General features: G+C 72.6%; 48 protein-coding genes (1 of these 48 cut by a window edge). 27 read left to right on the top strand and 21 right to left on the bottom strand.

The window, feature by feature from the left end; translation table 11 throughout:
• The 4 genes from ACIBEA_RS35635 to ACIBEA_RS35620 all read right to left on the bottom strand — a co-directional run.
• Positions 1-606: the 5' portion of a glycoside hydrolase family 13 protein gene (locus ACIBEA_RS35635; protein WP_399267341.1), read on the bottom strand. The gene continues 1,041 nt to the left of window position 1, outside the view; 606 of the gene's 1,647 nt are visible here — the first part of the coding sequence; the start codon lies at positions 604-606; the stop codon falls past the left edge of the window.
• A gap of 46 nt (positions 607-652) precedes the next feature.
• Complete coding sequence (locus ACIBEA_RS35630; RefSeq protein WP_399267375.1) at positions 653-1,486, bottom strand: sugar ABC transporter permease; 834 nt, start codon at positions 1,484-1,486, stop codon at positions 653-655.
• A gap of 86 nt (positions 1,487-1,572) precedes the next feature.
• Complete coding sequence (locus ACIBEA_RS35625; RefSeq protein WP_399267340.1) at positions 1,573-2,595, bottom strand: carbohydrate ABC transporter permease; 1,023 nt, start codon at positions 2,593-2,595, stop codon at positions 1,573-1,575.
• Between the two features lie 7 nt (positions 2,596-2,602).
• On the bottom strand, positions 2,603-3,877 hold the full coding sequence (locus tag ACIBEA_RS35620) for an extracellular solute-binding protein (protein ID WP_399267339.1): 1,275 nt from the start codon (positions 3,875-3,877) through the stop codon (positions 2,603-2,605).
• Between the two features lie 222 nt (positions 3,878-4,099).
• Between ACIBEA_RS35620 and ACIBEA_RS35615 the strand changes: the two genes are divergently transcribed.
• The 3 genes from ACIBEA_RS35615 to ACIBEA_RS35605 all read left to right on the top strand — a co-directional run bounded on the left by ACIBEA_RS35615 (position 4,100) and on the right by ACIBEA_RS35605 (position 7,960).
• Entirely contained in the window at positions 4,100-5,887 is a 1,788-nt protein-coding gene (locus tag ACIBEA_RS35615) for a glycoside hydrolase family 13 protein (RefSeq protein WP_399267338.1), read from the top strand.
• A 25-nt stretch (positions 5,888-5,912) separates the two neighbouring features.
• Positions 5,913-6,935, top strand: coding sequence for a LacI family DNA-binding transcriptional regulator (locus tag ACIBEA_RS35610; RefSeq protein ID WP_399267337.1), 1,023 nt, complete (start codon positions 5,913-5,915; stop codon positions 6,933-6,935).
• A 113-nt stretch (positions 6,936-7,048) separates the two neighbouring features.
• Positions 7,049-7,960 (top strand): phosphatase PAP2 family protein, encoded by a 912-nt coding sequence (locus tag ACIBEA_RS35605; protein WP_399267336.1) that lies wholly within the window; start codon positions 7,049-7,051, stop codon positions 7,958-7,960.
• Between the two features lie 10 nt (positions 7,961-7,970).
• Here ACIBEA_RS35605 and ACIBEA_RS35600 read toward each other — a convergent pair whose 3' ends face one another.
• Positions 7,971-8,675 (bottom strand): class I SAM-dependent methyltransferase, encoded by a 705-nt coding sequence (locus ACIBEA_RS35600; protein ID WP_399267335.1) that lies wholly within the window; start codon positions 8,673-8,675, stop codon positions 7,971-7,973.
• Between the two features lie 635 nt (positions 8,676-9,310).
• Positions 9,311-12,298, bottom strand: a complete 2,988-nt coding sequence (locus ACIBEA_RS35595; RefSeq protein ID WP_399267334.1) for a bifunctional [glutamine synthetase] adenylyltransferase/[glutamine synthetase]-adenylyl-L-tyrosine phosphorylase — start codon at positions 12,296-12,298, stop codon at positions 9,311-9,313.
• 422 nt (positions 12,299-12,720) lie between these two features.
• On the opposite strand from ACIBEA_RS35595, the gene ACIBEA_RS35590 reads away from it, so the two are divergent.
• From ACIBEA_RS35590 to ACIBEA_RS35580, 3 genes are all read left to right on the top strand, one after another.
• The gene (locus tag ACIBEA_RS35590) at positions 12,721-14,826 is read left to right on the top strand and encodes a PIG-L family deacetylase (RefSeq protein ID WP_399267333.1); all 2,106 of its coding nucleotides are present in this window, start codon (positions 12,721-12,723) and stop codon (positions 14,824-14,826) included.
• Positions 14,827-15,154: 328 nt separating this feature from the next.
• Complete coding sequence (locus tag ACIBEA_RS35585; protein WP_399267332.1) at positions 15,155-17,269, top strand: PIG-L family deacetylase; 2,115 nt, start codon at positions 15,155-15,157, stop codon at positions 17,267-17,269.
• Between the two features lie 167 nt (positions 17,270-17,436).
• The gene (locus ACIBEA_RS35580) at positions 17,437-18,342 is read left to right on the top strand and encodes a hypothetical protein (protein ID WP_399267331.1); all 906 of its coding nucleotides are present in this window, start codon (positions 17,437-17,439) and stop codon (positions 18,340-18,342) included.
• A gap of 14 nt (positions 18,343-18,356) precedes the next feature.
• Here the strand turns inward: ACIBEA_RS35580 and ACIBEA_RS35575 are convergent, their stop codons facing one another.
• Positions 18,357-19,220: a hypothetical protein gene (locus tag ACIBEA_RS35575; RefSeq protein ID WP_399267330.1), complete on the bottom strand. Its 864-nt coding sequence runs from the start codon at positions 19,218-19,220 to the stop codon at positions 18,357-18,359.
• Positions 19,221-19,422: 202 nt separating this feature from the next.
• On the opposite strand from ACIBEA_RS35575, the gene ACIBEA_RS35570 reads away from it, so the two are divergent.
• Positions 19,423-20,442: a hypothetical protein gene (locus tag ACIBEA_RS35570; RefSeq protein ID WP_399267329.1), complete on the top strand. Its 1,020-nt coding sequence runs from the start codon at positions 19,423-19,425 to the stop codon at positions 20,440-20,442.
• Positions 20,443-20,516: 74 nt separating this feature from the next.
• On the opposite strand, the gene ACIBEA_RS35565 is transcribed toward ACIBEA_RS35570, so the two are convergent.
• Both ACIBEA_RS35565 and glnA read right to left on the bottom strand, forming a co-directional pair.
• Complete coding sequence (locus ACIBEA_RS35565; protein ID WP_399267328.1) at positions 20,517-20,987, bottom strand: hypothetical protein; 471 nt, start codon at positions 20,985-20,987, stop codon at positions 20,517-20,519.
• 401 nt (positions 20,988-21,388) lie between these two features.
• Entirely contained in the window at positions 21,389-22,750 is a 1,362-nt protein-coding gene (gene glnA, locus ACIBEA_RS35560; RefSeq protein ID WP_330330117.1) for a type I glutamate--ammonia ligase, read from the bottom strand.
• A 215-nt stretch (positions 22,751-22,965) separates the two neighbouring features.
• Between glnA and ACIBEA_RS35555 the strand changes: the two genes are divergently transcribed.
• The 3 genes from ACIBEA_RS35555 (at position 22,966) to ACIBEA_RS35545 (ending at position 24,925) form a co-directional block, all read left to right on the top strand.
• Positions 22,966-23,622, top strand: coding sequence for a DUF3105 domain-containing protein (locus tag ACIBEA_RS35555; protein ID WP_399267327.1), 657 nt, complete (start codon positions 22,966-22,968; stop codon positions 23,620-23,622).
• 65 nt (positions 23,623-23,687) lie between these two features.
• Entirely contained in the window at positions 23,688-24,350 is a 663-nt protein-coding gene (locus tag ACIBEA_RS35550; RefSeq protein WP_399267374.1) for a DUF305 domain-containing protein, read from the top strand.
• Positions 24,351-24,505: 155 nt separating this feature from the next.
• Positions 24,506-24,925, top strand: a complete 420-nt coding sequence (locus ACIBEA_RS35545) for a CBS domain-containing protein (RefSeq protein WP_399267326.1) — start codon at positions 24,506-24,508, stop codon at positions 24,923-24,925.
• Here the strand turns inward: ACIBEA_RS35545 and ACIBEA_RS35540 are convergent.
• Positions 24,922-25,842: an alpha/beta fold hydrolase gene (locus ACIBEA_RS35540; protein ID WP_399267325.1), complete on the bottom strand. Its 921-nt coding sequence runs from the start codon at positions 25,840-25,842 to the stop codon at positions 24,922-24,924. The genes ACIBEA_RS35545 and ACIBEA_RS35540 overlap by 4 nt on opposite strands.
• The gene (locus ACIBEA_RS35535; protein ID WP_399267324.1) at positions 25,839-26,525 is read right to left on the bottom strand and encodes a DUF998 domain-containing protein; all 687 of its coding nucleotides are present in this window, start codon (positions 26,523-26,525) and stop codon (positions 25,839-25,841) included. Before ACIBEA_RS35535 ends, ACIBEA_RS35540 begins: the two co-directional genes overlap by 4 nt.
• A 72-nt stretch (positions 26,526-26,597) precedes the next feature.
• On the opposite strand from ACIBEA_RS35535, the gene ACIBEA_RS35530 reads away from it, so the two are divergent.
• The 4 genes from ACIBEA_RS35530 (at position 26,598) to ACIBEA_RS35515 (ending at position 32,111) form a co-directional block, all read left to right on the top strand.
• Positions 26,598-27,068 (top strand): DUF6153 family protein, encoded by a 471-nt coding sequence (locus tag ACIBEA_RS35530; protein WP_399267323.1) that lies wholly within the window; start codon positions 26,598-26,600, stop codon positions 27,066-27,068.
• A gap of 94 nt (positions 27,069-27,162) precedes the next feature.
• Entirely contained in the window at positions 27,163-28,893 is a 1,731-nt protein-coding gene (locus ACIBEA_RS35525; protein ID WP_399267322.1) for a multicopper oxidase family protein, read from the top strand.
• A gap of 117 nt (positions 28,894-29,010) precedes the next feature.
• Positions 29,011-30,189 (top strand): DUF4190 domain-containing protein, encoded by a 1,179-nt coding sequence (locus tag ACIBEA_RS35520; RefSeq protein ID WP_399267321.1) that lies wholly within the window; start codon positions 29,011-29,013, stop codon positions 30,187-30,189.
• Positions 30,190-30,356: 167 nt separating this feature from the next.
• Complete coding sequence (locus tag ACIBEA_RS35515) at positions 30,357-32,111, top strand: NAD+ synthase (protein ID WP_399267320.1); 1,755 nt, start codon at positions 30,357-30,359, stop codon at positions 32,109-32,111.
• Positions 32,112-32,162: 51 nt separating this feature from the next.
• Here the strand turns inward: ACIBEA_RS35515 and ACIBEA_RS35510 are convergent, their stop codons facing one another.
• Positions 32,163-33,191 carry an endonuclease/exonuclease/phosphatase family protein gene (locus ACIBEA_RS35510; protein ID WP_399267319.1) on the bottom strand — a complete coding sequence of 343 codons (1,029 nt, stop codon included), beginning with the start codon at positions 33,189-33,191 and terminating at the stop codon, positions 32,163-32,165.
• A 318-nt stretch (positions 33,192-33,509) separates the two neighbouring features.
• Here ACIBEA_RS35510 and panB point away from each other — a divergent pair, with 318 nt between their 5' ends.
• The 3 genes from panB to ACIBEA_RS35495 all read left to right on the top strand — a co-directional run bounded on the left by panB (position 33,510) and on the right by ACIBEA_RS35495 (position 36,334).
• Complete coding sequence (panB, locus tag ACIBEA_RS35505) at positions 33,510-34,370, top strand: 3-methyl-2-oxobutanoate hydroxymethyltransferase (RefSeq protein ID WP_399267318.1); 861 nt, start codon at positions 33,510-33,512, stop codon at positions 34,368-34,370.
• 93 nt (positions 34,371-34,463) lie between these two features.
• Positions 34,464-35,486 (top strand): ATP-binding cassette domain-containing protein, encoded by a 1,023-nt coding sequence (locus ACIBEA_RS35500; RefSeq protein WP_399267316.1) that lies wholly within the window; start codon positions 34,464-34,466, stop codon positions 35,484-35,486.
• Positions 35,483-36,334 (top strand): ABC transporter permease, encoded by an 852-nt coding sequence (locus ACIBEA_RS35495; protein ID WP_399267315.1) that lies wholly within the window; start codon positions 35,483-35,485, stop codon positions 36,332-36,334. The genes ACIBEA_RS35500 and ACIBEA_RS35495 overlap by 4 nt, the downstream gene beginning before the upstream one ends.
• Before the next feature lie 47 nt (positions 36,335-36,381).
• Here the strand turns inward: ACIBEA_RS35495 and ACIBEA_RS35490 are convergent, their stop codons facing one another.
• Positions 36,382-39,726, bottom strand: coding sequence for an AfsR/SARP family transcriptional regulator (locus ACIBEA_RS35490; protein ID WP_399267314.1), 3,345 nt, complete (start codon positions 39,724-39,726; stop codon positions 36,382-36,384).
• 112 nt (positions 39,727-39,838) lie between these two features.
• On the opposite strand from ACIBEA_RS35490, the gene ACIBEA_RS35485 reads away from it, so the two are divergent.
• Positions 39,839-40,654 (top strand): site-2 protease family protein, encoded by an 816-nt coding sequence (locus ACIBEA_RS35485; RefSeq protein ID WP_399267313.1) that lies wholly within the window; start codon positions 39,839-39,841, stop codon positions 40,652-40,654.
• Here the strand turns inward: ACIBEA_RS35485 and ACIBEA_RS35480 are convergent.
• Positions 40,635-40,811 (bottom strand): hypothetical protein, encoded by a 177-nt coding sequence (locus ACIBEA_RS35480; RefSeq protein ID WP_399267312.1) that lies wholly within the window; start codon positions 40,809-40,811, stop codon positions 40,635-40,637. The genes ACIBEA_RS35485 and ACIBEA_RS35480 overlap by 20 nt on opposite strands.
• Positions 40,812-41,194: 383 nt before the next feature.
• Complete coding sequence (gene npdG, locus ACIBEA_RS35475) at positions 41,195-41,899, bottom strand: NADPH-dependent F420 reductase (protein ID WP_399267311.1); 705 nt, start codon at positions 41,897-41,899, stop codon at positions 41,195-41,197.
• Positions 41,900-41,993: 94 nt separating this feature from the next.
• Here npdG and ACIBEA_RS35470 point away from each other — a divergent pair, with 94 nt between their 5' ends.
• Positions 41,994-42,596 (top strand): hypothetical protein, encoded by a 603-nt coding sequence (locus ACIBEA_RS35470; RefSeq protein WP_385780608.1) that lies wholly within the window; start codon positions 41,994-41,996, stop codon positions 42,594-42,596.
• Between the two features lie 20 nt (positions 42,597-42,616).
• Here the strand turns inward: ACIBEA_RS35470 and ACIBEA_RS35465 are convergent, their stop codons facing one another.
• Positions 42,617-42,856 carry a hypothetical protein gene (locus ACIBEA_RS35465; RefSeq protein WP_399267310.1) on the bottom strand — a complete coding sequence of 80 codons (240 nt, stop codon included), beginning with the start codon at positions 42,854-42,856 and terminating at the stop codon, positions 42,617-42,619.
• A gap of 58 nt (positions 42,857-42,914) precedes the next feature.
• Here ACIBEA_RS35465 and map point away from each other — a divergent pair, with 58 nt between their 5' ends.
• Both map and ACIBEA_RS35455 read left to right on the top strand, forming a co-directional pair.
• The gene (map, locus tag ACIBEA_RS35460; RefSeq protein WP_399267309.1) at positions 42,915-43,772 is read left to right on the top strand and encodes a type I methionyl aminopeptidase; all 858 of its coding nucleotides are present in this window, start codon (positions 42,915-42,917) and stop codon (positions 43,770-43,772) included.
• A 163-nt stretch (positions 43,773-43,935) separates the two neighbouring features.
• Positions 43,936-44,583 (top strand): heme oxygenase (biliverdin-producing), encoded by a 648-nt coding sequence (locus tag ACIBEA_RS35455; protein WP_399267308.1) that lies wholly within the window; start codon positions 43,936-43,938, stop codon positions 44,581-44,583.
• Positions 44,584-44,665: 82 nt separating this feature from the next.
• Here the strand turns inward: ACIBEA_RS35455 and ACIBEA_RS35450 are convergent, their stop codons facing one another.
• Genes ACIBEA_RS35450 through ACIBEA_RS35440 form a run of 3 tightly spaced genes read right to left on the bottom strand, consistent with a single transcriptional unit; the run spans position 44,666 to position 48,376 of the window.
• Positions 44,666-45,322, bottom strand: coding sequence for a PhzF family phenazine biosynthesis protein (locus ACIBEA_RS35450; RefSeq protein WP_399267307.1), 657 nt, complete (start codon positions 45,320-45,322; stop codon positions 44,666-44,668).
• Positions 45,323-45,347: 25 nt separating this feature from the next.
• Positions 45,348-46,850, bottom strand: a complete 1,503-nt coding sequence (locus ACIBEA_RS35445; protein ID WP_399267306.1) for an HtaA domain-containing protein — start codon at positions 46,848-46,850, stop codon at positions 45,348-45,350.
• 59 nt (positions 46,851-46,909) lie between these two features.
• Complete coding sequence (locus ACIBEA_RS35440; RefSeq protein WP_399267305.1) at positions 46,910-48,376, bottom strand: HtaA domain-containing protein; 1,467 nt, start codon at positions 48,374-48,376, stop codon at positions 46,910-46,912.
• Between the two features lie 124 nt (positions 48,377-48,500).
• Between ACIBEA_RS35440 and ACIBEA_RS35435 the strand changes: the two genes are divergently transcribed.
• The 6 genes from ACIBEA_RS35435 to efeU all read left to right on the top strand — a co-directional run bounded on the left by ACIBEA_RS35435 (position 48,501) and on the right by efeU (position 55,074).
• Positions 48,501-49,532, top strand: a complete 1,032-nt coding sequence (locus tag ACIBEA_RS35435) for a hemin ABC transporter substrate-binding protein (RefSeq protein WP_399267304.1) — start codon at positions 48,501-48,503, stop codon at positions 49,530-49,532.
• 94 nt (positions 49,533-49,626) lie between these two features.
• Positions 49,627-50,682, top strand: a complete 1,056-nt coding sequence (locus tag ACIBEA_RS35430) for a FecCD family ABC transporter permease (RefSeq protein ID WP_399267373.1) — start codon at positions 49,627-49,629, stop codon at positions 50,680-50,682.
• A 98-nt stretch (positions 50,683-50,780) separates the two neighbouring features.
• The gene (locus ACIBEA_RS35425; RefSeq protein ID WP_399267372.1) at positions 50,781-51,584 is read left to right on the top strand and encodes a heme ABC transporter ATP-binding protein; all 804 of its coding nucleotides are present in this window, start codon (positions 50,781-50,783) and stop codon (positions 51,582-51,584) included.
• A gap of 165 nt (positions 51,585-51,749) precedes the next feature.
• Positions 51,750-52,886, top strand: a complete 1,137-nt coding sequence (efeO, locus tag ACIBEA_RS35420; protein WP_399267303.1) for an iron uptake system protein EfeO — start codon at positions 51,750-51,752, stop codon at positions 52,884-52,886.
• 13 nt (positions 52,887-52,899) lie between these two features.
• Complete coding sequence (gene efeB / locus ACIBEA_RS35415; RefSeq protein ID WP_399267302.1) at positions 52,900-54,210, top strand: iron uptake transporter deferrochelatase/peroxidase subunit; 1,311 nt, start codon at positions 52,900-52,902, stop codon at positions 54,208-54,210.
• Positions 54,211-54,228: 18 nt separating this feature from the next.
• Entirely contained in the window at positions 54,229-55,074 is an 846-nt protein-coding gene (gene efeU / locus ACIBEA_RS35410) for an iron uptake transporter permease EfeU (RefSeq protein WP_399267301.1), read from the top strand.
• Positions 55,075-55,078: 4 nt separating this feature from the next.
• Here efeU and ACIBEA_RS35405 read toward each other — a convergent pair whose 3' ends face one another.
• Both ACIBEA_RS35405 and ACIBEA_RS35400 read right to left on the bottom strand, forming a co-directional pair.
• A complete protein-coding gene (locus ACIBEA_RS35405) occupies positions 55,079-55,651 on the bottom strand; it encodes a GNAT family N-acetyltransferase (RefSeq protein WP_399267300.1) in 573 nt (190 codons plus the stop codon).
• Entirely contained in the window at positions 55,648-56,511 is an 864-nt protein-coding gene (locus ACIBEA_RS35400) for a PhzF family phenazine biosynthesis protein (protein WP_399267299.1), read from the bottom strand. Before ACIBEA_RS35400 ends, ACIBEA_RS35405 begins: the two co-directional genes overlap by 4 nt.
• Positions 56,512-57,028: the final 517 nt, after the last annotated feature.

Raw genomic sequence — 57,028 nt, 5'->3', positions numbered from 1 at the left:
GAAGTCGGGCTGCTCGGGGGCGAAGAGGTGCAGGTACCACTCCCCGCCGGAACCGTCGGAGCCGTCGGAGCCGTCGGAGCCGTCGGAACCCTCCGCGACCCGCGTCCACGCCGGCCCGCCGAAGATCGACTCCCAGTCGTTCGGCGGCAGCTCCCCGCCCGCCCCCCGCCCGGGCCGGAAGTGGAAGCGCTCGCGCAGCGGGCTGCCGGGCCCCTCGCGCAGCGCCTGCTTGAACCATTCGTGCTGGTCGGAGCAGTGGTTGGGGACGAGGTCCACGATGATCCGCAGGCCCAGCGCGTGGGCTTCGCGGATCACGGCGTCGGCGTCGTGCAGGCTGCCGAACATCGGGTCGATGGCCCGGTAGTCGGCGACGTCGTAGCCCGCGTCGGCCTGTGGGGAGGCGTAGAACGGGCTGAGCCAGACGGCGTCGACGCCCAGTTCCTTGAGGTAGGGCAGCCGGGTCCGGACCCCTTCGAGGTCCCCCATCCCGTCCCCGTTGCTGTCGGCGAAGCTGCGCGGATAGACCTGGTAGATCACCGCTTCCCGCCACCAGCCGGGCTGGGTGCCGGTCGCGGTGGGAAGAGCGTCGGCGAGGTGCTGGGTCATGTCGTCCTTGGAGAGATCGGGCCGGTGTACGCGTCGGGAAGGGTGGTCAGCCCTTGGTCGCGCCCGCGGTCATACCGGCGACGAGGTGACGCTGGGCGAAGACGAAGAAGATCGCCGCGGGGATGGCGATGACGACGGAAGCCGCCGTCATCGGACCCCAGTTGGCGGTGTACTGGGTGACGAAGGTCTGCAGACCCCCGGCCAGCGTGAGGTTGTCGTCGCCGACCAGGAAGGCGGAGGCGTACGCCACCTCGCCCCAGGCGGTGATGAAGGAGTAGAAGGCGGTGACCGCGAGGCCCGGGCGGGCCAGCGGGAGGATCAGCCGCCAGAAGGTCCCGAAGGGGTTGAGCCCGTCGACCCGACCGGATTCGTCGATCTCGATCGGGATGGTGTCGAAGAAGCCCTTCATCATCCAGGCGCAGAACGGCACCGCGATGGTGAGGTACGTGATGATCAGGCCGAGCGGCTGGTTGAGCAGCCCCAGCTGCCCCATCAGGTTGTAGAGCGGGACGATGAGGATGGCCATCGGGAACATCTGGGTGACCAGGAGGGTCCACATCAGCGGCTTCATGCCGGGGAACCTGAACCGGCTGACCGCGTACCCGGTGGTCGCGGCGATGAACACGCCGAGGACGGTGGTGATGCCCGCGACCAGCACCGAGTTGCCGAACCAGGTGAAGAAGGACGTGTGGTCCACCAGGTAGCGGTAGTTGTCGAGGGTCGGGTCCTTGATGAAGTCGGTACTGACGGCCTGCTGCGGCGGCTTGAGCGAGGTCAGCAGGATCCACAGCACCGGGAAGACCGCGATGACGGCCGCGACGACGAGCGTGGCGTGCAGGGAAACGGAGGCGAGCGGCCCGCGCTGCCCGCGCGGCCGCACCGCCTTGTCCGCCTTGGCCTTGACGTTCGCCGTGAGCCGGCCGTCGGCCCCGGCGGCGTCGGCGGCGTCGGAGGTGGTCGTCACGGTCACCACACCTCTCCCTGCTTGCGCAGCGAACGCCGGTAGACCAGCGCGAAGATCATGAGCAGGGCAAGGATGAGGACGCCCCAGGTCGCGGACCCGGCGAAGTCGCGCGGGCTGGTCACGAACGCCTGCCGGAACGCCTGCGTCACCAGGATCTCGGTGGCGTCGCCCGGCCCGCCGCGGGTGAGCAGGAAGATCACCGGGAACATGTTGAAGGTCCAGATGGTGGAGAGCAGGATCACCGTCATGCTGACCGAGCGCAGCCCCGGCAGGGTGATGTGCCGGAAGCGCTGCCAGGGGCTCGCGCCGTCCATCTCGGCGGCCTCGTACAGCTCGCCGGGGATGGACTGGAGGCCGCCGAGCAGGGCCACCATCATGAAGGGGATGCCCAGCCAGACGTTGACGGTGATGACCGCGAGCTTGGCCCAGGTGGGGTCGTCGAGCCACGGCACGGCGGAGATCCCGCCGCCTTCGAGGACCTTGTTCAGGATGCCGTTGTCGCGGTTGAAGAGGAACCGCCAGGCGAAGACGGACACGAAGCCGGGGACGGCCCAGGGCAGGATGAGCGCCATCCGGTAGACGGCGCGGCCCCGGAACTCCCGGTTCAGGACATTGGCGAGGCCGAGGCCGAGCGCGAAGGTGATGGACACGCAGGCGACGGTCCAGATGACCGTCCACACCAGCCGGTCCAGGAAGACCGGGTCGCTCAGCGCGGCCGTGTAGTTGTCGAGGCCGACGAACTGATAGGTCGCGTCGATGGTGTTGGGGCCGATCGTACGGGCGACGTTGCGCTCGTTGGCGTCGGTCAGCGACAGGTAGATCCCGCGGACCAGCGGCCACCCGATGATCACGCCGAGGACGAGCACCACGGGGGTGACCATCGTCCAGGCGTACCAGTGGGTGGCCAGCGCGCGCCGGACCCGGCCGGGGCGGGCCCCGGGGTTGCGGTCGGCCTCGCGGCTCCGGCCGCGGGTGACGTCGTCACCCGCGGCCGGCACCACGGACCGGCTGGTCTCAGCAGCCATCGTCGTGCTACTTCCAACCCTTGAGGATCTTGCGGAACTCGGTACCGGTCGCCTTGGCCGCGTCCTCCGGGCTGGAGGCGCCGGTGACCGCCTTGGTGTACTGCACCTTGAGCGGCTCGAAGAGGGAGCCGTTCTCCGGGATCCAGGCGCGCTCGACGGCCTTGTCCACGGCGGGCTTGAAGAAGGCGACGATCTCGTTGCCCTTGACGTCCGGCACCTCGTAGGCGGCGGTGCGGGTCGGGAGCAGGCTCAGTTCCTTGGTCGCCTGGACCTGGGTCTCCTGCGAGGACATGTACTCGACGAAGGCGTGCGCGGCGGTGCGGTTCTTGGAGCCCGCGTAGACGGCCAGGTCGTGACCGCCCTGCGGGGCGCCCGCCTTGACGGAGCCGGCCGGGACCGCGCTGATGCCGAGGTTGGCCTTGTCGGCGAACTGGGCGCCGGAGAAGGTGTCCTTGACCGCCCAGGGGCCGTTGACCATCATCGCGACCTCGCCCGACTTGAAGGCGGTCTGCATGTTGTCGTAGCCGTCGGTGGCGTTGGTGACGGCGGCGCCGGAGGTGATCAGGTCGCGGGCGTCCTTGAAGGCCTTGACGCCCGCCGCGTTGTCGACGGTGACCGTCTTGGTCTTGGCGTCGACGAGGTCGCCGCCCTCACCGTAGATGAAGGGGAGGAACCAGTAGGAGTCGTCGCCGCGGACGTAGAGGCCGGTCTTGCCGGTCTTCGCCTTGATCGCGGCGGCCGCGGTCTTGACCTCTTCGAGCGTGGTCGGGGGCTTGACGCCCGCGTCCGCCAGCATCTTCTTGTTGTAGAAGAGGCCGAGGGAGTCGATGACCTGCGGTACGGCGTAGAGCTGGCCCTCGTACTTGCCGCTGGCCGCGGCCTGGGGCAGGAAGTCGGAGTCGACCTTCTTCGCCGCGTCCGCGGGCACCTTGTCCAGGTAGCCCAGCGAGGCGAAGTCGGCGACCCAGCCGACGTCGGCACGGATGACGTCGGGGGCCTCGGCGCCGCTGCTGAAGGCGTTCTTGACCTTGTTCTGCGCGTCGCCGTACGGCACGTTGACGTACTTGACGGTCACCTTCGGGTGCTTGGCGGTGAACGCCTCGGCGATCTTCTGGAAAGTCGCCTTCTCCGTGTCGTTGGAGGTGTCCCACCAGGTGACCGTGCCGGAGATCTCGCCACCGGCGTTGTCGCCGCCGCCGTTGTCGTTCTTGTCGCCGCCGCAAGCCGTCGCCGCGAGCGCCAGAGCCGCGACCAGCGCGGTGGCCGCTATGCCACGCCGCATATGAACTCCTTCGATGATCCCGGCCGCGCCCTCGCGGTCCCGAGTTGCCAGGAACGTAACAAGCCTGAAAGCCGACCGAAAGACCTTGCGGCAATTTTCTGCAAGACCTGGTGATCGTTACATCCGTGTGTCCGTACGGTTGCCGCAGCTTGCTGTTAGTTCGAACCGTCTTCGGGTGACCGGGCCCGCAACCAGGCGCCGGGTCCGCACGTTGACCCCGATATGACCCATGAACTGACCGCCTCGCGGCTTGCAAGCGCTTCCAGCAACGTCACCGCGAGCGGCGGTTGGTGGCGCGATGCCGTCATCTACCAGGTGTACGTGCGGTCCTTCGGCGACAGCGACGGGGACGGGATCGGCGACCTGCGCGGGGTGCGCGAGCGCCTCCCCCACCTGGCCCGGCTCGGGGTGGACGCGCTGTGGCTCACCCCCTTCTACGTGTCCCCGCAGGCGGACGGCGGCTACGACGTCGCCGACTACCGGGCCGTCGACCCCCTCTTCGGCGACCTCTCCGACGCCGACGCGCTGGTCCGGGCCGCGCACGCGCTGGGGCTGCGGGTGATCGTGGACGTGGTGCCGAACCACACCTCCGAGCAGCACCCCTGGTTCCGGGCGGCGCTCGCCGGGGCGCCGGGCGGGCCGGCGCGGGCCCGCTTCCACTTCCGGCCCGGGCGCGGGGCGGGCGGGGAGCTGCCGCCGAACGACTGGGAGTCGATCTTCGGCGGCCCGGCGTGGACGCGGGTCGCGGACGGTGCGGAGGGCGCGGACGGGTCTGACGGCTCCGGCTCCGGGGGCGGCTCCGGCTCCGGCTCCGGCGGTGAGTGGTACCTGCACCTCTTCGCCCCCGAGCAGCCCGATCTGAACTGGGAGCACCCCGAGGTGCGGGCGGAGTTCGACTCCGTCCTGCGGTTCTGGCTCGACCTGGGGGTCGACGGCTTCCGCATCGACGTCGCGCACGGCATGGTCAAGGCGGCCGGGCTGCCGGACCTCGGGCGCGGAGCGCAGGCCACCTTGATCGGCAGCGAGCCGCTCCCCTTCTTCGACCAGGACGGGGTGCACGAGATCCACCGCTCCTGGCGCCGCCTGCTCGACAGCTACGACGGCCAGCGGATCGGGGTCGCCGAGGCCTGGGCGCCGACCTCCGAGCGGCTCGCCCTGTACGTCAGCCCCGACGAGCTGCACCAGGCCTTCAACTTCCGCTTCCTCAAGTGCCCCTGGGATGCGGAGGCGATGCGGACGGTCATCGACGGGTCCCTGGCCGCCACCACCGCGGTCGGTGCTCCGACGACGTGGGTGCTGTCGAATCACGATGTGGTGCGGCACGTGACCCGCTACGGGGGTGGCGCGCAGGGCCTCGCCCGGGCCCGGGCGGCGGCATTGTTGATGCTGGCGTTGCCGGGGTCGGCGTATGTGTACCAGGGGGAGGAGCTGGGTCTGCCGGAGGTGGTGGATCTTCCTGATGGGGTGCGTCAGGATCCGGCGTTCGTGCGCGGTGCCGGGCAGGACGGGTTGCGGGACGGGTGTCGGGTGCCGATTCCGTGGTCCGGTGAGGTGGCTCCGTACGGTTTCGGGAGCGGGGGGAGTTGGTTGCCGCAGCCGGTGGAGTGGGCGGGGCTGAGCGTGGCCGCGCAGGCGGGCGACCCGCACTCCACCCTGGAGCTCTACCGGGCCGCCATCGAGCTGCGCCGGGTCATGCCGGGTCTCGGCGCACCGGAGGCCGGCCGGCCGCACCCCACCGGATCGGCCCGGCCGTCCGGATCCACCGGGCCCGCCGAACCTGCCGATCCGGACGGCTGGGCGGATCCCGGCCCGACCGGGATGCGGTGGCTGCCCGGGCCGCAGGGGGTGCTCCTCTTCTCCCGCCCCGGCTTCGTGTGCACGCTCAACACGGGCCCTTCCCCGGTGGAGCTTCCGGCTCCCGGAAGGCCCGTACTGTCCAGCTCTCCGGTGGAGACGGACGGGCGCACCGTCCTGCTTCCCCCCGATACGTGCACGTGGTGGGCAATGTGACGTGCGACCGGTACAGTCCACTCCCATGACCGCGCGGCTTGCCGACATCGCAGCTCAGGCGGGGGTCAGCGAAGCCACAGTCAGCCGGGTCCTCAACGGCAAGCCCGGTGTGGCCGCGGGCACCCGCGAATCCGTGCTGGCCGCGCTCGACGTCCTCGGGTACGAGCGCCCCGTGCGGCTGCGTCAACGCAGTGCGGGACTCGTCGGGCTGATAACGCCCGAGCTGGACAACCCCATCTTCCCCGCGCTCGCGCAGGTCATCGGCCAGGCCCTCACCCGGCAGGGGTACACGCCGGTGCTGGCCACCCAGACGCCCGGCGGATCGACCGAGGACGAGCTGACGGAAATGCTCGTGGACCGCGGGGTCTCCGGCATCATCTTCGTCTCCGGCCTGCACGCGGACACCACCGCCGACATGGGGCGCTACGACCAACTCCGCGGCCAGGGCGTCCCGTACGTCCTGATCAACGGCTTCTCCGACAAGGTGCAGGCCCCCTTCGTCTCTCCCGACGACCGGGCCGCCATGCAGCTCGCGGTGACCCACCTGACCGCGCTCGGCCACACACGGATCGGGCTGGCCGTCGGGCCGAAGCGGTTCGTGCCGGTGCTCCGCAAGATCGAGGGCTTCCGCCTCGGCATGCGCGAGCGGCTCGGGCTGGACGAGGCCGCGACGGAGGAGCTGATCCAGCACTCGCTGTACACCCTGGAGGGCGGACAGGCCGCGGCCACGGCGCTCATCGCCCGGGGCTGCACGGCCATCGTGTGCGCCAGCGACATGATGGCGCTCGGCGCCGTACGGGCCGCCCGGCAGCAGGGGCTGCGGGTGCCGCAGGACGTCTCGGTGGTCGGCTTCGACGACTCGCCGCTCATAGCGTTCACCGATCCGCCGCTGACGACCATCCGCCAGCCGGTCCAGGCGATGGGGCAGGCCGCCGTGCGGACCCTGCTGGAGGAGATCGGCGGGACCCCTGCGCCGCACAGCGAGTTCGTCTTCCTGCCGGAGCTGGTAGTGCGCGGGTCCACCGCCTCCGGCCCCACCCGCCGATAGCCCCTGACCTGCGCTTATTCCGCGCGCGATCGTCCGTAGGGCGGATCCCGTGCGGGGAAGACCGTACCGGGGGATGATCGGGGCAGGTGCGCGATCTGACAGACTCTTTCCCCATGGGTGAAGTGAGTGTGAAGACACTGGATACCAGGACGGACGTCTCGTCACCCGCCGTGTCCGGGGGCGGGAGCCCCACCGACCGGCAGGACTCCACGGGCGGGCTCCTGGCCCGGCTGCGCGCCCCGCGACGACCACGGATCTGGTTCGAGATCCTGCTGATCGCGCTGAGCTACTGGACGTACTCGCTCATCCGCAATTCGGTGCCCGAGGAGAAGACGGCCGCGCTCGCGAACGCCGACTGGATCTGGAGCGTCGAGAACACCCTCGGCATCGCGGTGGAGCGGAGCGTGAACCACGCCGTCGATTCGGTGACGTGGCTGATCGTGGGCATGAACTACTACTACGCCACCCTGCACTTCATCGTGACCATCGGCGTACTCGTCTGGATCTACCGCTTCCATCCGGGGCGGTACGCCGCCGCGCGGCTGGTCCTCTTCGCCACCACCGGTGTGGCGCTGGTCGGCTACTACCTCTTCCCGCTCGCGCCGCCCCGGCTGATGAACGGCACGCGGTTCATCGACACCGTGCTCAAGCACCACACCTGGGGCTCCATGGCCTCCGGCGACCTCAAGCACATGTCGAACCAGTACGCGGCGATGCCCTCCATGCACATCGGGTGGTCGCTCTGGTGCGGGCTGACCGTCTTCGCCGTCGCCTCGGCGCCCTGGGCGCGGATCCTGGGCCTGCTGTACCCGACGGCGACGCTCGTCGTCATCGTCGCGACCGCGAACCACTTCTGGCTCGACGCGGCGGGCGGCGCGCTCTGCCTGGCCTTCGGCTACACCGTCTCGCGGGCCTGGTACGGATCGCTGCCGCACCGGCTGCCGCGCCACCCCCTGCACACCGGACCGCACCCGGCCTCGGCCGCGCTGCTGCGCCGGGTGCGGCGGGTGCGGTCGCGCGCCTAGGCCCTGTCGCCTACGCCTTGGCCGCTACGAACCACCGGGCCGGGAGTTCGACGGGGGTCCCGTCCTCCCGCACCGCGCTCATCGTCAGCGTGGTCGAGCCCTCTTCCAGGATCCGCAGGTCGGCCCCGCGCAGCAGCTCCGCGACCTCGCCGTCGGCCACGCGGCCGGGGCGCAGGTCGTGCTCCCTGACGCGCAGCAGCTTCGGGTCCGGTCCCAGGGTGTGCAGGACCGTCTCGGCCCGGTCCGTGGGCTCCAGCACCAGCGCCCGGCCGGTGTCCCCGAGCAGGGCGGCCACGGAGGCGGCGACGGCCGGGCGGTCCTCGGGGTCGCTCTGGTGCAGGACGGCCCGCAGGTAGACGTGGGTGTCGCCGAGGCGGTCGTGCAGGGCGCGGGCGGCGGGGGCGTCGGTGAGGTCGAGGCGCTCGTACGAGGCCAGCCGGGCCGGGTCGGCGCGGCGGGCGTGGGCCACGGCGGCCTCCGCGAGGTCCACGCCGATGGCGGCGGCGAAGCGGGTCGCGAGGAAGCGGGTCTGGGTGCCGTTGCCGCAGCCGAGGTCGGCGATGGGGAGGCGGGGGTCGGCGTGGGGCTCCAGCAGGGCGAGGTCCCGCTCGGCGGTGAGGGCGGGCGGGGCGTCCCAGAAGGCCTCGCCCTGGGAGCCGGAGCTCTCCTCCCAGAAGCCGTCCCAGGCCCTGAGGTAACGGTCCGACGGGGCCATGGGTTCTCCTCCTGCGGTTCGGTACGCACCCCCGACCAGCGGCACGCGCCTGTTCCTACCCCTCCGCAGGCGCGCCTCAATCGCCGGCGGGGCCGAACGTGCGACCGGCCTTCGAGTCACCGCCGGAGCCAAGGCCAGCCCCCGCTGGCCTTGAGGCACCGCCGGAGCCAAAGTCAGCCTCGCCGGCCTTTGAGGCACGGCCGGAGCCAAAGTCAGCCTCGCCGGCGTTTGAGGCGCCGCCGGAGGCCACACGAGCCGACCAGCGGCCGCACGGCTCCGGCCCCACCCTCCGGGGGGGGGGGGGCCCCCCGCGCGGCGGGGGGGGGCCCCGCCCCGCCCCCCCCGCCGCCCGGGCGGGGGGGGGGGGGGGCCGCGGGGCGGGGTTGGGCGCGGGGCGAAGACCCACNNNNGTACGCGCCCCCCCCGGCCCCCCCCCCCCCCCGGGGGGCCCCCCCCCCCCCCCCCGCGAGGCTGGATTCGGCCCGGTCAGACGCCAGCAGGGCTGGATTCGGCCCGGTCAGACGCCAGCAGGGCTGGATTCGGCCCGGTCAGACGCCAGCGGAGCTGGATTGGCTCCGGCCGGCCCGAGAGGCTGGATTCGGCCCGGTCAGACCCCGGCGAGGCCGAGGCGCCCGTTACGCGCCGTAGAAGAGTTCGTCGACGACCGCACGGGCCCGCCGAGTGATGCGGCGGTAGTCGTCCAGCATCTCCCCCACCTTGCCCGGCCCGTAGCCGAGGTAGCGCCCCACCGCCGCCAGCTCCCGCGCGTCGGAGGGGAACGTGTCCCCGGCCCGCCCCCGCACCAGCATCACCGCGTTCCGCACCCGCGTCGCCAGCACCCACGCCTCGTCCAGGATCTGCGCCTCCTCGGTCGGGATCAGGCCCGCCGCGTGCGCCGCGGCCAGCGCCTCCCGGGTCCGGGTGGTCCGCAGCCCCGGCTCCGCCCAGGCGTGCCGCATCTGGATCAGCTGGACCGTCCACTCGACGTCGCTCAGCCCGCCCCGGCCCAGCTTCGTGTGCAGGGTCGGGTCCGCCCCGCGCGGCAGCCGCTCCGATTCCATCCGCGCCTTGAGCCGCCGGATCTCCCGCACCGCGTCCTCCCCGAGCCCCTCGACCGGGTAGCGCAGCGGGTCGATCAGGTCGATGAAGCGCGCCCCCAGCTCCGGGTCCCCCGCGACCGGCTCAGCCCGCAGCAGCGCCTGGCTCTCCCAGGTCAGGGCCCAGCGCCGGTAGTAGGCGGCGTAGGAGGGCAGGGTCCGCACGAGCGGCCCGGAGCGCCCCTCGGGCCGCAGGTCGGCGTCGATGAGCAGCGGCGGGTCGGCCGTCGGCAGCTGGAGCAGTCTGCGCATCTCGGAGACGACGGTCTGCGCGGCCTTGGCGGCCTCCTGTTCGTCGACGCCCTCGCGCGGTTCGTGGACGAAGAGGACGTCGGCGTCGGAGCCGTATCCCAGCTCGTGGCCGCCGAAGCGGCCGACGCCGATGACGGCGAACTTGGTGGGCAGGGTGTCGCCCCACTGGCCGCGGACGGCGGCGCGCAGGGCGCCCGCGACCGTGGCGGCGGTGAGGTCGGAGACGGCGTTGCCGACGCGGTCGACGAGGGCGCCGGGGTCCTCCTCGGCCGGGTTCTCCTCCGTGCCGTAGGAGCCGATGATGTCGGCCGCGGTGGTGCGGAAGAGTTCGCGCCTGCGCACCCCGCGGGCGGCCGCGACCCCGACCTCGGGGTCGTCGGCGCGGTTGACGGCGGCCAGTACCTCCTGGGCCAGGGCCTCGTGCGTACGGGGTTCCAGGCCACCGGGGTCGCCGAGCAGGGCCACCGCTTCGGGGGCCCGCATCAGCAGGTCGGGGGCGAGGCGGCCGGCGGACAGGACGCGGGCCAGGTTCTCGGCCGCGGCGCCCTCGTCGCGCAGCAGCCGCAGGTACCAGGGGGTCTTGCCGAGGGCGTCGGAGACCTTGCGGAAGCCGAGCAGGCCCGCGTCCGGGTCGGCGGAGTCCGCGAACCAGCCGAGGAGCACCGGGAGCAGGGTCCGTTGGATGGCGGCCTTGCGGCTGACCCCGGAGGACAGGGCCTCCAGGTGGCGCAGGGCGGAGGCCGGGTCGGCGTACCCGAGCGCTTCGAGGCGCTGTCCGGCGGCGCGCGGGGAGAGCCGGGTCTCGCCGGGGGCGAGCTGGGCGACGGCGTCCAGGAGCGGCCGGTAGAAGAGCTTCTCGTGCAGCCGGCGGACCACGGAGGCGTGGCGGCGCCAGGCCTTGTGGAGCTCGGCGACGGGTTCGGTGCGCAGGCCCATGGAGCGGCCGAGGCGGCGCAGGTCGCCCTCGTCCTCGGGAACGAGGTGCGTGCGGCGCAGGCGGTAGAGCTGGATGCGGTGTTCCATGGCGCGCAGGAAGCGGTACGCGTCCCCGAGCTGGGCGGCGTCGGTGCGGCCGACGTAGCCGCCGGCGGCGAGGGCCTGGAGGGCGTCGAGCGTGGTGCCGGAGTGCAGGGTGGCGTCGCTGCGGCCGTGGACGAGCTGGAGGAGCTGGACGGCGAACTCGACGTCGCGCAGGCCGCCGGGGCCGAGCTTCAGCTCGCGCTCGACCTGGGCCGCGGGGATGTTGTCGACGACGCGGCGGCGCATCTTCTGGACGTCGGCCACGAAGTTCTCGCGCTCGGCCGCCTGCCAGACCATCGGCGTTATGGCGTCGATGTACTGCGCCCCCAGGTCGGGGTCCCCGGCGACGGCGCGGGCCTTGAGCAGGGCCTGGAACTCCCAGGTCTTGGCCCAGCGCTGGTAGTAGGCCAGGTGGGAGGCGAGGGTGCGGACGAGCGGACCGTTTCTGCCCTCGGGGCGGAGGTTGGCGTCGACGGGCCAGATGGTCCCCTCGACGGTGGTCTCGGAGCAGATCCGCATGAGGTGGGAGGCGAGCCGGGTGGCGGCCTGGACGGCCTTGCCCTCGTCGGCTCCGGGGGCTGTGTCGCCGACGAAGATGACGTCGACGTCGGACACGTAGTTCAGCTCGTGGCCGCCGCACTTGCCCATCGCGATGACCGCGAGCCGGCACTGGGCGGCGTCCTCGGGGGCGGCGGCGGTCGCGATGCGCAGGGCGGCGCGGAGGGTGGCGGTGGCGAGGTCGGCGAGTTCCGCGGCGGCCTGGGCGACGTCGGTGGTGCCGCAGACGTCGCGGGCGGCGATGGAGAGCAGGCAGCGGCGGTAGGAGACGCGCAGCGCGACCGGGTCGGCGGCGTCGGCGAGGCCGCGCTCGAACTCGGCGAGGCCGGGGTGCAGGTCCGCCGACTCGTAGGTGACCAGGGCCCGCCAGTCGTGGGGGTGGCGGGCGAGGTGGTCGGCGAGGGCCTCGGATGCGCCGAGCACCCCGAGCAGCCGGTCCCGCAGCGGCTTGGCGCTGACGAGCGTGTCGAGGAGCAGCGGGAGGTCCTCGGGCGCCTGCGCCTCCGCGAGGCGGACGAGGCCCAGCAGGGCGAGGTCGGGGTCGGCGGTCGCGCCGAGGGCGTCGAGGAGCACGGGATCGGCGCGGACGGCGGCCAGCGCGGCGTCGTCGAGCAGCCGTGCGGCGGTCGAGGGATCCGTGAATCCGCTGCGGACCAGCCGGATGAAGGTGCTGCTCCTGCGTCCGGGAACCGTCATCCCGTCGCCTCCCGCTCCTGCCACGACGCAGAGTCTGCCCTGGCTCTGCCTCGGTCGACCTTAGCCGGATCGGAGCGGCGGCTCACCGATGAGTATCATGAGGCGAATTGCCGGATTTAAGAACCGATGGACCGTTATGGGGGCCGGCCCGCGGCACCCCGCGCGCGTCCCCCCGCGGAGGCCCCCCGATGCACGCGCCCGACCCCCGTGACGCCCCTTCCCCGATACCGGGCGAGGGGCGCAGAACGCGGGGCCGTCGCGGCAGGCGCGGCAGGCACGGGAAGCCGGACGGACCCGCCGGGTCGGGGGCGGCGCCTGGCGGGCACGGCGGGCACGGCGGGCACGGCGGGCACGATCCCCGAGGGAACCCGGGACACCGGGGCCGCCGCACGCGCCACGGCCGGGCCGTCGCCGCGCTGGCCGTGGTCGCCGCGCTCGTCGCCGGCGGCTTCGTCCTCGCCCGCGGCGGCGACGCGCTCGGGCGGCTCTCCGGACCCGCCGGGGCCTCCGGGGCGGCCCCGGACGCCCTGCCCGATCCCCCGGACCCCGGCAGCGTGCTGCAGATCGTCGCCCACCCCGACGACGACCTGTACTTCATGAACCCGGACCTGCGGAACTCCATCGCCACCGGACACCCGGTCACCACCGCCTACCTCACCTCCGGCGAGGCCGACGGGATCAACGGCGACGCGGAGAAGGCGGAGAAGGCAGGCAAGGCGGGCAAGACGGGCGGCGGCGCCCCGCCCGCCGACAAGGCCGCCTACGCCGAGGCCCGCCAGAACGGCATCCGCGCCGCCTACGCCCAGATGGCCACCGGCGACCGCGCGAGCGCATGGCGGCGTACGTCCGTACCCACGGCCGGGGGCGGCCGCGCCGAGCTGGACGTCCTGGTCGCCGAGCCCTCCGTGCACCTGCTGTGGCTCCAGTTGCGCGAGGCGGGCAACGTCTACGCCGACCGGCCCGACAGCCTGCACGGCCTGTGGGACGGCCGGGTCCCCCGCCTGGAGTCGATGCTGTCCTCCGGGACCCCGGTGCGCGGGGCGTTCGCGTACACCGGGGAGCAGGTCGTCGAAACGCTCGCGGGCGTGCTGGCGACGTACAAGCCGACCACCGTGCGCGCCCAGGACCCGACCCCCGGCCGCTACCCGGACGACAAGCGGTACACCGACCACCAGGACCACTTCTACGGGGCCCGGTTCGTCCAGCGCGCCCTCGCCCGGTACGCCGCCGAGGTGAAGGACCGTCCGCACTTCGCGGTGCAGAACTACCTCGGCTACTTCAACGGCGCCCTGCCCGCCGCCCTGGACCCGCGGGAGGCCCGGGAGAAGCTGGACAGCCTGGACACCTACGCCTGGCTCGACCGCGCGAACCGCTGCGGCAGCGCGGCGGGCTGCGGCGACCTCAAGGTCGCCGATCACCCTTCGGGCAACCACTGGACCGAGTCCATCCACTACGCCCGCGGCAACAGCACCTCCTGGCTGGCCCCCGACGCGCACGCCGGGCTGTGGGCCTTCCGCGTCCTGGACGGGCAGGTGGCGCTCTGGCACCGCGACGGACTGCTCGGCGCCTGGGACGGGCCGCGGCTGCTGCCCGGCACCGGCATGGACCCGGGCGTGTCGACGACGACCCTCCCGGACGGCCGGATCGCCGTCTTCGGCACCCGCACCTCCTTCGGCGCCCGCCCGCAGGACTACCGGCGTGACGTCGTGTACGCCGTCCAGAAGTCCGCGGGGTCGGTGGAGTTCGGCGCGTGGGACTCGCTCGGCACCCCCGAGACCGACGACGCGGACTGGACCTCCGACATCAGCGCCCCCGCGGTTTCGGTGGACGGTTCCGGGCGCCTGGCGGCGTACGTCCGCGACGGCGCGTACACCCTGCGCGGCCGCACCCGGGGCGCGGACGGCTCCTGGGGCCCCTGGGACCGGCTCGGCGGCCGTGACCTGCACGGCAACCCCGCCACGGCCACCGATGCGGCGGGCCGCCGGATGGTGTTCGCGAGCACCCCGTCCACGGTGCTCGCCTGGGTGGCGCCGACGGCGGGCGCGGTGGCGCCGACGTCGGAGGTCCGGGCCGCGCCCACCGGACTGCCCGCGACCACGCTGCCCCTGACGGCGGCGGCCCGGGACGGCGGGGTGCGGCTGTGGTTCCGCAAGCCGGGCTCGGGCGACGTCCGCACGGCGCTGGTGACGGCGAAGCCGGCGGCAGCAGCCCCCGGCGGGGTCGACGTCTCCGGCGTCACGGACCTGGGCGGCATGCAGGGCTTCGGCGCGGTGACGGCGACCGGGCACCTGGTGGCGGGCCGTTCGGTGGGCGGCGCGTTGGGATCCGACGTCGGAGCGGGCCTGGCGTGGCAGCGCTCGGCGCTGATGTTCGTCGGCTCCCCCGCGAGCGCCCCGGCCGGCCGGAACGTGATCGGCGTGGCCGTCCTCGGGCTCGACGCGCGGCTCTACCTGAGCTCGGCGGCGGACTCCCCCACGGCGCGGCTGGCACCCTGGCAGCCGATCGGCCCGCGGACCACGGGGCCCTGACGCCGACGGCCGACCCCGGGGCCGTGATGCCGACGACCGACCCCGGGGCCGTGATGCCGACCGGCGCCGGGGCCGTGATGTTGCCCACCGACTAAATTCGGCCAATTCGGCATGAGCAGGGACCTAGAGGTCGGGTTCGGTACGGGTTCGGTACGTCCATAATCCGGTCATTTACCGTCCCGTACCCGCCCACGGTGCACAATCAAAATCGGTCACGCCCGGAAGCGGTGGAGTCATCGGTCGAATCGGTGAACCAAGTTCGCCGCATTGACCTCTTTCTGACTGCACGGCGGTTCTTCCGCACCCGAACGACCCCAAGGCGTGACCGATGCCCGCTTCCCGCCGCGTACGCCTGGCGACCCTGCTCACCGTGCTCACCGCCGGTGCCACCGGCGTGTTCGCGGTCGCCCACGGCGAGGGCTTCATCGCGGGTTCCGGTCCGGGCGCGCAGGGGCAGGGCCAGGTCCGCCAAGCCGTGTCCGTACCGCCGAGCACCACGGCCGGCTCGGTGCTGCAGATCGTCGCCCACCCCGATGACGACCTCTTCTTCATGAACCCGGATCTGAGCCGCTCCCTGCTCTCCGGGCGCAAGGTCACCACCACCTACCTCACCTCCGGCGAGGCCGACGGCAAGAACGAGGCCGTCGGGCCGTCCTTCAACGATCCGGCGCAGCCGGCCGACCGGGCCCACTATGCCGAGGCCCGGCAGAACGGCATCCGCTCCGCCTACGCCCAGATGGCCACCGGCGACCGCACCAGCGCCTGGAAGCGCACCGTGATCCCCACCGCCGGGGGCGGCTGGGCCGAGCAGGACGTCCTGGTGTCCAAGCCCCAGATCAACCTGGTGTGGATGCAGCTGACCGAGGCCCGCACCATCGCCGACGACCGCCCCGAGAGCCTGCGCGGGCTGTGGAACGGCCAAGTCGCCGCGCTGCCCTCGCTGCTGACCTCCGGCAGCCCGGTGAAGCAGACCTTCACCTACACCAAGGACCAGACGATACGGGCGATAACGGGCATCCTGGAGCAGTATCAGCCGACGACGATACGGATGCAGGATCCGACGCCGGGCCGGTACGCCAAGGACGGGAAGATAACCGACCACCAGGACCACATGTACGGCGCCCGCTTCGTCCAGGCGGCCACCGAACGCTACGCGGACGTCACCGCCCGGCCGCACTTCTCGGTGCAGAACTACCTCGGCTACGCCAACAGCGCCCTGCCCCACTCGCTCGACCCCGAGACGGTCGAGGCGAAGGTCAACTTCCTCAAGACCTACGCCTGGCTGGACCGCACCGACTACTGCGGCAGCCCCTACGGCTGCGGCGACCGCAAGGTCGCCCCCCGCCCCACCGGCCACAACTGGGCACAGAGCATCCGCTACTCCCGCGGCGAGGACACCTCCTGGCTGACCGACGGCGTCGCCGGCCGCCTCTGGGCCTTCTCCGTCCTCGACGGCCGCATGGCGTACTGGACCCGCACCGGCCCGCAGGCCCAGTGGGCCGGCCCCGAGCTGCTGCCCGGTCCCGGCATGGACCCGGGCGCCACCGCCGTCCGGTTCCCCGACGGCCGGATCGGCGTACTCGGCACCCGCACCACGGCGGGCGCGCAGCCGCAGGACTACCGGCGCGAGGTCGTGTACGCCGTCCAGGGCGCGCCCGACGGCCCGTTCGGCCCGTGGCAGGTGCTCGGCACCCCGGAGGGCTCCGACGCGTCCGGCACCTCCGACCTCGGCGGCCCCGCCGTCACCGTGGGAGCCGACGGCCGCCTGGCCGTGTACGTGCGCGACGCGCAGCACATCCTGCGCGCCCGCGAGCAGCAGACCCCCGGCGGCGCCTTCGGCCCGTGGCAGAAGCTCGGCGGCGAGGACCTCCAGGGCGACCCGGTGGCCGTGACCGACGCGGCCGGTCGCCGCCACGTGTACGCCGCCACCTCCAAGTCGGTCCTGGCCTGGACCCAGCAGACCCCGGGCGGCCCCTTCCAGGGCCCCTTCGCCACGGACCTCCCGGCCACCACGGGCCCGGTCTCGGCCGTCGCCGAAGGGGACGGCGTACGGCTGTACTTCCGCCGCCCCGACTCGGGCACCGTGCGCAGCGCGCTGATCACGGCGGGGGGCGGCCCGAAGCCGGTCGTCTCGGCCGTGGCGGAGGCGGGCGGGCGGGCCGGGTACGGCGCGGTGAGCGTCGCGGGCCGACTGCTGACGGGCCGCGCCGACACGGGCACCATCAGCACGACCGCCCTCGGTGCGGCGCCCGCCTGGACGGAGTCCCAGATGCTGTACGCCGGCGCGCCCTCCAGCATCCTGGACGCGGCCGGCGCCACGACCACGGCGGTCCTGGGCCTGGACGCGGAGCTGCACGTCACCACCACGCTCCCGGACATCGCCGACCTGAGCCTGAGCCGCGTCTCGCGCACGATCTGGCGCCCGGCGGTCACCCACCCCTGACGCCCGACCCGACGCCCACCCGACGCCCCCCGGCACCTGTCCCCGAAGTCCCCTGAAATCCCCCGATGTTGCGTCTTGCCATGTCCTGAACCGACAGGCAAAGATCATCGGGTTCAGGCCGTCATGGCCTGACGCGTGACGCCACACCACTCGGGGGGAACCGAACAGTGAAGATACGCATGCCCGGACGCGGCCTGGTCCGCACGGCCGCCCTGCTCGCCATGGTCCTGCCGGCCGCGGCCGGCCTGCTCGGCGGCGCCGTCGCCGAGGCCGCACCGGTCGGGAACAGCTCGTTCATGTGGTCCGGCGACCCGGGCGCGGGCGGCGACGACCAGGCCCGCTGGTACGCCTCGACGGACGGCGACGTCTTCGGCGCGACCGCCTCCGCCGACCACGGCTCGATCTCGGTGACCATCAACCGGCCGGGCGACCCGTGGACCCTCGACCTGGCCGCGCCCGCGGGCCAGGAACTGGCGGTGGGCAACTACGCCGACGCGGTCCGCGTCCCGGAGACCGGCCCGCGTCCCGCCGTACCGAGCGTGTTCGCCAACGGCTACCACTACGGCGGCTGCTCCACCCTCACCGGCGGCTTCGGCATCAAGAAGCTGGAGTGGGGCCCGGGACGCACGGTGAAGGAGCTGCACGTCTACTACAACCAGGACTGCGACGACCGCAACGTGCTGCGGGGCGAGCTCACCATCACCGCGACCCCCGTCCCGCCCCGCCTGGCCCTGAGCCTGACCGTCGCCGCCGACGGCAAGGTGGTCTCCGCGACCGGCCGCGCCACCCTGCACGGCACGGTCACCTGCTCCAAGCCCGTCCGGCTCTCCGTGACCGGCACCTCGGTCCAGCAGCTGGCGCACACGACCACCGACGGCATCGTGTACTCCACCGAGGTCGCCTGCATCCCGGGCCAGCCGGTGCCGTGGACGGGCGAGTCCCGCAACCTGAACGGCGTCGCCTTCGTCAAGGGCAAGTTGAACGTCGACGCGGTGATCCGCGCCTACGACCCCGACGGCGGCAGGGTCATCACGGCCACGAAGACGAAGCTGGTCACCCTGACCAAGTCCTGACCCCCGCACCGCCCCTAGGGCGGGCCCGCCCCCTTCGGGGCACCGGGCCCGCCCTCCGGCACGTTCAGGGCCCCCGCAAGGGACGTGCACATGGCGCTCAGCGTGTCGTCCCGCAAATCCTCCGAAGTCAGCTTCTCGGCCAGGAAGTTCCCGAAGTGGAGGAAGTGGATGGACGTCAACTGACGGTGTTGCGCCGACAGGGACTCGGCGGCCGTCTTGAACATCTTCAGGAAGATCGCGGCGATGAAGTTGCTGAGGATCGCGCTGATGCCGCCCAACGCACCGATGAGGATCTGCCCGGGCAGCTCCACCCTGGGCTGCCGCGTCAGGATGTAGAGGGTGACCCCGACGATGGAGAGCCCCGCGATTATGCACGCGATCCCGGTGAAGAACAGGATGGCGGCATGCGAGAGCGACTGGTCGTAGTACCTCTTGAGCTCCTGCTGGTGTTGTTTGAACAGCCGGTAGGACTTGACGGCCGGAGCCTTGTCCCTGGTCTCCAGTAGTTCTTCCTCGTCCGCCAGCGACTGCATCTCGATCTCGACCGTCTTGTTGGACAGGACGAAAAGCCCTACGACGGCCAACAGGGTCCCGTAGAACGCCCCGCACAGCAGGAGCAACAGGTGGTGGTCGACGAGTCCGAAGTAAGCCGCCACCGTGAGGACCGCCAGCCCGAACCCGACACAGATCCAGCCGGTCCTGTCCCTCTTCTTCCTGTCCTTCTTGCACTCCTTCCGCCTCGCCTCGATCCGCTGCCTCCTCGCCAGGATCTCGGCGTCCTTGGCCTCCTTGGCCTTCCTCTCGTTCTCGAACCATTCCCTCTTCTGGCGCTTCTTGCTCACGGGGAGTGACTGCCGGATCCTGCGCGTGAGGTCCATGTCCGGGATCACCTCGATCAGGGCGCCTACGAGCCGCGCTCGCGTCCCGCGCCATTCCCAGTGAACGCTCGCCGAACCGGGCCGGCAACTCACCGACAGGGGAAACGAGACGGATCCGGCGGGGTGAATCTGCGCCAACCGCCTCCGCCCCGATCGTCGTCCTGGAATGATGACGCCCCTGAATCCCGTTCCAGGAGGAGCCGTGGCGCAGCTACTGAATGACCCGGTCGTCCGATCTGCCGCTGTTGCAGGATTCGCCACATATCTCCTGGCGGGCATGATCTCTCAGCGTGTCGCGCGGAAGACCGTGAGGCGAGAAGTGTTCGACGGGGTGGAAATGGCGCCCCGGCTGGGGTTCCGCGCTTCACTTCGTCGCGCATCTCAAGTCTCGTCCCCGAGCGAGCTGCGCGCGTTCACCGACGAGCAACTCCTGGATGCGAAGCAGTGGAAGATGGAGCATCTTTCACGCACCGCATTCACCACGAGCGTGCGGCTCGGATTCAGCATGGCCCAGGGTTCCATAAACTTGGGCCTGGCAGTCGCTTGCTGCGTCATGGCCCTGAGCGATCCCTTCGTCAGCGTCGGCGACTGGTTCCCCGTGATCATCCATGACCAGGGACGTTTGCTCGACGGCCTGAAGGAGCAGGTCTCCAGCGGATCGCTGATCCTGCGCATCACCACCACGCTCGTTGCGGTGACGGCGCTGATTCGTTACTGCACCCAAATCCGCGCCGCCCTGAAGAACGAAGGATCTGCCGCCAGCCTCTGGAAAGGGATGCGACAGCTGAACCTGACGAACGCCCAAGGTGGCGTTTTCCTTTCCGCGCTGACGATCATGTGGTTGCTCCAGGGGCGTGGAATCGATGGCCTATGGATGGCCGTACTGTCCTACGTATTCGCGTTCTTCATCGACGACTGGACCATTGTCAGCGAATACAGCGTCAAGCTCGACGTCCCAGCCCTCCCCTTGCACAAATGGCGGCTGCGCCTCGCGTACGTCTGCCTGCTGGCGCCCAGCCTCGTGCTCGCCTGGGACGAATTCGGCTGGTGGGGCATGGCGGTGATGGCATGGTTCGTCGCAACACTGGCGAGCGTTTCCCTCGCGCATCGCCGGGCGAACGAGAATGTCATTTGGCCGGAGCGGGCGATCCCTCAACAGGCGGGCGAAGAAGTGCAGGTGGACGGGAATCTGCGAAGTGAGGACGGCGCGGTTCAGACCTAGGCCGTCTCTGGTACTCCTCCCACGCCTGCTTCTTGTTGCGCAGGATCTCAGCTGCCGAATCCCTCCCCAGGGTTTCAACTCAGCTGGTCGCGCACGAGATCAAGGAATACCTGTCGGCTCGGACGGATGTACGCCCAGACCTTCTCATCCTGTGGCTCTCCCGGGTCTTCGGGGCCCTTCCTGATCACTTCCTGTACTGCCCACGCGAGGCCACGTGCCGCTTCGCTGACCTCAGACGTGCACAGCATGTGGATCGTCTTCTGCATCACCCACACCCGGTCAAGGACCTGCCTCGCCCGGGCCTGCCACTGCTCGTCAGCCAGGTTGTGGTGATGCCGATCCACCGCGACCCGTTCGGCTTCCTGCACCGCAGACAGAAATTCGATGAGGTGGGTGAGACGCTCGTTGCGGCGCGCCTCGGCAAGTTCACGAACACCGCGGCGCGCCTCGCCGCGTTCCACGGCGCGTCCTGCCGAGCGCTGGACCAGCATCGACATGAACCCGCCGAGCAGGACGCCGATGAGCGGCGCAAGCGTTGTCCACACAATGTCCGATTATGACACCGATGGCATGAGCATGGTCTCCGAGGTACTGCCCGTGCTGGAGGAGCAGAGCCACGGGGACGCGCGAACCGCCGAGCCACCTGGACCGCCGATGCCCTCTTCCGGGCGGAGTTCCCCGAAGCCCGTTGGGCGGTACCGGATCTCATCCCGGAAGGACTCACCGTTCTGACCGGGGCCCCGAAGTTGGAGGACACCCGCGGAGTACTGCCCGCCCGTGGACGGCGCGCTCCCCAGGATCCGGCCGGACGAACCTCCCGTGAGCCTCGGATTCCGCGGCGGACGGCCCACAGACGGCCCAGGGCGAGTGAGACGACTCAGGACCAGCGGCTGAGTGCCGCTGGCCCTGAGTGTGGTTCTGCCCCGAAAGGCCGCCTGACCTGCCTTTACAGCACCGGCATCATCTTGCGGAGTTCGAAGGCGGTGACCTCCGAGCGGTATTCCTCCCACTCCTGCTTCTTGTTGCGCAGGAAGAAGTCGAAGACGTGCTCGCCCAGGGTCTCCGCGACGAGTTCGCTGCGCTCCATCAGGGAGATGGCCTCGCCCAGGTTCTGCGGGAGGGGTTCGATGCCCATCGCTCGGCGTTCCGCGTCGGAGAGGGCCCAGACGTCGTCGTCGGCGCCGGCCGGGAGTTCGTAGCCCTCCTCGATGCCCTTGAGGCCCGCGGCCAGGAGGACCGCGTACGTCAGGTAGGGGTTGGCGCCCGAGTCGATCGAGCGGACCTCGATGCGCGAGGAGCCGGTCTTGCCCGGCTTGTACATCGGGACGCGGATCAGGGCCGAGCGGTTGTTGTGGCCCCAGCAGATGTACGAGGGCGCCTCGCCGCCGGAGCCCGCGGTGCGCGAGGAGCCGCCCCAGATGCGCTTGTAGGAGTTGACCCACTGGTTGGTGACCGCGGCCGTCTCGGCGGCGTGGCGCAGCAGGCCCGCGATGAAGGAGCGGCCCACCTTGGAGAGTTGGTACTCGGCGCCCGACTCGTAGAAGGCGTTGCGGTCGCCCTCGAAGAGGGAGAGGTGGGTGTGCATGCCCGAGCCGGGGTACTCCGAGAACGGCTTCGGCATGAAAGTGGCCTGGACGCCCTGTTCGAGGGCGACCTGCTTCATGACCAGGCGGAAGGTCATGATGTTGTCGGCCGTGGAGAGCGCGTCGGCGTAGCGCAGGTCGATCTCCTGCTGGCCCGGGGCGCCCTCGTGGTGGCTGAACTCCACCGAGATGCCCATGGATTCGAGCATGGTGATCGCCTGGCGGCGGAAGTCCATGCCGACGTTCTGCGGGGTGTGGTCGAAGTAGCCCGAGTTGTCGGCCGGGGTCGGGCGCGTGCCGTCCAGCGGCTTGTCCTTGAGCAGGAAGAACTCGATCTCCGGGTGGGTGTAGAAGGTGAAGCCCAGGTCGGAGGTCTTGTTCAGGATGCGCTTGAGCACGTAGCGCGGGTCCGCGTAGGACGGGGAGCCGTCGGGCATCAGGATGTCGCAGAACATCCGCGCGGTACCGGGGGCCTCCGCCCGCCACGGCAGTATCTGGAAGGTGCTCGGATCCGGCTTCGCGATCATGTCCGACTCGTAGACCCGGGCGAAGCCCTCGATCGCCGAGCCGTCGAAGCCGATGCCCTCGTCGAAGGCCTGCTCCAGCTCTGCGGGCGCGACCGCGACGGACTTCAGGAAGCCCAGTACGTCGGTGAACCACAGGCGCACGAAGCGGATGTCGCGCTCCTCGAGCGTCCGGAGGACGAATTCCTGCTGCTTGTCCATGCCTTCATCCTCGCAGTTCAGACGGCCTGTGCACCACATCCAGCGGCCGTGGGGCACGGTCGGGCGTACCCAGTATCGCGAGCGGTGGTTTCCGCCAGATTACGCACCCCCGCAAGCCCGTGGCACCCCCGGACTGACCTTGGGCCGGTCATGAGCATTACCATCTGCGCCCATAGGGGTCCCCCCAGCCCACCCCTCCCCGCAGAAGGACTGACATGGCGAGCAAGTCCAGCAGCACCCCGGACCCGTCCCGCAAGGCGCGCATAGCCGATATGCGCCGGGCGGAGAAGTCCCGTGACCGGCGCAACAAGATCCTCGTCATCACCGGGTCCACGGTCCTCGTCGCCGGTCTCGTCGGCTTCGGCGGGTACGTGCTGAAGAACCAGATCGACAAGAAGGACGCCCCTCCCGGCTTCACCACGGACTCGGTGACCGGCGTGGCGAGCTGGGACGCCAAGAAGCTCGGGCGCACGCACGTCGAGACCCCGGTGAAGTACCCGATGAACCCCCCGGTCGGCGGTGACCACAACCCGCGCTGGATGAACTGCAACGGTGACGTCTACAAGAACCCGATCCCCGAGGTGAACGCGGTCCACTCGCTGGAGCACGGCGCGGTCTGGGTCACCTACAACGACAAGGCCGCCAAGGCGGACGTCGACGCGCTCGCGGCGAAGGTGGGCAAGACCCCGTACACGCTGATGAGCCCGGACAAGACCCAGTCCGGCGCGATCATGCTGAGTGCCTGGGGCAAGCAGCTCCGTGTGGACAAGGCGACGGACCCGAGCGTCGATACGTTCTTCAGCACCTACGTCCAGGGCACGCAGACCCCGGAGCCCGGTGCGGCCTGCACGAGCGGCCTGGACCAGAAGTGAGCCGTACCTACTGGGCGGCGGGCAGCGCGGTCGTACTGGCGCTGCTCTTCGCGGCGGCCGCGACGATGATCGCGGCCGTGAGCGGAGGCACCGCGGACGCGGCGGACGGCCCCGGGCGGGTGCCCGCGGTGTCCTCCCCGGACGCGGGGTTCGCCCGGGACATGGCGGTGCACCACCAGCAGGCGGTGGAGATGTCGTTCATCGTGCGCGACCGCACCCAGGACGAGGCGATCCGCAACCTCGCCTACGACATCGCCAACACCCAGGCGAACCAGCGCGGGATGCTGCTGGGCTGGCTGGACCTGTGGGGGCTGCCGAAGGTGACGCCCGGCGACCCGCCGATGTCCTGGATGAACGCCGGCGACGGGGCCGCCGCCCACGACATGGGCAGCATGGGCGACACGGGCGCCGCGCAGGGCACGGAGGGCATGGCGGGGCACTCCGGCGCCGGCGCCACGACCAAGCCGGGCGCGCTGATGCCCGGGATGGCCACGAAGGAGGAGCTGGCCCGGCTGGGCACCGCCCAGGGGCGGGATGCCGAGGTCCTCTATCTCCAGCTGATGACCGACCACCACAAGGGCGGGGTCGCGATGGCGCTGGGCTGCGCGAAGCTCTGCCGGACCCCTGTCGAGCAGAGGCTGGCCCAGGGCATGGCCGAGGCGCAGCAGTCGGAGCTGACCCTGATGGCGGACATGCTGGGCAAGCGCGGAGCCGCACCGCGCCCGTGAGCCCGGGCCCCGTCCGTATCGCCCGTCCGTATCGCCCGCCCGTTTCACCCGTACGGCCGCCAGCGCTCGCGTGGGCCGAACGGGTGACCCAGGATGGTGGGGCCGCCGCGGACGCACCCCGCGCCCGGCGAAACGGCGTGCTCAGGAGGTTCGCGATGACCACCGCCGGAGAGATCATGCACCCCGGGGCCCAATGGATCCCCGCCACCGAGACCCTGGACCGGGCGGCCCAGCTGATGGCGCGCCTCGGCGTGGGCGCGCTCCCGATCAGCGACGTGAACGAACGGCTCTGCGGGATCCTGACCGACCGGGACATCGTGGTGGGCTGCGTGGCCAAGGGCCACGACCCGGCGAAGACCACGGCCGGGGACATGGCGCAGGGCACCCCCCGATGGATCGACGCCGGGGCGGACGTGTCGGACGTGCTCGACGAGATGCAGAACCACCGCATCCGGCGGCTGCCGGTCATCCGGGACAAGCGGCTGGTCGGCATGATCAGCGAGGCCGACCTGGCCCGCCACCTCTCGGACGAGCAGATAGCGGGCTGGGCCGAGAAGGTCTACGCCCGGGGTTAGACCGGCGCGTCCAGGACCGTCCGGGCCACCTGGTCCGGACGGTCCAGCATGACCATGTGCCCCGAGGGGTCGGCCACCTCGAAGCGGGCGCCCAGCCGGTCGGCGAGGTCCGCCTGGCGGCCGAGCCAGTGCAGCGCACCCGGGCGCGCCGAGCCGTCGTAGCCCGCGAGCACCGTGACGGGCGCGGACAGCGGGTGCTCCGCGCGCAGGGCCAGCACCTCGGCGGCCACGTCCGGGTAGCGGGAGTTCTCCAGCAGGGTCCCGCGCCAGACCCGGCCGGTGCGGTAGCAGCGGCGTACGAGTTCCCGCGCGGCCGGGTCGGCGCCGCCGGTACGGGAGGCCCGTACGCCGGCCCGGCGCAGCAGCGGCCCGACGGCGGCGGGCAGTCCGGCGGCGGTGACGGCCCGCCCGAGCGCCCGCGCGGCGCCGCTGCGCACGGTGGCCGGGAGCAGCGGCCGCGGGGGCCCCTCCTCGACGCTGCTGTCGAGCAGCACCAGTGCGGCGGCCCGGGCCGGGTGGAGGCGGGCGAAGGCTTCGGCGTGGAAGCCGGCGATGGAGTGGCCGACGACGGTGGCGGGGGCCCGCCCGGCCGGGCCGAGCGCGTCGAGCAGCGCCGCGATCCGGCGGGCCTCGCCCGCGGCGGTCGGCGGCTCGGCGGCGGGGGCGCTGAGCCCGTGGCCGGGGCGGTCGAAGCGGACGACGGTGCGATGCGGGGCCAGCAGCGCGGCCACCGGGTCCCAGTCGAACCAGCCGAGCCCGAGGCCGGCGGCCAGCACGCAGACCGGGCCGCTGCCCTCGACCACCACGTGCAGCGGCACCCCGTCGCCGGACCGCACGAAGCCCTCGTACGCCGTGCGGGTCCCGCCGACCCCCGGGACCCCGTACTCCCCGCGGCCGACCCCCCGGGCGCCCGTCATGTGCGGCGCTCCTTGTGGACGGAGTACGCGAGCAGGCCGAGCCAGAGCGCGACGAACAGCACCTGGAGCCGCTGGCCCGCGCCGAGCGCCCAGGTCCCGCGCCCGGCGGTGAAGAGGGCGATCGCGCTCAGGGTCCACGCGGTGGCGAGGAGTTCCAGCGTCACGAGCACCGGGCCGTAGCGGGCGAGCGGGGCCCACCAGCCGTACCGGCGCGCGGCGACGGTCAGGGCGACGATGCCGACGAGGGCCCCGGTCATGGCCAGGCTGCTGCTGATGGCGTGGGCCTGGTGGGTCGCGGGGACCAGGCCGGCGGTCTCCCGGGCGGCGCATTCGGGATCGACGGTCGGGGTGCAGCTGAGCGGCAGCCAGGCGTCGGCGGCGGTGGAGGCGCCGAAGAGGGTGACGCCCGCCCAGCCGATGACCGCCCAGGGCCGCCGGGATCCGGCGTGGGTGCGCAGCCGCAGGAGGGCGAACAGGCCGCCCGCGAAGGCCAGCAGGCCGGCGGTGAAGTCGGTGGCCCGGAAGAGGCCGCCGAGCGGCTGGTCCTGGGCGGCGAGTTCGCTGACGTAGGTCTCGATGGGGTTCAGACCGGTGGACAGTACGACTTCGAGCACCCAGGCGGTGTAGGCGGCGGCGCCCAGGCCGATGAGGGCGGCGACGCGCCGCGTACCGTTTGTGGACATAGTGGGACCAATCCTAAGCAGGGCCGGGGCCAATCGGATCATCGGATACCCACCCGGGGTAAGCTGCCGCGCATGACGTCCGCTGCCCGCCGCACGCCGCGAGCCGCCCGGTGGTCCCGGGTGCTGCTGCTCGCCGCGCTGCTGCTGGGCATCGTCACCATGCACACGCTGGGCCACCCGGACGACTCCCCTGTCGGACAGGACGCAGCGACCGCCCACACCGTTGCCCACGGGGCGCCCGCGCCCGGACCCGGCGCCCACGCGATGCCCGCACCGACCGTGGCCGCACCGGACGTGCCCGCACCCGCCGATGAGGCGGGGACGCAGGTGCGCGGGCCGGACGGCGGGATGGCGATGGACCCCATGTCGGTGTGCCTGGCCGTGCTGCTCGCCGGGATCAGCCTGGTGAGCGTGCTCGTGCTGGCGCGGACCGGGGCCGCGGCCACCGCTCGGCGCGAGGCCCGCGGGGTGCGGGCGCACGGCGGGCCCGATCCGCCCACGGGCCGGGAACTCCTCGCCCGACTGGTGGTGCTGCGCGTATAGGACGGGCCGCGCCGTGGCCCCCGCACGCCCGCGGGAGCGACGGCAGCCGTCGCCCATCCACCCACGCGTCACCACACCCACGAGGTGCACGTCCATGCGCTCTCCCGCGACCACCAGCAGCAGCAGCAGTACTAGCAACAGCACTAGCAACAGCACCGACAGCACGCCCCGCCCCACCCTCCCCGCCCTCTCCACCCGGCGGGCCGTGCTCGGCGCCTCCGCCGCCGTGGCCGGATCCGCCCTCCTCGCCGCCTGTTCGGGCAGTTCCGGGGGCTCCGGCATGGACCACGGATCCATGGGCCACGGATCCACGGGCGGCGGCTCCACCCCTCCCGCACCCGGCGGTTACGTCGACCCCGCCGGCCCCGAGGTCCGGGCCGCGGAGGCGGCCCGCAAGGCCACCGGCCCGGTCAGCGAGGTGAAACTGACCGCCACCGCGGGCCCGCTGGACCTCGGGGCGGGCCTGACCGCGCGCTCCTGGGCCTACGGTGACCGGCTGCCGGGCCAGGAGGTGCGGGTCACCGCGGGCGGCACCCTCGCCCTGACCCTGGCCAACCACCTGCCCCAGGCGACCTCCCTGCACTGGCACGGCCTGGCCCTGCGCAACGACATGGACGGGGTGCCGGGGCTCACCCAGCGGGACGTCGCGCCGGGCGCGTCGTTCACGTACCGCTTCGCCGTGCCGCACCCGGGGACGTACTGGTTCCACCCGCACTCCGGGGTACAGCAGGACCGCGGGCTGTACGCCCCGCTGATCGTCGAGGACCCCCGGGAGCCCCTCTCCTACGACAAGGAGTGGGTGGTGGTCCTGGACGACTGGCTGGACGGGATCGACGGCTCCACCCCGGACGCGGTCCTCGCCGAACTCCGCGGGGGCATGGGCCCGGGAGCGGGCCACGGCGGCGCCGGCGGCCACGACATGGGGGCCATGACGCCCGGCTCCCCCGCCCCCTCCGGCTCGGCCCCATCCGCCCCCTCCGGGCCCTCGCGCATGCTGATGGGTGGCGGGGGCAGCACCGTGCTCGGCAAGGACACCGGCGACGTCGCCTACCCGCACTACCTGGTCAACGGGCGCACGGCGCAGGACCCTTCCGTCTTCACGGCCCGCCCCGGCGAGCGGATCCGGCTGCGGATCATCAACGCGGGCGGGGACACCGCCTTCCGGCTCGCCCTCGGCGGCCACGAACTGACGGTCACGCACACCGACGGCTTCCCCATGGAACACGCGAGGACCGGCTCGCTGCTGCTCGGCATGGGCGAGCGGTACGACGTCCTCGTCACGGCCGGGGACGGCGTCTTCCCGCTGACCGCGCTGGCCGAGGGCAAGGGGGACGGCGCCTCGGCGCTCGCGCTGCTGCGCACCGGGAGCGGGGCGGCGCCCACCGCCGCGACCCGGCCCGCCGAGCTGGCCGCTCCGCCCCTGACCGCGGACCGGTTGCGGGCCGCCGGGGCCGCGGCCCTCGCCGCGCGGGGGCCCGACCGGACGCTGCGCATCAAGCTGACGGGCGGGATGGCGGCGTACGACTGGGCCTTCGACGGGAAGCCGTACACGGCGGACCAGCGGCACCCGGTGAAGGCGGGCGAACGGGTCCGGCTGGAGTTCAACAACTCCACAACGATGTGGCACCCGCTGCACCTGCACGGGCACACCTTCGCCCTCGGCGGGCAGCCGGGCGGCGCCCGCAAGGACACCGCGGTCATCCTGCCGGGGGCCACCTTGACGGCCGACTTCGACGCCGACAACCCGGGGCTGTGGATGCTGCATTGCCACAACGTCTACCACGCGGAGGCCGGGATGATGACGGTGCTGGGGTACCAACACTGACGGCCCGGTGGCCGGCTCCCGGGCGCTGATCCGGGAGCCGGCAATCCGGTTGGTCGGGGGTGCGGGGCGTGGCAGGGTGGAAGATCACCGCGCCGCACCCCTACATGAGGATTTTCGTTGGACCTGAGCAAGCCCTCGAAGCCGTCCGCCGACACGCCGCCCGTCGGCGCGCCGCCCGTCGGCGCGCCGTCCGCCGACACGCCGCCCGCAGCCGCGCCGTCCGGCCCGCCGACGGTGGCCGAGGGCACCCCGACGCCCGCCCCCGCGACCCCCGCGACCCCGTCGGTGCACCATGCGGCGACCATGATCGGGACCCCGGCCGTGCCCGCGCCGGCCACCGCGCCGACCGCGCCCGCGCCCTCGGCCTTCGCGCCGCCGTCGCCCTCGCCCTTCGGCCCGCCGTCCGCCGGCGCGCCGGGCGCGCCCGGCGGCGCCCAGCCGTACGGTCAGCCGCAGCCGCCCGCGAACCCGTGGGGCCCGCACGGCGGCGCGTACGCCAACATGCCCTACCCGGGCGTCTCCGGCCCCCCGCAGAACAACGGCATGGCCGTGGCGGCCCTGGTCTGCGGCGTGCTGAGCGTGCCGATCGGCTTCATCCCCTTCTTCTTCTGGGGCGGCGCGCTGCTCGCGCTGGTCGCCATCGGCCTCGGCATCGCGGGCATGGTCCAGGCGTCCAAGGGCGCCCCGCGCAAGACCATGGCGATAGCCGGCACGGTGCTCGGCGTGCTCGGCCTGGCCGCGGCGGGCGCCGGGACGTACTTCACCAGCCAGATCGTCAAGAGGATCGACAAGCAGGTCAACGAGGGCCTGCCGCCGAGGCACAGCGACACCTGGAACGATGCCGACGAGGACGAGTTCGCGGACGAGAGCCCGAGCCCCGAGGTCGACGTCCCGGGCAAGACCTCCGCGCTGCCCTTCGGCAAGGCCTTCACCTACCCCGACGGGGTCGAGGTCGCGGTCAAGGAGGCCGCCGGCTACACGCCGGAGCCCAACAAGTACGACCCGGACCGCCCGAAGTTCGCGGCGAAGGTGACCGTCACCATCACCAACAACTCGAAGGAGAAGGTCGAGCTGCGCGCCGCGCTGCCCTCCGCGCGCGACGACAAGGGGCTGGAGTCGAAGCGGATGTACGACTTCAAGGTGGAGCGGCCGTTCTCCGGTTCGCTGCTGCCCGGCCAGTCGGCCACCGGCGTCTTCGCCTTCGGTCTGCCCGAGGGCACCAAGGGCATCCAGTTCGAGATCGCGCCCGGCATCGGCAAGTACGACGGCGCCATCTGGAGCGGCACGCTCGGCTGAGCCGCCCCGGACCGAACCGAACCGAACCGGACCGAACCGGACCGATACGCCGGTCCGGTCCGGCCCGGGCCGACGCGGTGTCCCGACGGGGCTTTCCGGGACACCGCGTCGGGGCATCACGTCAGGGACATCGCGTCAGAACGACGATTAGAGATTAGAGTGGGGCCGTGCCCCAACTTCGTCTCGCTCTGAATCAGATCGACGCGCACGTCGGCAACATCGTCGCCAACGCCGACTCCGTCGTCCATTGGACCCGGCACGCCGCCGAGCAGGGCGCCCACCTGGTGGCGTTCCCCGAGATGGCGCTGACCGGCTACCCCGTCGAGGACCTCGCGCTGCGCGGTTCCTTCGTCGAGGCCTCGCGCACCGCGCTCGTCGCCCTCGCGGAGCGGCTCGCGGCCGAGGGCTTCGGCGACCTGCCGGTGATCGTCGGCTACCTCGACCGGACCGAGCAGGCCGTGCCGCGGCTCGGCCGGCCCGCCGGTTCCCCGGAGAACGCGGCCGCCGTCCTGCACGGCGGGAAGGTCGCCCTCCGTTTCGCCAAGCACCACCTGCCCAACTACGGGGTCTTCGACGAGTTCCGGTACTTCGTGCCGGGCGACACCCAGCCGGTGATCCGGGTGCGCGGCGTGGACGTGGCCCTGGCCATCTGCGAGGACCTCTGGCAGGAGGGCGGCCGGGTCCCGGCCACCCGCGCCGCCGGGGCGGGGCTGCTCGTCTCCGTCAACGCCTCGCCCTACGAGCGCAACAAGGACGACCTGCGCCTCGAACTGGTGCAGAAGCGCGCCCGGGAGGCCGGCTGCACCCTCGCGTACCTGGCGATGATCGGCGGTCAGGACGAGCTGGTCTTCGACGGCGACTCCATCGTCGTCGACGCCGACGGCGAGGTGATCGCGCGGGCCCCGCAGTTCTCCGAGGGCTGCGTGCTGGTCGACCTGGACCTGCCCGCCGCCTCCCCGACCCCCGTCGAGGGCGTGGTGGAGGACGGGCTGCGGATCGACCGGGTCGTCCTGTCCGAGGAGCCGGTGGAACCGTACGACGCCGTGGTCACCGGTGGGTACGCCGAGCGGCTCGACGACGACGAGGAGGTCTACGACGCCCTGGTCGTGGGCCTGCGCGCCTACGTCCTCAAGAACGGCTTCCGCTCGGTCCTGATCGGGCTCTCCGGCGGCATCGACTCCGCGCTCGTCGCCGCGATCGCCTGCGACGCGATCGGCGCCCAGAACGTCCACGGCATCTCGATGCCGTCGAAGTACTCCTCGGAGCACTCCAAGGGCGACGCGGCCGACCTGGCCGAGCGCACCGGCCTGCACCTGCGGACCGTGCCGATCGAGCCGATGTTCGACGCCTACATGGGTGCACTGGGCCTGACCGGCCTGGCCGAGGAGAACCTCCAGTCCCGGCTGCGCGGCACGATGCTGATGGCGGTGTCCAACCAGGAGGGCCACATCGTGCTGGCCCCGGGCAACAAGTCGGAGCTGGCCGTCGGCTACTCGACCCTCTACGGCGACTCCGTCGGCGCCTACGGCCCGATCAAGGACGTCTACAAGAGCGACGTCTTCCGGCTCGCCCGCCACCGCAACCGGGCGGCCGTCGAGCGCGGCGAGGTCCCGCCGATCCCGGTCTCCTCGATCGAGAAGCCGCCGAGCGCCGAGCTGCGCCCGGGCCAGGTGGACACGGACTCGCTGCCCGACTACCCGGTGCTCGACGGGATCCTGGCGCTGTACGTGGACCGGGACCAGGGCCTGGAGGAGATCGTCGCGGCCGGCTACGACCGGGCGCTGGTCGCCAAGACCCTGCGGATGGTGGACACGGCGGAGTACAAGCGCCGCCAGTACCCGCCGGGCACCAAGATCTCCGCGAAGGGCTTCGGCAAGGACCGCCGGCTGCCGATCACCAACGGCTGGCGCGAGCGGGGCTGAGCCCGCTCCCCCGGTGCGGGTGCGCACAGCGCCCGCACCGGGAGCCCGGTGTCACGGCCGGACGGTGAGCCGCGCGGCGATCGGCAGGTGGTCGCTGCCGGTGCGCCCCAGCGTCCAGGAGGCCTGGGGCGTGATGCCGCGGACCATGATCTGGTCGATCCGGGCCATCGGGAACTGGGCCGGCCAGCTGAAGCCGAAGCCGTCGCCCGCCGCGCCCTGTGTGGAGCGCATCTGCGAGGTGACCTCGGACAGGGCGCGGTCGTTCATCGTGCCGTTGAGGTCGCCGAGCAGCAGGACCTTCTTCAGCGGTTCGCCGGCGAGCGCGGCGCCCAGGGCCCCGGCGCTGTTGTCGCGCTGGTTGGCGGTGAAGCCCGCGTTCAGCTTCACCCGGACCGAGGGAAGGTGCGCGATGTAGGTGGCGACCTGGCCGTAGGGGGTGTCCACGGTGGTGCGCATGGCGCGGGTCCAGCCGAGCTTGATGTCGACGGGCTTGCTGGAGGACAGCGGGTACTTGCTCCACACGCCGACGGTGCCCTCGACCGCGTGGTACTTGTACGTGCCCGCGAGGCCCTCCTCGTAGAGCGGCACGGCGCTCGCCTTGAGCTCGGTCAGCGCCAGCACGTCGGCCCCCGACTTCGCCATCGCGGCGGCGGTGCCGCGCGGGTCGAGGTTGTCGGCGTCGACGTTGTGGGTGGCGACCATCAGGTTGCCGCCCGCGCCGGACTTGTCGGTGACCAGGCCGCCGAAGAGGTGCACCCAGATCACGGACGGGAGCAGCAGCGCGATCAGGGCCGTCGCGGACTTGCGGACGAGCCCGATGACCAGCAGCACGGCGATGGGCACCGCCAGCCACGGCAGGAAGGTCTCGATGAGGCTGCCGAGGTTGCCCACGTCATTGGGCAGCGTGGCGTGGAAGACCATCACGAGCGCGATCAACACGGCGACCACGGCGGTGACGATGCCGCGCCGCCAGATCCCCGGATCCTTGCGCAGGGCGGCCAGTCGGCCACGGAGGCCGGATCCGGAGGGCTCTGGCTCCGGACCGCCGTTCCCCGTATCCGTCACGTACGCCTGTGCCATGCCATGCCCTCACTGCCGTGCTCGCGCTCCGTCCCCGCCCCTTGACCCTAGGCGATGTCCGAAGCCATCCGTGCCGTCCTCACCGGCCCGTACAACCCGGAGGACGAACGACCGTGCGGACAAGGTTCCGCTTGTCACGAAACGCGCACATTGGCTCGGGCGCGCCTCGCGGGCGGCTGGGAAGCCGCCGGGACGCGGGGCGGGTGTGACGGACCGGGTGGCGGAGCACTACCGTCCCGGGGCGCGGTGGTGCCACCATGGTGGGTGAGTCCGGGGACGCCGTGAGGGTGCCTCGAGATGACACAAGGAGCAGTTGCAATGACGCATGCCGTTTCGCCTGCCCGCGAAGCCGCCGGCCCCACCCTGTACGGGGGCAAGGGGAGCCGTCGCATCACCGTCCGTGACCTCGGCATCGCCAAGGAACGCGGCGAGAAGTGGCCCATGCTCACCGCTTACGACGCGATGACCGCGTCCGTCTTCGACGAGGCCGGGATCCCGGTCATGCTCGTCGGCGACTCCATGGGCAACTGTCACCTCGGCTACGAGACCACCGTCCCGGTGACCATGGACGAGATGACCCTGCTGTCGGCGGCCGTCGTGCGGGGCACCAGCCGGGCCCTGATCGTCGGCGACCTGCCGTTCGGCTCGTACCAGGAAGGCGCGGTCCAGGCGCTGCGCAGCGCCACGCGCCTGGTCAAGGAGGCCGGTGTCGGCGCGGTCAAGCTGGAGGGCGGCCAGCGCTCGCTGGCCCAGACCGAGCTGATCGTGCAGTCCGGCATCCCGGTCATGTCCCACCTGGGGCTGACCCCGCAGTCCGTCAACGCCATGGGGTACCGGGTGCAGGGTCGCGGCGACGAGGCCGCGCACCAGCTGCTGCGGGACGCGAAGGCGGCGCAGGACGCGGGTGCCTTCGCGGTGGTGCTGGAGCTGGTGCCGGCCGAGCTGGCGGCCGAGGTGACCCGGTCCCTGCACATCCCGACCGTGGGCATCGGCGCGGGTTCGGAGTGCGACGCGCAGGTCCTGGTGTGGACCGACATGATGGGCCTGACCGGCGGAAAGATGCCGAAGTTCGTGAAGCAGTACGCGAACCTGCGGGCGACGATGACGGACGCGGCGAAGGCCTTCGCCGAGGACGTGGTCGGCGGGACGTTCCCGCTGGAAGAGCACAGCGTTCACTGACCGACGGCCGTCGGCGACCCACCGACAGCCGGCCGACAGGTGCTGTCGGCCGGCTGTCGGCGCTTTGTCAGTGCCCTCTGGTCCCATGAGGACATGACGCGAAACGACATCACCCCCGGCCGTGGGGCACACGGCGCCCACGCAGTAGAAGTGCGGGGACTGGTCAAGCACTACGGCGAGACCAAAGCACTGGACGGCGTGGACCTGGACGTCCGCGAGGGCACGGTCCTCGGGGTCCTCGGCCCGAACGGCGCCGGGAAGACCACCCTGGTCCGTATCCTCTCCACCCTGATCGCCCCGGACGCCGGCACCGCCGTCGTCGCGGGCTTCGACGTGGTCCGCCAGCCGCGGCAGCTGCGCCGCACCATCGGCCTCACCGGTCAGTACGCCTCGGTCGACGAGAAGCTCTCCGGCTGGGAGAACCTCTACATGATCGGGCGGCTGCTGGACCTGTCCCGCAAGGACGCCCGCCGCCGCGCGGACGAGTTGCTGGAGCGGTTCTCGCTGACCGAGGCGGCCAAGAAGGCCGTCATGAACTACTCCGGCGGCATGCGGCGGCGCCTGGACCTCGCCGCCTCCATGATCGGCAGCCCGGCGGTGCTCTACCTGGACGAGCCGACCACCGGTCTGGACCCCCGTACCCGCAACGAGGTGTGGGACGAGGTGCAGCGGATGGTCGCCGAGGGCGCGACGGTCCTGCTCACCACCCAGTACATGGAGGAGGCCGAGCAGCTCGCCAGCGAGCTGACGGTCATCGACCACGGCAAGGTCATCGCCAACGGCAAGGTCGACGAGCTGAAGGCCCGTGTCGGCGGTCGCACCCTGAAGATCCGCCCCGCGGACCCGGCCGACCTGCCGGGGATGGCCCGCTCGCTGGCCGAGACCGGCCTGGACGGCGTCGCCGGCAGCCAGGCCGTGCCGGACGAGGGTGTCCTGCTGGTCCCGATCCTGAGCGACGAGCAGCTGACCGCGGTGGTGGGCCTGCTGGCCGCCCGCGGCTACGCCATCGCCGACCTGGGCACCTACCTGCCCAGCCTGGACGAGGTCTTCCTCTCCATCACCGGCCACAAGGCCGTCCCCGCAGACGCCCACCAGACCGAGGAGGTAGCGGCATGAGCACCGTCACCACGAAGCCCGCCCCCACCCGCTCCGCCCCGGTCTCCGGGCCGCCGCCCGTGAGCGACGAGGGCCGCCTGGGCCCGCGCGCCCACCTGCGCCACATCGGCGCGCTGGCCCGCCGCAACGTCCTGCAGATCAAGCAGGACCCCGAGTCGATGTTCGACGTCCTGCTGATGCCGATCATCTTCACGCTGCTGTTCGTCTTCGTCTTCGGCGGTGCGATCTCCGGCAAGGGGAACCAGCAGGAGTACGTCAACTACGTCGTCCCGGGCCTGATGGCCATGATGGGCATGAACATCGCGATGGGCGTCGGCACCGGCGTCAACGACGACTTCAAGAAGGGCGTGATGGACCGCTTCCGGTCCATGCCCATCGCCCGGTCCTCGGTGCTCATCGCCAAGATCGTGGTCGAGGTCGGCCGCATGATGGTCGCCATCGCGATCCTGCTGGCCGTCGGCTTCATGCTGGGCCTGTCCATCAAGACCTCGGTCCTGGACCTGCTGGCGTCCATCGGCCTGGCGGCCGTCTTCGGCGCCTCGCTGATGTGGATCTTCATCCTGCTCGGTCTCACGATGAAGACCGCCCAGGCCGTGCAGGGCATGGCGATGCTGGTCCTGATGCCGCTCCAGTTCGGCAGCTCGATCTTCGCCCCGCCGACCACGATGCCCGGCTGGCTGCAGTCCTTCACCGACTACAACCCGCTGTCCAACCTGGCCGACGCGGCCCGCGCCCTGATCAACGGCACGCCGATCGGCAACTCGGTGTGGATCACGCTGGCCTGGTCGGTCGGCATCACCGTGATCACCATGCCGATCGCGGTGCGCAAGTTCCGCAACAAGACCTGACGGACCGATCCGGGCGGGACCGGATCGCGTCCCGGGCCCGCCACGGGTCAGACGAGGGCGGTGGCCTCCTCCAGGGAGAGGCCGCCGCCTTCGGCGTACGCCGCGTCGAAGACGGCCCGGTCCAGCTCCGCCCCGGCCCGTTCGGTGACCCGCGCGGCGCTCTCGCGTTCGGTGGTGACGGGCACGTGCTCCGCCGGGACCAGCGCCCGATAGGCGCCCATCAGCCGGACCGCGGTGCGGGCGTGGTCCGCGCCGCCGAGCCCGGCGTGCGCCTCCGCCGCGCTGATCAGGTACACGGCGGGCATCTGCGGCGCGACCATTTCGGCGAGCGGTTCGCGGGCCGTGGTCAGCGCGGCCCTGAGCCCCGCCAGGCCCGCCTCGTACTTCCCCTCCTGGTTGTCGAGCCAGGCCGCGATGCCGAGCAGGAACCCCTCGAAGATGGCGAAGGCCCCGTTGGCGAACTCCCCGCGCAGCACGTCCAGCTGGGCGCGGGCCTCGGGGATCCGGCCGGTCGCGCCGTAGCGGGTCGCGAGGAACATCCGGGCGACGGGCAGCGCCTCGTGGTTGAAGGGTCGCGGGACGCCGAGGGCCTCGGTGAGGATCTCCTCGGCCCGCTCGCCGCCGCCGCTCTCCATCAGGACGCCCGCGACCCGGATCCGCAGCACCGCCACCTGGCCCTTGGCGTCGAGGCGTTCCGCGTGGGCGATGGCCGCCTGGTAGTCCTCCCCGGCCAGGGCGTAGTCGCCGCGCTTCTCGTGGGACTCGGCGCGGGCCGAGAGGGCCTCCGCGCAGCCCCAGTCGTCTCCCAGCTCCTGGAAGATGGCGAGGCTCTCCTCGGCGTCACGGACCGCGATGTCGGCCCAGTCCGCACGGTTGGCCAGGACGTTGGCGCGCAGTTGGAGGGCGGAGCCCAGCTCCCAGCGGTAGCCGAGCGCGCGGCATGTCTCCACGGTCTCGTCGGCGATCAGCCGGATCAGCCCCGGATTCCCGCTGATCATGGCGGCGAAGACGTACATCGATCCGGGCATCCGGCAGGTCTGCGGCAGACCGGGCCGGTAGGCGGCGGCCATCCCCTCGACCTCTTTGCGGACCTCGTCCGAGCTCCAGCTCCCGGTGGCCTGGTCGCGGGCGGCCAGTTGGAGCAGCCCGATGCCGCGCCACCCCTCGGCGAGCAGTTCCCCGGTGTAGGGCGGGGGCGCGTCCACGATCTGTTCGTACACGGGCTGCGCGGGGGTGACCGGCTGCTGGAAGGGGTTCGGGCCGAGGGGCGCCGCGGCGTTCGCCCAGTGGCGCATCTCGGTGCGCAGGTCGCGCATCTGCCAGTACCAGACGAGGGAGTGGACCAGGCACAGCACCTCGTCCGCGTCGCGGGCGGCGACGGCGCGGCGCAGGGCGGTGCGCAGGTTCTCGTACTCGGTGGCGAAGCGCTGTACGGCCTCCCGCTGGCCGCGGCCGCGCAGCAGCGCGTCGGTGGTGCGGGCGAGTTCGCGGTAGTGGACGAGGTGGCGGCGGCAGGTGGCGTCCTGGTCCGCGGGGTCCTCGGCGAGCCGCTCGGCGGCGTACTCGCCGACGGTCTCCAGCAGTCGGTAGCGCATGTCGCCCTCGGGTCCCGGGGCGGCGACGACCAGGGATTTATCGACGAGCGAGCCGAGTACGTCGGCCACGTCCGCGATGTCCGTCCCGTACCGGGCGTCGGGGTCGCGCAGGGCGCAGACGGCTTCGGCCGCGGTCAGGTCGCAGCCGCCGGCGAAGACCGACAGGCGGCGCAGCACCGTGCGTTCGTCGGCGTCCAACAGCTCCCAGGACCAGTCGACCACCGCCCGCAGCGTCTGCTGGCGCGGCAGCACCGTACGGCTCCCGCTGGTCAACAACCGGAACCGGTTGTCCAACCGGTCCGCGATCTGCCGCGGGGTCAACAACCGCAGCCGCGCCGCCGCCAACTCGATCGCCAACGGCAACCCGTCCAGCCGGCGGCAGATCTCGACGGCGGCGGCCGGGTCGTCGGCCACGGTGAACCCCGGCCGGGCGGCGGCGCCGCGCTCCGCGAACAGCCGCACCGCCATCGGGTCCGGCAGCGGTTCCACCGGGCGCAGCAACTCCCCCGGCACGCCGAGGGGTTCGCGGCTGGTGGCCAGGATCCGCACGCCCGGACAGTGTGTGAGCAGCCGCTCCGCCAGCTCGGCGGCGGCCCCGATGACGTGCTCGCAATTGTCGAGGAGGAGGAGCAGGCGCCGCCGGGAGCAGTGTTCGATCAGCCGGGCCAAGGGGTGTTCGCCGGTCTGTCCGGTGAGGACGCGCATCTCCTCGGCGGCGGCGCCGCGCAGCTTGGTCTCGCGGGCTCCGAGGGCCGCGAGGACGGCTTCGGCCACGTCCTCGGGGTCGTCGACCGGAGCCAGCTCGACCAGCCAGACCCCGTCGGGCCACTCGGTGGCGGGGTGCGCCTCGGCGGCCTCCTGGGAGAGCCGGGTCTTGCCCGCTCCGCCGGGGCCGAGGAGGGTGACCAGCCGGGCGCGGGCGAGGTCCTCGCCGATGACGCGGATGTCGTCCTCGCGTCCGACGAAGGTGGTGAGCCGGGCGCGCAGGTTCCCGTCGGGGCCGGTCGCGGGCGCCGGGGCGAAAGTGGCCGGCGTCGCCGGGGCGGGGGCCGCCGCGGGGGGCCGGTCGGCGGTCGGCCGCGGGGCCAGCAGTTCCGTGTGCAGGGCGCGCAGGGCGGGTCCCGGGTCCGCGCCGAGCCGGTCGGCCAGCTCGCGGCGCACGCCGTCGTAGGCGACCAGGGCCTCGGCCGGCCGGCCCGCGTCGCGCAGCGCCCGGATCCGCAGGACCTGGAGGGGTTCGTCCAGGGGCAGGTCGGCGCAGAGGGCGGTCAGCTCGGGCAGGACCCGCTCCGCCTCGCCCAGGGCGAGGGCCGCGCCGAGGCGGCCCCGGCGCGCGTCCAGTCGTACGGTCTCCCAGCGCGCGGCCTCGGCGGTCGGATCCGGCAGGTCCGCGAGGGCGGGCCCGCGCCACAGGCCCAGGGCCTCCTCGTACAGCTCGGCGGCCCGGCCCGGATCGCCCGCCTCCAGGCGCTGCGCGGCGGTGCGGGTGAGCCGCTCGAAGCGGTAGAGGTCGATGTCGTCGCGCTCGGCGGTGAGCCGGTAGCCGCCCTCGGCGGAGGCGACGGCGTCGTGTCCGGCGGCCCGGCGCAGCCGCCCGACCAGGGCTTGCAGCGCGCCGGAGGCGTCCTGGGGCGGTTCGTCGCCCCAGACCTCGTCCACCAGCACCTCGACCGGGACCGCCCGGCCGGGGCGCAGCGCGAGCGCGGTCAGGAGCGCGCGCAAGCGGGCTCCGCCGAGGGCGACGGGGGTTCCGTCGCCGCGGATTGCCTGGGCACTGCCGAGAATCGCGTAACGCACCGGCCCATTGTGACGGGCCCGGGCGGCGAACCCACCGGGATTACGCGGCGGGCCGCTCCCGCGGCCGGTGGCCGGGGTCCGGTCCCGTGGCCCCTGGGATAGGTTTCGGGCCATGGGGCATCAGAGCGGTCACGGTGAGCGGCAGGTCAGTGCGGTCTTCCTCGGGGTCGCCGCGGTCATGGGCGTCACCGGGTGGGCCGTGTGGACCGACTACGCGACCAGTACCGGGCTCGCCGTGTTCCTCTTCGTGACGTCCGCGTGGATCGTCTCGCTGTGCCTGCACGAGTACGCGCACGCCCGTACCGCCCTGCACAGCGGGGACCTGTCGGTCGGGGCCAAGGGGTACCTGACGCTGAACCCGCTGAAGTACACGCACGCGATGCTGAGCATCGTGCTGCCGGTGATCTTCGTGATCCTGGGCGGGCTCGGCCTGCCCGGCGGGGCCGTGTACATCGAGCGCGGGCGGATCCAGGGGCGGTGGAAGCACAGCCTGATCTCGGCGGCCGGGCCGCTGACCAACGTGCTCTTCGCCGTCGTGTGCACGGCGCCGTTCTGGCTGGACGCGTTGGACGGGGTGCCGCCGGCCTTCCGCTACGCCCTCGGCTTCCTGGCGCTGCTCCAGGTCTCGGCCGCGATCTTGAACTTCCTGCCCGTGCCGGGCCTGGACGGCTACGGGGTGATCGAGCCGTGGCTCTCGTACAAGGTGCGCCGCGAGGTCGAACCGCTGGCGCCCTTCGGACTGCTCGCGGTCTTCGCCCTGTTGTGGATCCCCGGGGTCAACGCGTTCTTCTTCGACTTCGTGAACGCGGTCCTCGGCAAGCTGGGCGTGTCCGACCTGGATACCTACTGCGGCCGCGACCTGTACACCTTCTGGCGGGACAGCAATCCGGTCTGCCGGACCGAGGGGATCAGCCCGCTCGGCGGCTGAGCCGATCCTTGCGCAGGTAGAACCACGCCATGTTCGAGGTCACGCCCGCCAGCAGCACCCAGACGATGCCGAGGAAGCTGCCCTCGACGAAGGCGACGACGGCCGCGGCCACCGACAGGACGCAGACGACGATGGCGAACACGGCAAGGCGGGGCATGGGCCGGACTCCTCGGGAACACTGAACGGCGGCGAACCCCTCCAGTGTCCCCCATCGTGCCGGGCAGTCATATCCGGCCCTTTTTCGGCCGAACCCGAGCGTTTCGCACGACGGGGGGTTTACGGTGCGCCCAGCGCGCCTCTCGGAGCGCGCGAACAGAACGACAGCCCGGCCGCTCGGCCCGTGACGGACGACACCGGGCCAGTGGGGGGACGGACATGCAGGAGACGACGACGCCGTGGCCCGCTTCCACCAGGCCGTCGTGGCGCACCTGGGCGCCACGGAAGGACGTACGGGCCGCCGCGGCTGAGGCGGGTGCGGGGTACGGGGGCGCGCCCGCCGGCGGTGGGCGGGGGCGGCCCCGTACGGGTGGTCCGGGCGGCTCAGACGTCCGTGACGCGCAGGCCCGCGTGGGCCTTGTAACGGCGGTTGACCGAGATCAGGTTGGCGACCAGCGACTCGACCTGGTGGGCATTGCGCAGCCGGCCCGCGAAGATCCCGCGCATCCCCGGGATGCGGGCGGCGAGGGCCTGGACGATGTCGGTGTCGGCGCGGACCTCGCCGAGGACCATCACGTCCGTGTCGATCTCCTCCACCGACGCGTCCTGGAGCAGGACGGCCGACAGGTGGTGGAAGGCGGCGGTGACGCGCGAGCCGGGCAGCAGCAGCGCGGCCTGCTGGGCGGCGCTGCCCTCCTCGGGCTTGAGGGCGTAGGCGCCCTGCTTGTCGAAGCCGAGCGGGTTGACGCAGTCGACGACGAGCTTGCCCGTCAGCTCCTCGCGCAGCGCCTCCAGGGTCTTGGCGTGGCCGTCCCACGGCACGGCGATGATCACGACGTCGCTGCGCCGGGCGCACTCGGCGTTGTCCGCGCCCTCCACGCCGAGGCCCAGCTCCGCCGCCGCGGCCTCGGCGCGGTCGGCGGCGCGCGAGCCGATGATCACCTTCTGGCCCGCGCGGGCGAGCCGGTAGGCGAGGCCGCGGCCCTGGTCCCCGGTACCGCCGAGGACGCCGACGATCAGGCCCGAGACGTCGGGGAGGTCGTGGGGGTCCTTCGCCGGGGGCTTCTGGGTGTTGTCTGTGGAAGTCATGGGGGCGAGGGTACTGCCGGGTAGCGCAAGGCCGAATGGGTGAGCGGGTGCCAAACGCTCCTGTCTGCGCCGTCCGTGGTGCAGGATGCCGCCCATGGATGCCGTCAGGGTCGCCCTGTTGCGCGAGGTGCTGGCCGGTACGCAGTGGCCCGGGGCCGCCCGCCGCTTCGCGGGATCGCTGCGCCGGGCGGTCGTCCCGGCCGGCGGGAACCTGCTGCTGGTGGGCACCGAGAGCTACGAACCCTGGCACCTGGCCGCGCACCTGGTGGACGAGGCGGCCTGGTCGGGGCGGCCGGAGCTGGCGCCGACGCTGGTGCGCCACCGGGTGCTGCCCGGGGAGCCGCCGCACCTGTCGGTGGGCCTGGGGCGCCTCGCCGCGGCCCGGCGCGGGCACACGCTGCTGGTGGTGGCACCGGAGCGGCCCGGCGAGGGGCTGCTGGAGCGGGTGCACGACGCGCGCCGCTCGGGGGCGACCGTCCTGTCCCTCGACGGCGGCGACCGGGAGCTGGCCGCGCTGGCGCACGACGGCCTGTCGGTGCCCGAGGGCGCCGAGCTGGACCTGGACACGGCGTCGCACCTGGTCAGCGCGGCGGCCGGGGAGAACGGCGTCCCGACCCAGCGCACCCCGCACCGCTTCCGGGACCGGCTGGCGCGGCTGGCCGACCAGCTGACCGCCCCGCCGCCCAACCGCTGGTAGCTCCCGGGCCGGGAGCCTCCCTAGGGCGTGCTGTCGCCCTCCCCCTCTTCCCGGGTCCTGTCGTTCCACTTGGGGTCGTTCTGCCACTCCAGATTCCGCTCCTGGGCGGTCTCCATCGCGTGGTTCGCCTCCTCGGGCGTGGCGTAGGGACCGAAGCGGTCCTTCGCCGGGCATTCCGGCCCCTCCTCGACCTTCTTGTGGACGAGGCAGTAGTACCACTCGCCCGGTTTGCCCACCTGGCGCTTCTTGAACAGAGCCATTCGACGCTCCTTCCTCTGCCGCCATGCTGCCCGATCCCCGCTGGATACACTCGTTCGCATGTCTGGCCAGTCGCTGCTCGTTCCAGGCGAGCTCTCCCCCGCCCTTTCCGTTCCCGGAAACATCCGCCGGCCCGAGTACGTGGGCAAGCCCGGGCCCACTCCGTACACCGGACCGGAGGTGCAGACGGCCGAGACCATCGAGGCGATGCGCATCGCCGGCCGCATCGCCGCGCAGGCGATGGAGGAGGCCGCCAAGCTGATCGCCCCCGGGGTGACCACCGACGCGCTGGACCGGGTCGCGCACGCGTACATGTGCGACCACGGCGCCTACCCGTCGACCCTGGGCTACCGGGGTTTCCCCAAGTCCCTCTGCGCCTCCGTCAACGAGGTCATCTGTCACGGCATCCCGGACTCCACGGTGCTGCGTGACGGCGACATCGTGAACCTCGACGTCACGGCCTACATCGGTGGCGTGCACGGCGACAACAACGCCACCTACCTGTGCGGCGACGTCGACGAGGAGTCACGCCTGCTGGTCGAGCGCACCCGCGAGTCGCTGAACCGCGCGATCAAGGCGGTCAAGCCGGGCCGCCAGATCAACATCATCGGCCGGGTCATCGAGTCGTACGCCAAGCGCTTCGGCTACGGCGTGGTCCGCGACTTCACCGGGCACGGCATCAATTCGTCCTTCCACTCCGGCCTGATCGTCCCGCACTACGACAGCCCGCACGCCACCACCGTCATCGAGCCCGGCATGACCTTCACCATCGAACCGATGCTGACGCTGGGCACCCACGAGTACGACATGTGGAAGGACGGCTGGACGGTCGTCACGAAGGACCGCAAGCGCACGGCCCAGTTCGAGCACACGCTGGTGGTGACGGACACCGGGGCGGAGATCCTCACCCTGCCGTAGGGGACACCCCCTGATCGACCCACGTCGAACGAACCCGTGACAGGGGCGGCGGGCAAGGCGTACATTTTTACCGACAGGACGTCGGTAACCGATTGACTTAGGTAAGCCTAAGTAGGAAGATCGGTCGTACCCCTTCCCCGCCCCCGGTCTCTGGAGGTCCGTCTTGGACGCCTTCTCTACGGTCATCCGCGTCGCGTCGCACGAGCAGCACACGGAGGCCGAGACGTCGTCGTTCATGAGCGACCTGCTCGGTGGCAGGCTCGGCGTCGACGCCTACACCCGCTACACCGAGCAGCTCTGGTTCGTGTACCGGGCGCTGGAGGACGCGGCCGAGTCCCTCAAGGACGACCCGGTCGCGGGCCCCTTCATCCAGCCCGAGCTGATGCGCGTCGCCGAGATCGAGCGCGACCTCGCCCACCTGCTCGGCCCCGACTGGCGCGAGAGCGTGGTGGCCCTGCCGGCGACCCGCGCGTACGCCGACCGGGTCGCCGCCTGCGCCGCCGAGTGGCCCGGCGGATACGTCGCCCACCACTACACCCGCTACCTCGGCGACCTCTCCGGCGGCCAGATCATCCGCGACAAGGCCGAGCGCACCTGGGGCTTCGAGCGCAAGGGCGACGGCGTGCGGTTCTACGTCTTCGAGGCCATAGCCAACCCGGCCGCCTTCAAGCGCGGTTACCGCGAGCTGCTGGACGCGATCGCCGCGGACGACCTGGAGAAGCAGCGCATCATCGACGAGTGCAAGCGCGCCTTCGACTTCAACGGAGCGGTCTTCCGCGAGCTGGGCGACCAGTTCCCGCTCAGCGCCTGAGCCCCGCACCCACCCACCCTCCCCCGCACCCCTCGGCCCGTGGCCGGGGGGTGCGTCGCGTGAGCCGGGGCCGGGGGCCGGGCTAGGGGGTGTCCGCGAAGCGGACGCGGCCGCCGATGTCGATCGTGCCGTCGGGGCCCGGGGCGGTGAGGATCTGGGAGCCCGCGCCCTGGGTGATGTTCAGGGCGCGGTTCAGCTGGGCGGTCAGCAGGAGCGCCGCCGAGCCCGTCGCCTCGTCCTCGACGATCGCCTTGTCGGGGCGGCGCGGGAAGCCGCGGGCCCGGATCCGGCCCGCCCGCTCGTCCTCCCAGGCCCACGCGTACAACCAGCCCTCGCCCGGCGGCGGGGCGGGCAGCGCCTCGACCTCGGCCGCGCTCGCGTACTGCTCGGTCCGCTTGCCCTCGACCCATTCGGCGCGGGCGGTGATCCAGGTGAACTCCCCGTCGTCGCGGGCCCATACGGCGCCCGCGGGCGGCTGCAGCTCCTCGATGTCGAGCAGCCAGGCCACCCCCACCAGGGGGTGTCCGGCGAAGGCCATCCGGGTGCCGGGGGTGCGGATGTCGACGACCCCGCGTTCGGGGTCGTCGACGAACACCGTTTCGCTGTAGCCGAGTTCGGCCGCCAGCGCCTGTCGGGAGGCGTCGTCGGGACACCGGCTGCCGTCACGCACGACGCCCAGCAGGTTGCCGAACCGCCCGTCGCCCGCGCAGAACACCTTGAGCACGTCGAGATCGTTCACGCGGGCATTCAAACACGGGGCGTGTTCAGCCGCGCAGGGTCCGGCGCCGGCGGGCCACGAACACCGCGCCCGCGCCGGCCGCGATCACCGCGCCGGAGGCGGCGAGCAGGGCGCCCGCGGGGACTTCGGCGCCGGTGGAGGCGAGGTTGCCGCCCGCCGAGCCGCCGACGCTGCCGCCGCCCGCCGTGCCACCCGTACCGCCCGTACCGCCGGTGGTGCCGGAGCCGCCCGTGGTGCCGGAGCCGCCGGTGGTGCCGCCCGTACCGCCGGGCAGGGTGGCGTCCTTGTCGACGGTGACGGCGAGGTTGATGTCGTCGAAGCGCTCGCCCTTCGGGTACATGGACTTGTCGCCGTCGAGGAAGGCGGCCGAGCCCTCCTGGGTGAGGGCGGCGCGGACGCCGTTCAGGGCGAGCACCCCGTTCGCCGTCTTGTAGTCGGCCTTCGGGAGGCTGAGGGTCGCGAAGGGAACGGCCTTCTTGTCGAGCGTGGGCGTCTTCACGTCCAGGATCAGCACGCCCGTCTCGCCCGCGGCGGTGATCCGCGGGTTGGCGAAGGTCATGTCGATGTGGTGGTCGGCGAACTGGAAGCGCAGGTTGCCCGCGAAGGAGGCGTCGAGCTTGCGCGTCTTGGTGTCCAGCGTGCCCTTGCCCGCGGTGAAGTCGAAGGTGTCGCCGTTCTTGACCGCGCCGTCCGCCGGGGTGACCGTGCCCTTGCCCTTGAGGACGTAGTTGCGGAAGGACTCCTTCAGGCCCCAGGTCAGCTTGCCGCCCAGGATCTGCTGCGGGCCGTCGGCCGACGGGGAGGGCGAGGAGGAGGCCGAGGCGGAAGCCGAGGAGGAGGGCGAGGCAGAGGTGGAAGCGGAGGTCGACGGGGACGCGGAGGCCGAGGCCGAAGCCGAAGCCGAAGCCGAGGTCGACGGGGACGGCTTCGGGAGCTCCAGCTGGGAGGACAGCGGGTCACCGGCAATGCCCGCGTAGTCCGCGGAACCGAGCTGGTCCGCGAACTCCTTGGTGAGCTTGGTGGTCAGCTTGTCCATCACCGGCCCGGTGAAGCCCACCGCGGCCAGCGGGACTCCGGCGCTCGCCACGCCGTTCTTCTTGACGTCGCCGGTCAGGACGCCCGTACCGGTGTCGAAGCGCAGGTTGCTCACGGTCACCTCGAAGCCGTGCAGGGTGGACTTGAAGGTGACGCTGCCCTTGAAGGCCGCGGTGATGACGTGGCCCCCGTCCTTGTCGTACTGCCCGGTGGCCGAGCCGAAGGTGAAGGTGTTGTCGGCGTTCTTCACGGCCCCGTCCGCCGCGGTGATCTCGCCCTTGGCCATGCCGAGGACGTAGGTGCGGTAGCGCTCCAGCACCCCCCAGGTCAGCGTGCCGCCCAGGATCGGGACGGGGGCGGCCTTCTCCGCGGCGGGCCCGGCGACCGGGGCGGAGCCCACCGCCGTCGCGGGCAGGACGAAGGCGGTGGTGCCGAGTGCGGCGGCGGTGACGACGGCGGCCGCGACGGCGATCGGGCGACGGAGGGAGGACATGGCTGAGGACTCCAGAGAAGGAAAGGAAGGGGGAAGGAGCGCGGGAAGGGGTGTGCGCGTCAGTCGGTGGCGGGGGTGTCCGCCGGGGAAGCGGCGGGGGTGTCCGCCGGGGCGGCCGCGGCCGTACGGCGCTTGCGGACGACCAGGAAGGCGGCGCCGCCGGCGAGGACCAGGACGGCCGCGCCGAGGGCGACGTACGTCTCCGTGCCGATCGAGGAGGCGGACGCGGCCTGGTCGGCGGCTCCCGCCGGGACGGGGGTGGCGCTCTGCGGGGCGGCGGCCGCCGGGGTGGGCGAGGCCGTCGAGCCCAGGTCGGGCAGGGCCGGCAGCTGCGCGGTGGCGTCGAGCGCGATGGCGAGCGAGACGGGGTCCATCTCGGTGCCCGCCTTGTACATCGAGCCGAAGGCTTTGGAGCCGCCCTCGGTCAAGGTCGCGGGGGCCTCGGTGAGGGTGGCGAGCTTGGCGTTCTTCTCGTCGACCTTGAGTCCCTTGGCGTCAAACTCGGCGAGGGCGACGGCGTTCTCCGTCCTGCCCGCGGTGGTGACGTCGGCGCTCAGGACACCCTTGCCGTTCTCGACCTTGACGCCCACCTTGCCGAGCGTGAGGTCGAGGTGGGCCCCGGTGAACCGGACGCTGCCCGCGAAGGCCGCGTCCAGGGTGCCCTTCGCGCCGTCGTACGCGCCCTTGCCCTGCGGGAAGCGGAACACTGCGCCGCCGTCCTGCGCGCCGTCGGCGAGGGTCCACTTGCCCTGGCCGATCGAGCCGGTGACGTACTCGCGGAAGGTGCGCCGGACGCCCCAGTCCACGGCGGCGTCGGCGAAGGCGCCCTGCGGGGTGGCGGTCGTGGCGGGCGGAGCACTGGTCTGCGCGCCCGGGGTCCGGGCGCCGCCCGCGGCGGCCAGCACGTCGGCCGAGAGCGAGACCGGGTCGAGCGCGGCGCCGGCCGCGTAGTAGCCGGCGAAGGACTGCGCGCCCTGGCTGGTCAAGGTGGCGGGGACATGGGTGAGAGCGAGCGGGCTGCCGCCGCCCTTCATGTTGATCCCGCCGAGGCCGAGGGTGGCGAAGGGGACCTGGGACCGGGTGCTGACGGCGCCGGTGTCCTTGGCCTTGCTGGTCACGTCGACGTAGAGGGTGCCGGCGCCGCCCGCGATCTTCACGGTGGGGTTGCTGACGCTCAGGTCGAGTTCGTAGCCGCCGTCGGGCTTCTGGTGGCCCTGGAAGGTGACGCCGCCGGTGAAGGCCGCGCGGAACTCGCCGCTGTCCGGATCGTAGGAGCCGGTCGCGGAGTGGAAGCGGAACAGGCTGCCGCCGACGGTGGCCGCGCCGTTCTTCAGCCGGAAACTGCCTTTCGCGACCGGGCCGGTGACATAACTCTGGAAAGACGATTTGACCCCCCAGTCGAGCCGCCCTCCCTGAACCGTGCGGCTCGCGGCCTGCGCGGTGGTCGGGAGCAGCGCCCCCACCAGGGCCGCCAGCACCGTCACCAACAGGGCGACGGCGGGCGTGCGGACGGGTCGTGCGGACATGAATGTCCCCTCCAGGGTCTGGCAAGTCAGGTTAGGCTAACCTAAGCTACATCCGGTCGGGTGTGGAACCCCCCGGTCAGCCAGATCCACTCGAACTCCAGTCGGACGACAGGACGGTGCCTTCGTGCCTACGCCCGCCGCGTCACCCCGCTTCCCCCGCCTCGCCGTCGCCCTGGCCGCCGTACTGGCCCTCGGACTGACCGTGACGGGCTGCGGAGGTACGGCCAGGACCGCGGGCACGCCCGCCCATGCCCCCGCCGCGCCGGACCGGGTGGAGCCGCTCTCCCCCGCGCCGTCCCCGGCCCTGCCGGTGACCGTGCCCTCGGCCGACGGCGCGAGCGTCACCGTGGCCTCGGCGGACCGGATCATCCCGCTCACCGGCAGCCTCAACGAGATCGTCCAGACCCTGGGCCTGGGCGACCGGGTCGTCGCCCGGGACATCACCGCCACCTTCGAACAGGCCGCGAAGCTGCCGGTGGTGACGCGGGCCCACGACGTGTCCGCGGAGAGCGTGCTCTCGCTGCGGCCGACGCTGGTGATCGCGGAGACCACGACCGGCCCGGCCGAAGCGATCCAGCAGATCCGCGACGCGGGCATCCCGCTGCTGGTCGTCGCACCGGCCAAATCGCTGGCGGACGTACCGAAGCGGATCGAGGCGGTGGCCGCCGCGCTGGGCGTCAAGGACGCGGGCGCGCAGCTGAACCAGCGCACCACCGAGCGGATCGACGCCGCCCGCAAGGCGATCCCGGCCTCGGCGACCGGCTCGGGCAAGAAGCCGCGGGTCGCCTTCCTCTACCTGCGCGGCACCGCCTCCGTGTATCTGCTGGGCGGCGCCGACTCCGGCGCGGGCTCGCTGCTGGAGGCCGCGGGAGCGGTGGACGCGGGCAAGGAGTCCGGCCTGGCCAAGGACTTCACCCCGATCACCAGCGAGGCGCTGGCCGCCGCCGCACCCGACGCGATCCTCGTCATGACCAAGGGCCTGGACTCGGTCGGCGGCGTCGACGGGCTGGTCAAGATCCCGGGCGTGGCCCAGACCCCGGCGGGCATGGACCGCCGCGTGGTCACGGTCGACGACGGCGTCCTGCTGAACTACGGCCCGCGCACGGACCAGGTCCTGACCTCCCTCGTCGCCCAGCTCTACGGCAAGGCCGCCTGACGTGACCCTGACCCACAACGAGCCCGTCGAACCCGCCGACCACGGCCCGGCCCCGGCCCCCGCGGCCGCCTCTGCGGATCCGGCACCGGCGGCCATGGCCCCGGCCCCGCCCCCGGCCGAGCGCCGCGGGCGCGCCGCGCTGCTGACCGCCGCCCTGGTCGCCGCGCTGGTCGTGCTCGCGCTCGTCTCCGCCGGGACGGGGGCCTACCGGATCCCGGTCGGTGACGTGCTCGGCTCCCTCCAGCACCACCTCGGGCTCGGCGGCGCCCGCCTCGACCGCGTCGGCGAGAGCGTGCTGTGGAACGTACGCCTGCCGCGCGTCGTGCTCGCCCTGCTCGTCGGGGCCAGCCTGGGCTGCGCGGGCGCGCTGATGCAGGGCGTCTTCGGCAACCCCCTCGCCGAACCGGGGGTCATCGGCATCTCGGCGGGCGCCGCCGTCGGCGCGGTCGCCGCGATCGGCCTCGGGCTGACCTTCCTCGGCAATTGGACGATTCCCCTCTGCGCCTTCGTCGCGGGCCTGGTCACCGTCTCCGCCGTCTACCTGCTCTCCCGCAACGGCGGGAAGACCGAGGTCGTCACCCTCATCCTGACCGGCATCGCGGTCAACGCCTTCGCGGGCGCCCTGATCGGCCTGTTCGTCTTCTTCGCGGACAGCGGCCAGGTCAACCAGATCACCTTCTGGCAGCTCGGCTCGCTCGCCCAGGCCACCTGGCCCAAGGTGCTCGCCGTCCTGCCGTGCGCCCTGGCCGGTCTGCTGCTCGCCCCCTTCTACGCCCGCAAGCTCGACCTCCTCTCGCTCGGCGAGCGCCCCGCCCGCCACCTCGGCGTCGACGTCGAACGGCTGCGCCTCGCGCTGGTCCTGGTGGTCGCGCTGCTCACCGCCGCGGCCGTCGCCGTCGCCGGAGTCATCACCTTCGTGGGCCTGCTCGTCCCGCACCTGCTGCGCATGGCCAACGGTCCCGGCCACCGCTTCCTGGTGCCCGGCAGCGCGCTCGCCGGCGCCGTGGTCCTGGTCGCGGGCGACCTGGCCGCCCGGACCGTCGCCCAGCCCGCCGAGCTGCCGCTCGGCGTGCTCACCGCCCTGATCGGCAGCCCGTTCTTCTTCTGGCTGCTGCGTCGCACCCGCCGCAAGCAAGGAGGCTGGGCGTGACCAGCACCGCACCTGCCACCGCCAGCGCACCCGGGGAGGCCACCGCCGGCTTCCGCCGCGGCAGGTTCGGCGGCCTCTTCGGGCGCCGGGGGCGCAGCGTGCCGCAGCGGCCCGCCGCCGGCAGCGCCCTCGCCGAGGCCGCGGGGCTCCGCGTGCGCCACGGCGCGCGCGAGGTGCTGCGGGGCATCGACCTGACCGTCCGGGCCGGGGAGGTACTGGCCCTGGTCGGCCCCAACGGCGCCGGGAAGTCGACACTGCTGGCCGCGCTCGCCGCCGATCTGCCCGCCGCCTCCGGGTCGGTACGGATCGACGGCCGCGCGGTCGGTGACTGGCCCGCGCTCGACCTTGCGCTGCGCCGCTCCGTGCTGCCCCAGGCCGCCGCGCTGGCCTTCCCCTTCCCGGTGGAGGACGTGGTGCGGATGGGCCGCGCGCCCTGGGCCGGCACCCCCTTCGCCGACTCCGACGACCGGCTGGTGGCCGACGCCATGGCCGCCACCGAGGTCACCGACTTCGCCGCGCGGCCCTTCGCCGCGCTGTCCGGCGGCGAGCGGGCCCGGGTCGCCCTCGCCCGCGTGCTGGCCCAGGCGGCGCCGTTGCTCCTGCTCGACGAGCCGACGGCCGCCCTGGACCTGCGCCACCAGGAGCTGGTGCTGCGGATCTGCCGGGAGCGGGCGGCGGCGGGGGACGCGGTGGTCGTCGTCCTGCACGATCTGGGGCTGGCGGCCGCGTACGCCGATCGGGTGGCGGTGCTCCACGAAGGGCGCATCGCGGTCGACGGACCTCCGGCCGAGGTGTTCGAGGACGGCCTGCTGAGCCGCGTCTACCGGCAGCCGGTGGAGGTCCTGGCGCATCCGCGGACCGGTGCGCCGCTGGTGGTGCCGGCGCGTTCCGGCCGGACTTGACCTGCGCTTGACCTGACGTTGGGAGTGTCATGACGGGGCCGTGACGGCCCCGTGTCCGGCGTGCGGAGGTGAGAGCTGAATCACTGGACGAGTGGGTATCGGTGAGGTAAGCCTCGGTTAAGTTAGGTCCGCCTCACCCAGCCTTCGCCCTCGCCAGGAGCCTCCATGCGATCCGCAGCCCGCTTCACCGTCTTCACCGCGGCCGCCGCCGTGGCCGCGCTCACCGCCGTCACGGGCTGCGCCCAGAAGAGCGACGCGGGCGACGGGGCGATCAAGGTCGCGGCCTCGGACACCGCCTGTGACGTCTCCAAGAAGGAGACCCCCGCGGGCAAGGTGCAGTTCGAGGTGGAGAACAAGGGCTCCAAGGTCACCGAGCTGTACGTCTACTTCCCGGACGGTCGCATCGTGACCGAGAAGGAGAACATCGGCCCGGGCACCAAGGCGTCCATCACCGCCGAGATCAAGCCGGGCGAGTACGAGGTCGCCTGCAAGCCCGGCATGAAGGGCGACGGCATCCGCCAGAAGCTCAAGGTCACCGGCGAGGGCGGCGAGAAGCGCAGCCCCGAGCTGGACGCGGCCGTCGCCGAGTACCGCAAGTACGTGCAGGCGCAGGCCGACGAGACCCTGCCCAAGACCCAGGTCTTCGTGGACGCGGTCAAGGCGGGCGACGTCGAGGCCGCGAAGAAGGCGTACGCGCCCTCGCGCATCGGCTGGGAGCGCACCGAGCCGGTCGCGGAGTCCTTCGGTGACATCGACCCGAAGACCGACACCCGCCAGGACGGCCTGGAGGCCGGGCAGGCGTGGACCGGTTGGCACCGTCTGGAGAAGGCCCTGTGGGCCGACAACAAGATCGGTGACGAGGAGAAGAAGCTCGCCGACCAGCTGATCACCGACCTCACCGACTGGCAGAAGCGCGTCGGCACCGCGGAGATCACCCCGACCTCGATGGCCAACGGCGCCAAGGAGCTCCTCGACGAGGTCGCCACCGGCAAGGTGACGGGCGAGGAAGAGACCTACAGCCACACCGACCTGGTCGACTTCAAGGCCAACGTCGAGGGCGCGCAGAAGGCCTACGAGCTGCTGAAGCCGGCGGCCGCCAAGAACGACCCGGCGCTCACCAAGCAGCTGGACACCCAGTTCGTGGCGCTGAACGCGCTGCTGGACAAGTACCGCGCGGACAAGAACGGCTACGAGTTCACCTCGTACGACAAGGTCGGCGCCCCCGAGCGCAAGGAGCTCTCGGACGGCGTCAACGCGCTGGCCGAGCCGCTCTCCAAGCTCGCCGCCGCCGTCACGAAGTAAGCGGGAGGCTCCGATGTCCGACACGACACCCGACCCGGCACCCGGCTCCGACGCTCCTGCCGACGCCACCGACGCCGCACCCGTCGCGGGCCGGGGCGCCGCGCCCTCGCGCCGCTCCGTCCTCGGCTGGGGCGGGGCCGGCCTGGCGCTCGGCGCCGCCGCGGCGGGCGGTACGGTCGCCGCCCTCACCAGCGGCTCCGACGCCGTCCCCGCGGCCTCCGCGGGCGCGGCCGTGCCCTTCCACGGCGAGCACCAGGCCGGCATCGCCACCGCCGTCCAGGACCGGCTGCACTTCGCCGCCTTCGACGTGACGACGAAGGACCGCGCCGAGCTGATCAAGCTGCTCAAGGACTGGACCGAGGCGGCCCGCCTGATGACCGCCGGTCAGGCCGTCGGCGAGGGTGCCTTCGGCGGTCTCGCGCAGGCGCCGCCGGACGACACGGGCGAGGCCGTCGGCCTCAAGCCGTCCCGGCTGACCCTGACCATCGGTTTCGGCCCCGGCCTCTTCGCCAAGGACCGCTTCGGACTGGAGGGCAAGCGCCCGGACGCCCTGGTGGACCTGGAGCTCTTCCCCGGCGACAACCTGGACCCGGCCCGCTCCGGCGGCGACCTGTGCGTCCAGGCCTGCGCGGACGACCCGCAGGTCGCGGTGCACGCCATCCGCAACCTGGCCCGCATCGGCTTCGGCAAGATCGCGGTGCGCTGGTCGCAGCTCGGCTTCGGCAAGACCTCCTCCACGACGCCCGACGCGCAGACCCCGCGCAACATGATGGGCTTCAAGGACGGCACCCGGAACGTCTCGGGCACCGACGAGAAGGCCCTCGCCCAGCACGTGTGGGCGACCGCGGGCGACGGCAGCGCCTGGATGGCCGGTGGCTCGTACCTGGTGGCCCGCCGCATCCGGATGCACATCGAGACCTGGGACCGCACCTCCCTGCAGGAGCAGGAGGACGTCTTCGGCCGCGACAAGGGCGAGGGCGCTCCGGTCGGCAAGTCCAAGGAGCGCGACGAGCCGTTCCTGAAGGCGATGAAGCCGGAGGCGCACGTGCGCCTCGCGCACCCGGACAGCAACAGCGGCGCGACCCTCCTGCGCCGCGGCTACTCCTTCACCGACGGCACGGACGGACTGGGCCGCCTCGACGCGGGCCTCTTCTTCCTCGCCTACCAGCGCGACGTCCGCAAGGGGTTCGTGCCGGTGCAGCGCAGCCTGTCGAAGAGCGACGCGCTCAACGAATACATCCAGCACGTGGGTTCGGCCGTCTTCGCCGTCCCGCCGGGCGTCCGCGACAAGGACGACTGGTGGGGCCGGACGCTGTTCGCATAGGCGCGGGAAGGAACCGACGTGTTCAGCAACTACCTGATCGGGCTGCGCGAGGGGCTGGAAGCCAGCCTGGTCGTCTGCATCCTCATCGCCTACCTCGTGAAGACCGGGAACAAGGACAAGCTGGGACCGCTGTGGCTCGGCGTGGGCCTGGCCGCCGCGCTGTCGCTGGCCTTCGGCGCGGGCCTGGAGTTCGGCACCTCGGAGCTGACCTTCCAGGCCCAGGAGGCGATCGGCGGCAGCCTGTCGATCATCTCGGTCGGCCTGGTGACCTGGATGGTCTTCTGGATGAAGCGCACCGCGCGGCACCTGAAGAGCGAGCTCCAGGGCAAGCTCGACGCCGCGCTCGCGATGGGCACCGGCGCGCTGGTGACGACCGCGTTCCTGGCCGTCGGCCGGGAGGGCCTGGAGACCTCGCTGTTCGTGTGGCGTTCGGTGCACGCGGCCGGTGACGGCGCGGGTCCGCTGATCGGCGTACTGCTCGGCATCGCCACCGCGATCGTGCTGGGCTGGCTGTTCTACCGGGGCGCGCTGTCGATCAACCTGGCGAAGTTCTTCAAGTGGACCGGCGGCATGCTCGTCGTCGTCGCCGCGGGCGTGCTCGCGTACGGCGTCCACGACCTCCAGGAGGCCGACTTCCTGCCCGGTCTGAACAGCAGGGCCTTCGACGTCTCCGGGACGATCCCGCCGGACAGTTGGTACGGGACCCTGCTCAAGGGCACCTTCAACTTCCAGCCGGACCCGACCGTGCTCCAGCTCACCGTGTGGGCGCTGTACCTGGTCCCCGTGCTGGCGCTGTTCCTCTACGCGGGGAAGGCGCCGGCCGCACCGCAGAAGGCCGCGGTCGGCGCCGAGAGCCAGAAGTAGGCGACTACCAGAGCCGATCGATCGTCCCCGAGTACAGGCCGATCCGGGTCCCCGCGAAAGCGGCCGGGTCGGCCTGAGCCGTGAAGAAGGCGGCCATGACCACCTTGTCGAAGCCGGGTGCGTCCGTGGCCAGCGGGTCCTGGGGGGTGCCGCCGACCAGGACGGCGCCGGGCAGCGCCCGGAAGCCGGCCGCCCCGTAGAAGGGGGCCAGCTCCCGGTCGCAGCTGAAGAGGGCCAGGTCCGGCCCCGGTCGCTCCGCCAGTGCGGCCCGCGCCGCCGCGACCAGGCGGCCGCCGTGGCCGCGCCCGCGCGCGTCCGCCCGGGTGACCACCGCGCTCGGACCGGCGGCCCGGTACGTGCGCCCCGCGTGCCGGACCTCCTTGTGCAGCAGGGTCAGGGACGCGGCCACCGAGCCCGCCGCGTCGAGGAGCAGCATCGCGCGGGGCGCGAGGGCCGGGTCGTGGCCGGGCGCGGCGCCGGGCCAGGCCTGCGCCTCCAGGGCTTCGACCTGCGCGGCCAGTTCCGCGGGCACCGCGGCCGCGTCGTACGAGAGCACCCGCGCCCGCGCCCCGCTCACGTGATCCGCGCTCCCGCGCCGCCGACCCGCACCCGGGGGTCGCCCGCGCGCAGCTCGACGCTCAGCACGCCGGGGCGGCCCATGTCCGTGCCCTGGTGCAGGGTCAGGGAGGCGTCGGCGGGGACCAGGCCCAGCTCGCGCACGTACGCCCCGAAGGCGGCCGCGGCGGCTCCGGTGGCCGGGTCCTCGACCACCCCGCCGACCGGGAAGGGGTTGCGGACGTCGAAGACGTCGGGCGCGGTGCGGTGCACCAGCTGGACCGTGGTGAGGTCCAGGCGCCGCATCAGCGCCTCCAGGCGGGCGAAGTCGTAGGCGAGGTCGGCGAGCCGCTCGCGGGTGGCGGCGCCGAGCACCAGGTGCCGGGCCCCGGCGTAGGCGATCTTCGGCGGGAAGGCCGGGTCGAGGTCGGCGGCGGGCCAGTCCAGGGCGGCCAGCGCCTCGGCGAGGTCGGCCGCGCCGATCTCCTCCAGGTGCGGCTCGACGCTGGTGAGGGTGGCGCGCAGGACGCCGTCGGCGTCCTCGGTCACCGACACGGGGACGGTGCCGGCGCGGGTCGCGAAGACCAGCTCGCCGGGGCCGGTGCGCTCGGCCAGGGCCACGGCGGTGGCGACGGTGGCGTGGCCGCAGAAGGGCACCTCGGCCTTGGGGCTGAAGTACCGCACGGTGAAGCCGCGGCCGGCCGGGGCGGCGAGGTCCTCGGGCGGGGCGGTGAGGAAGGCGGTCTCGCTGTACCCCAACTCCGCGGCGATCCCCAGCATCCGGGCGTCGTCGAGCCCGCTCGCGTCGAGCACGACCCCGGCGGGATTCCCCCCACCGGGATCAGCGGAAAAAGCGGTGTACCGGAGGATCTCAGTCGTCATGATCGCCTCAACCCTCCGCCCCCTTCCCCCATTCCCGCCCCCCGCGGCCACCATCTCGACCAACGCCCGCCGAAACCAGCCCGCCCGGCGATTGAGGGCGCACGTCCAGCCCGCACTGTCGCGGCCCACGCCCGCCAATCCAGCCCGCCCGGCGATTGAGGGCGCACGTCCAGCCCGCACCCACGCGACCAACGCCCGCCGAACCAGCCCGCCCGGCGATTGAGGGCGCACGTCCAGGCCGCACCCGCGCGGCCCACGCCCGCCAAATCAGCCCGCCCGGCGATTGAGGGCGCACGACCAGGCCGCACCCGCGCGGCCAACGCCCGCCGAACCAGCCCGCCCGGCGATTGAGGGCCCGCCGGAGGCACGAAGGTGCGGGCCGGACGCGGCTCCGCATGCCTCCGGCGGGGGGGGGGGGGGCCCGGGCGGGGGGGGGGGGGGGGGCGCGGGGGGGGGCGCGGGGGGGGCCGGCCCGGCCCCCGCGGGGGGGGGGGGCGCGCCGCGGGGGGGGGCCCGC

The organism is Streptomyces sp. NPDC051555 (genome assembly GCF_044454405.1).
Taxonomy (GTDB): Bacteria; Actinomycetota; Actinomycetes; order Streptomycetales; family Streptomycetaceae; genus Streptomyces.
Note: the sequence above shows the minus strand (reverse complement) of the source record. Positions and strands in the feature narration are given on the sequence as shown.

Excerpts from the sequence above, each read along its gene's own strand:
- npdG (WP_399267311.1), bottom strand. The coding sequence starts at position 41,899 with ATGACTTCCACAGACAACACCCAGAAGCCCCCGGCGAAGGACCCCCAC.
- ACIBEA_RS35535 (WP_399267324.1), bottom strand. The coding sequence starts at position 26,525 with ATGTCCACAAACGGTACGCGGCGCGTCGCCGCCCTCATCGGCCTGGGC.
- efeO (WP_399267303.1), top strand. The coding sequence starts at position 51,750 with ATGCGATCCGCAGCCCGCTTCACCGTCTTCACCGCGGCCGCCGCCGTG.
- ACIBEA_RS35540 (WP_399267325.1), bottom strand. The coding sequence starts at position 25,842 with ATGACGGGCGCCCGGGGGGTCGGCCGCGGGGAGTACGGGGTCCCGGGG.
- ACIBEA_RS35495 (WP_399267315.1), top strand. The coding sequence starts at position 35,483 with ATGAGCACCGTCACCACGAAGCCCGCCCCCACCCGCTCCGCCCCGGTC.
- ACIBEA_RS35595 (WP_399267334.1), bottom strand. The coding sequence starts at position 12,298 with ATGACGGTTCCCGGACGCAGGAGCAGCACCTTCATCCGGCTGGTCCGC.
- efeB (WP_399267302.1), top strand. The coding sequence starts at position 52,900 with ATGTCCGACACGACACCCGACCCGGCACCCGGCTCCGACGCTCCTGCC.
- ACIBEA_RS35525 (WP_399267322.1), top strand. The coding sequence starts at position 27,163 with ATGCGCTCTCCCGCGACCACCAGCAGCAGCAGCAGTACTAGCAACAGC.
- ACIBEA_RS35605 (WP_399267336.1), top strand. The coding sequence starts at position 7,049 with ATGGGTGAAGTGAGTGTGAAGACACTGGATACCAGGACGGACGTCTCG.
- panB (WP_399267318.1), top strand. The coding sequence starts at position 33,510 with ATGACGCATGCCGTTTCGCCTGCCCGCGAAGCCGCCGGCCCCACCCTG.
- ACIBEA_RS35530 (WP_399267323.1), top strand. The coding sequence starts at position 26,598 with ATGACGTCCGCTGCCCGCCGCACGCCGCGAGCCGCCCGGTGGTCCCGG.
- ACIBEA_RS35550 (WP_399267374.1), top strand. The coding sequence starts at position 23,688 with ATGATCGCGGCCGTGAGCGGAGGCACCGCGGACGCGGCGGACGGCCCC.
- ACIBEA_RS35465 (WP_399267310.1), bottom strand. The coding sequence starts at position 42,856 with ATGGCTCTGTTCAAGAAGCGCCAGGTGGGCAAACCGGGCGAGTGGTAC.
- ACIBEA_RS35585 (WP_399267332.1), top strand. The coding sequence starts at position 15,155 with ATGCCCGCTTCCCGCCGCGTACGCCTGGCGACCCTGCTCACCGTGCTC.
- ACIBEA_RS35480 (WP_399267312.1), bottom strand. The coding sequence starts at position 40,811 with ATGCCCCGCCTTGCCGTGTTCGCCATCGTCGTCTGCGTCCTGTCGGTG.
- ACIBEA_RS35400 (WP_399267299.1), bottom strand. The coding sequence starts at position 56,511 with ATGACGACTGAGATCCTCCGGTACACCGCTTTTTCCGCTGATCCCGGT.
- ACIBEA_RS35430 (WP_399267373.1), top strand. The coding sequence starts at position 49,627 with ATGGCCCCGGCCCCGCCCCCGGCCGAGCGCCGCGGGCGCGCCGCGCTG.
- ACIBEA_RS35610 (WP_399267337.1), top strand. The coding sequence starts at position 5,913 with ATGACCGCGCGGCTTGCCGACATCGCAGCTCAGGCGGGGGTCAGCGAA.
- ACIBEA_RS35510 (WP_399267319.1), bottom strand. The coding sequence starts at position 33,191 with ATGGCACAGGCGTACGTGACGGATACGGGGAACGGCGGTCCGGAGCCA.
- ACIBEA_RS35555 (WP_399267327.1), top strand. The coding sequence starts at position 22,966 with ATGGCGAGCAAGTCCAGCAGCACCCCGGACCCGTCCCGCAAGGCGCGC.
- ACIBEA_RS35445 (WP_399267306.1), bottom strand. The coding sequence starts at position 46,850 with ATGTCCTCCCTCCGTCGCCCGATCGCCGTCGCGGCCGCCGTCGTCACC.
- ACIBEA_RS35440 (WP_399267305.1), bottom strand. The coding sequence starts at position 48,376 with ATGTCCGCACGACCCGTCCGCACGCCCGCCGTCGCCCTGTTGGTGACG.
- ACIBEA_RS35615 (WP_399267338.1), top strand. The coding sequence starts at position 4,100 with ATGACCCATGAACTGACCGCCTCGCGGCTTGCAAGCGCTTCCAGCAAC.
- ACIBEA_RS35470 (WP_385780608.1), top strand. The coding sequence starts at position 41,994 with ATGGATGCCGTCAGGGTCGCCCTGTTGCGCGAGGTGCTGGCCGGTACG.
- ACIBEA_RS35600 (WP_399267335.1), bottom strand. The coding sequence starts at position 8,675 with ATGGCCCCGTCGGACCGTTACCTCAGGGCCTGGGACGGCTTCTGGGAG.
- ACIBEA_RS35625 (WP_399267340.1), bottom strand. The coding sequence starts at position 2,595 with ATGGCTGCTGAGACCAGCCGGTCCGTGGTGCCGGCCGCGGGTGACGAC.
- glnA (WP_330330117.1), bottom strand. The coding sequence starts at position 22,750 with ATGGACAAGCAGCAGGAATTCGTCCTCCGGACGCTCGAGGAGCGCGAC.
- ACIBEA_RS35500 (WP_399267316.1), top strand. The coding sequence starts at position 34,464 with ATGACGCGAAACGACATCACCCCCGGCCGTGGGGCACACGGCGCCCAC.
- map (WP_399267309.1), top strand. The coding sequence starts at position 42,915 with ATGTCTGGCCAGTCGCTGCTCGTTCCAGGCGAGCTCTCCCCCGCCCTT.
- ACIBEA_RS35575 (WP_399267330.1), bottom strand. The coding sequence starts at position 19,220 with ATGGACCTCACGCGCAGGATCCGGCAGTCACTCCCCGTGAGCAAGAAG.
- ACIBEA_RS35485 (WP_399267313.1), top strand. The coding sequence starts at position 39,839 with ATGGGGCATCAGAGCGGTCACGGTGAGCGGCAGGTCAGTGCGGTCTTC.
- ACIBEA_RS35545 (WP_399267326.1), top strand. The coding sequence starts at position 24,506 with ATGACCACCGCCGGAGAGATCATGCACCCCGGGGCCCAATGGATCCCC.
- ACIBEA_RS35620 (WP_399267339.1), bottom strand. The coding sequence starts at position 3,877 with ATGCGGCGTGGCATAGCGGCCACCGCGCTGGTCGCGGCTCTGGCGCTC.